The organism is Streptomyces bugieae (genome assembly GCF_036352915.1).
Taxonomy (GTDB): domain Bacteria; phylum Actinomycetota; class Actinomycetes; order Streptomycetales; family Streptomycetaceae; genus Streptomyces; species Streptomyces endophytica.
The window spans coordinates 56,173-101,099 of record NZ_JAZBJP010000031.1; the positions used below are offsets into that span (position 1 = coordinate 56,173).

Sequence of the window (44,927 nt, forward strand, 5' to 3'; positions counted from 1 at the left end):
GGAACTATCTGTTACGGTCCCTCTGTCGCGCCGCTCGGCGCGCCTCCCGTACGTACTGCGACAGGAGGGCCACCGTGCCCGCGTCCCGTTCCGCCGTGCCCATGTCCCGTTCCGTGCCCCCGTGTTCACCGCGCCGCGGCCTCGCCCTCGGCGTCATCGCCGCCGGCACGCTGATGATCGTGCTGGACGGCTCCATCGTCACCGTGGCCATGCCGGCCATCCAGCACGACCTCGGGTTCCGCCCCGAGGGCCTGAGCTGGGTCGTCAACGCCTATCTCGTCGCCTTCGGCAGCCTGCTGCTCCTCGCCGGGCGGCTCGGCGATCTCCTAGGCCGCAAGCGGATGTTCGTCGCCGGCACCGCCGTCTTCACCGGCTCCTCGCTCCTGGCGGGTCTCGCCTCCACCCCCGCCGTGCTGCTCGCCGCCCGCTTCCTGCAGGGCGTCGGCAGCGCCATGACGGCGGCCGTCGGCCTCGGCATCCTCGCCACCCTCTACGCCGAGGGACGCGAACGGGCCCGCGCCCTGGCGGTGTTCAGCTTCACCGGCGCCGCCGGCGCCTCCATCGGCCAGGTGCTCGGCGGCCTGCTGACCGACGCACTGGACTGGCACTGGGTCTTCCTGATCAACCTGCCCATCGGGGCCGCCGTCCTCGCCCTGGCCCGGCCCGCACTGCCCGCGGGCCGAGGGCCCGGTCTGCGGGCCGGGGCCGACGCCTGGGGCGCGCTCCTGATCACCGCGGGTCTCATGGCGGCGCTCTACGGCATCGTCAACACCGCGACGTACGGCTGGACTTCGGCGCGCGCGGCGGTCCCGGCGTCCGTCGGCGCGGCGCTGGTCGTCGGCTTCTTCCTGCGCCAGTCCCGGGCCCGCACCCCGCTGCTGCCGCCGCGCCTGCTGCGCTCGCGCGCCGTGGTCACGGCCAATCTCGTCCAAATGCTCATGATCGCCGCCCTGTTCGCCTTCCAGGTGCTGGTGGCGCTCTACCTGCAGGGCGTACGCGGCTACGACGCGGCCCGTACCGGGCTGGCGATGCTCCCCGCCGCCGTGGCCATCGGCGCCGTCTCGCTGGGCGTCTCGGCCCGGCTGATCGCCCGCTACGGGGAGCGCGCCGTGCTGCGTACCGCCCTCGTCCCGCTGATCGGCGCCCTCGCCCTGCTCGCCCGGCTGCCCGTGCACGCCTCCTATGTCACCGACCTGCTGCCCGTGATGCTGCTCGTGGCCGGCTTCGGCCTGGCTCTGCCCGCGCTCACCGGCCTCGGCATGTCCGGCATCGACGGCCAGGACGCCGGACTCGCCTCGGGCCTGTTCAACACCACCCAGCAGCTCGGCTCGGCGCTCGGCGTCGCGGTGCTGTCCACCCTGGCGGCCGGCCGCACCGACGCCCTCACCCGGCAGGGCAGCCCCCGCCCCGAAGCCCTCACCGCCGGCTACCACGTCGCCTTCGCCACCGGCGCCGGACTGCTCGTCCTGGCCCTGCTGGCCGCCACGGTCCTGCTGCGGCGGCCCACGGCGCCGGACATGACCGTGGTGCCGGACGTGGCGGCGGCGGCCTGAACCGGCACCACACGAACGACCACAAGCCCCCACCCACCGAAACGGAGCGCCCCATGCCCGGCCCCGCCCCGCGCGTCCTCACCGAGACCGAACTCGACGGCATCCTTCAGGAGCAGCAGTTCGGCGTGCTCGCCAGCGTCCGCAAGACCGGCCACCCGCACCTCGCCACCGTCCTGTACCGCTGGGACCCGGCGGAGCGGATCGTGCGGATCTCCAGCACGCAGGACCGCCTCAAGCCCCGCCACCTGCGCGCCGATCCGCACGCCGCCCTGCACGTCAGCCGTGATGTGTGGGCCTACGCGGTCGTCGAGGGCGAGGTCGAGGTGTCGCCCCCCACCACCGTCCCCGGCGACGCGGTCGGCCGCGAACTGCTCGCCATGGCGGCCGCGGGCGGGGCCCCGCCGGACGAGGAGGCGTTCCTCGCGGAGGCCGTCGCCGAACGGCGCGTCGTCCTCCGCCTCAAGGCGTCCCGCCTCTACGGCACGGCACTGGACATCGCCGAAGGCTCTTAGGGGGCAGCGGCTTCCCTTCCTGTCGCCGGTCAGACCCCGGCCCCGGCCCCCGCTCCCGTGCGCGCCGGTCAGGTCCCCGCCCCCGCCCTCGTGTGCGCCAGGATCGCGGCCGCCAGCGGTCCCTGGACGGCCGGCGGCAGCGCGTGCCCCATCCCCGGGATCTCGACGACGTGCGCGCCGCCGATGCACTGCGCGAGGTGCTGCGGATGCGGCGGCGGGAACACCGGCTCGGCGGGCGCCGCGATCACCAGCGTGGGCACCTCGTTCCGCGCCAGCTCCTCCGTACGCAGCATCCCGCTGTTGTCCGCCCGTCCGTGCGCGGTGCCCACCCGGTGGTGCCCGGTGTGCTCGATGACCCGCCGCTCCAGGGCGTCGTAGTGGTCGGCGTCGAACGGGAGTTGACCACCGGCGAGTACCCGCCAGTGTTCGAGCCGTCGCGCCACCTCCGCCTCCGGGCCGTGGTCCTCGACCGGGCGGGCCCACATCTCCAGGACCTCGGGCGCGATGCCGGGGAGTTCGCCGACCGGGACGACGGTGCCGTCCGGCGCGGTGTAGGGGGTGGTGCTGAGAGCCATGGTGCCGATGAGAGTGGCGCCGATCCATCGGTCGGGGTGGTCGGCGAGCACCATCTGGGCCAGCATGCCGCCCAATGACATGCCGACGAGATGCGCACGCTCGATGCCCAGCCCGTCCAGGACGGCGATCACGTCGTCCGCGAGATCGGCGATCCGGTACGGCCGGTCGTCGAATGACCACGTGGAGCGGCCGGTGTCGCGGTGGTCGTAGCGGATCACCCGGTGGTGCTCGGCCAGCGCGTCGACCAGCTCGTCCGGCCAGCCGACGCCGGTCGCCTGGGCCCCCATGACCAGCAGCAGCGGGGGCGCGTCGGCGGCGCCGCGCTGCTCGGTCCACAGGCGGATGCCGGGGGCGACGTCGAGGAACTGCTGCACGGTGATGCCCTCCAAAAGAGCGGGGCAAGGGGTGGCTCTTCATCCCTTGCCAGTGGAACGAGACGTATCGTCTCGCTGCGCACCCAGGGCTGTCAACTCACCGGTAGTCGTCAACTCGCCGGTAGCCGTCAACTCACCCACAGCGGCCAAGAAAACGAGCAGGAAGGAGTGCTTTCAGTGCTGCCCAGCGCATGGCGGGAAGCCGTCGGAGAAGCAGGCCCGGAAGGCGAAGATCGTAAACTTACTTTGCGGTAAAGGGGCGGGGCGGAGGGATATTCAGGGTGGGAGCTGTGAAGAGCAAGCGGGTGCCGAGGGCCGTCCGGGAACAGCAGATGCTCGATGCCGCGGTGCGGACCTTCGCCCGGCGTGGCTACCGAGCGGCGTCGATGGACGAGATCGCCGAGGTGGCCGGGGTCTCGAAACCGCTGGTCTACCTCTATCTGAACTCGAAGGAAGAGCTGTTCAGCGCGGTGATCCGGCGCGAGGCGGCGGCGCTGGTGACGGCCGTGACCGCGGCCGTGGAGCCCCGGGCGGCGGCCGACCGCCAGCTGTGGAGCGGCCTGCGCGGCTTCTTCGCGCACACCGCCGAGCACCCGGACGGCTGGGCCGTGCTCCACCAGCAGGCCCGGACGCACGGCGAGCCGTTCGCACGCGAGGTCGCCGCCATGCGCGCGGAGATCGTCTCCTTCGTCACGGATCTGATCGGCGTCGCCGCGAAGGAGGCGGGCTGCGCCGGTGAACTGGCCGAACGCGAGGTGGCCGGGCTCGCGCACGCCCTGGTCGGCGCGGCCGAGTCGCTCGCGGAATGGGCCAACGTCCGTACCGACGAAGGCCCTTCGGGGGAACACGTGCGTCCGACGGCGAAGGACGCCGCGGCCACGATGATGAACTTCGCCTGGGCCGGCCTGGGGCGGATGACGACGGGGGAGCGCTGGACGCCGGACGGACCCACGGGCCCGGCGGATCCACCCGGCGCCTACGGGTGAGCGCTCCTTGCTCCTGGCTCTACGGCTGCTCCGCCCGCCCCGCACGGGTCGAAGTCCCGGTCAACCGGGCATTGGCCGGCCGGATCTCCTCGCGTAAATTTACTTCACAGTAAGGTTACTGCCGGGTCAGGGGATGGAACACGGGGCCCAACTCCGCGATGACACACGGCAGTTGGACCGTGCGGGGCGCGCGACCAGGCGGCCGGCGCGGTCCCGACCGTGCTGCAGCACTCCACCGGAGAGTCCGCGCTCCACAGGAGAGATGCACTCCACAGGAGAAACGAGGAGCCGCTCGTGTCCAGCCAGGAAAGTGCACCCGCCCGTACAGCCCCCGGAACCACCCAGGAGCCCCCCACCCCCGTCGAGCCCCACAAGGCGACCCTGCCCGACGGCACCGTCCGCGAGGTCTTCGTCCCCCCGCTCGTCCCGCCCACGACCCACGGCTCGCTCGGCGACCTGCCCTTCGCCAACGCCGCCGAGGCCCCCGCCGACGTCGTCCTGGCCCGCAAACAGCCCAGCGGCGCCTGGCGCGACATCACCGTCGCCGAATTCGCCGCCGAGGTCCGCGCCGTCGCCAAGGGCCTGATCGCCCACGGCCTGAACCCCGGCGACCGGCTCGCCATCATGGCCCGCACCACCTACGAGTGGACCCTCCTCGACTTCGCCGCCTGGGCCGCCGGCCTGGTCACCGTCCCCCTCTACCCGACCTCCTCCGCCCACCAGGCGGAATGGATCCTGCACGACTCCGGCGCCCGCGCCTGCGTCGTCGAGGACGTCGACGAAACCCGCCTGATCAGCGGCGTCCGCGGCCGGCTGCCCGCCCTCGACCACCTCTGGCAGTTCAACACCGGCGCCGTCGCCCAACTCGTCTCCGCCGGCCGCGACCTCCCCGACGAGGCCGTCGACGCGCGCCGCGCCGCCACCGGCCCGCACGCCCTCGCCACCCTCATCTACACCTCCGGCACCACCGGCCGCCCCAAGGGCTGCGCCCTCACCCACGGCAACTTCTTCGCCGAGGTCGACAACGCCGTCGAACTCCTCCACCCCGTCTTCCGATCCGTCAGCCAGGAACCCGCCTCCACCCTCCTCTTCCTCCCCCTCTCCCACGTCTTCGGCCGGATGGTCGCGGTCGGCTGCCTCCGCGCCCGGGTCCGCCTCGGCCACGCCCCCAGCATCCAGACCGACGACCTCCTCGCCGACCTCGCCGGCTTCCGCCCCACCTTCCTCCTCGCCATCCCCTACGTCCTGGAGAAGGTCTTCAACACCGGCCGCGCCACCGCCGAGAAAATGGGCCGCGCCGCCTCCTTCGACCGCGCCGCCCGCATCGCCCGCGCCTACGGCGAGGCCGTCGAGGCGAAAGAACACGGGAAGGGCCCCGGCCCGGGCGTCGCCCTCAAAGCCGCCCGCAAGCTCTACGACCCCCTCGTCTACCGCCGCATCCGCGCCGCCCTCGGCGGCAGGGTCCGCCACGCGATCTGCGGCGGCTCCCCCCTCGGCCACCGCCTCGCCGCCTTCTACTCCGGCGCCGGCATCGAGATCTTCGAGGGCTACGGCCTGACGGAGACCACCGCCGCCGCCACCGTCACCCCGCCGCTGCGCCCCCGCATCGGCACCGTCGGCTGGCCGCTCCCCGGCACCGCCGTCCGGATCGCCGACGACGGCGAGATCCTCCTCCACGGCGGCCACGTCTTCGCCGGCTACTGGGACGCCGCCCTCGGCGCCGCCCGCCCCGCCACCGACGCCGACGGCTGGCTGCCCACCGGCGACCTGGGCGCCCTCGACGCGGACGGCTACCTCACCATCACCGGACGCAAGAAGGAGATCATCGTGACCACGGGCGGCAAGAACGTCGCCCCCGCCCCCCTGGAGGACCGCCTCCGCAGCCACCCCCTCGTAGGGCAGTGCATGGTCATCGGCGACAACCGCCCCTACGTCACCGCCCTGCTCACCCTCGAACCGGACGGCCTCGCCCACTGGCGCCAGATGCACAAGAAGGCGGACGTCCCGCTCGCGGACCTGATCCACGACGAACGGCTCCTCGCCGACCTCCAGCGCGCCGTCGACGACGCCAACGCGCTCGTCTCCCGCGCCGAGTCCATCCGCCGCTTCGCGGTGCTCCCGGCGGAATTCAGCGAACAGACCGGGCATCTCACCCCCTCCCTGAAGCTGCGGCGCTCCGCCGTGGCGCGAGATTTCGCCAAAGACATAGAAGCCCTTTACGAAAGGACGTGACCCCCCTCTGGAGCCAGGGCCGTCCGCGCGTCAAACTGGAACCCCGTGTCACCTCTGTGGGGGAGGTGGCACGGGGCTTTGCGCTGCCCGGGCCCGGCTAGGCGCCGAATCCGCCGACCTCGCACCAGACGGTCTTCCGGTCCGCCCCCTGCCGTACGCCCCACCGCACCGCGACCGCGTCCAGCAGCGCCATGCCCCGCCCCGCCTCCTCGTCCGCCGCCGCCCGCACCAGCACCGGCAGCGCCCGCGGATCGGGATCGGTCACCTCGACGCGGGTACGGCCCCCGGCCGCGCCCCTGATGTGCACGGTCACCGGCGTGCCCTCCCCGAGGTGCCGGATCACATTGCCGACTATCTCGCTCACGCACAGCTGCACGTCCGCACACGGCCCGCCCAGATGCGCACGCACCGCCCGCCGCAGCCCCGGCACCTCCTTCGGCACGGCGAGCAGGTCGAGGGTGAGCGGCCCGCCCGGCGCTCTCACCGCGCGGCCGCCTTCCGCAGCGCCTCGGCGAGCCGGCGGGCGGTCTCCGTGTTGCAGTTACCGAGCGCCACGAGCGGCAGCGCGTAACTGCCCGCGAGCCCCGGCAGATCGACGCCGAGCGACGGCAACGTGATGTCGTTGGCCCGCAGCGCGCTCCGCAGCAGCTCGGTGCAGTCATGGACCTCGTCGTGGAGGTGGCTGGGCATGGGGGTACGCCTTCCTGGTCAGGCCCTTGAGGCCGGGTGCGGATGGTGACGAACACCTCACAGAGTGCCGTCACGCGGCGTAGCGTTGAAGGGGTTCGGACCCCACTGCGCGAACCGTGGAACGGTGAACCATGCCCGCACGCAAAGACGTTGACGGATCGGCGAGCGTCCCCGCCTTCTACGGCGCCGAGCTGCGCTGGAAGCGCGAAGAGGCGGGCCGCACGCTCCAGGAAACGGTCGACGGCAGCTTCTACGCGGCGAGCTACCTGAGCGAGATCGAACGCGGGACGCGGCGCATGCCGCTGGATCTGGCCCGCCATGTGGATCGGGTGCTGGAGACGGATGGGTTCTTCGAGCGGCGGTGTGAGGACGTACGGAAGGCGCGGCGGGGTGGGCATGCGGAGTACTTCGAGAAGGTCCTGGAGGCCGAGAAGCACGCGGACCTCATCGAGGAGTGGTGCCCCAGCCTCATCCCGGGCCTGCTGCAGACGGGGGCATACGCGCGGGCGGTCGTCCGGGCCACTCATCCCGTAGAGCGGCCTGAGGACACGGACGCCAAGGTCACCGCGAGGCTGGCGCGAGCCGAGCTCTTCGACGACCCGGTCAGGCCCGAGTACTGGGTGATCCTGCACGAATCGCTGCTCCGGCTGCCGATCCTCCCGGCGGACGCGATGGCTGAACAGCTCGACCACATCGTTGGGTTGGCGCGTCGGAGCCGCATCACTCCACAGGTGCTGCCGTGGAATTGCGGGGCCCACCCGTTCATGCTCGGTACCGCCATGATCATGGCGTTCTCCGACGCCCCGCCGCTGGTCTACACCGAGTCGCTCCACACCGGTGACACCATCGACGATCCGGCTCTCGTGAAGGAGTACCGCAGGTCGTACGATCGGCTCAGGGCCGCCGCACTGCCGCCTGAGGCGTCCCTCGCCCTGATCGAGGATGCGGCAGAGGATCTCCGAAATGGCAATCAACGAGCCTGACTTGCGCAACGCCCGCTGGAGGAAGAGCAGCTACAGCAACGGTTCTGGGGGGAACTGCATCGAGGTAGCGGACGGCTTCGTCGGCGCTGCCCAGTGGCGTAAGTCCAGCCACAGCAACGGCGATGGCGGGCTCTGCCTCGAAGTCGCCGACAACATAAGCGGCGGCATCGTCCCCGTCCGCGACTCCAAGAACCCCCAAGGCCCCGACCTCGTCATCACCGCGAACGCGTGGGACGCGTTCGTGACCGCGGTCAAATCCGCAACGTTCTCGCCTCGCGGAGCGCGGTGACGCGGCGACGCGTCAGTTGGGGCACGTCGGTCAGCGCCTGGCGGAACGCCTCGTGGCCGGCCTCGCCCTCCAGCCAGTCGTCGAGGGTCTGCCAGGCCGCCGCGTAGCCCGTGGAGAGCCGCTGGACCCGCTTCGCGCTCAGTTGCGTCACCCCGTCCGTCGCGGCCGCCCTGAGCACCTGCTGGCCCTGCTGGCAGTTCGTGAAGGGCCGGCCGAGAAAACCGTTCGCGCGGGCGAGGCCCCGCCGCCCTTCCAGGTCGCGCTGGAGAGCGGTCAGCGTTTTCTCGATCCCATCGGAATCCGGGTGACCGTTCTGCCCGGCCTTCTCCTCCGGGACCAGCGGGGGCGGGAAACCCAGCGCGGACGTCGCCACCGGCTGGCAGTTCGCCTGTAGATAGCGGATGAAACTCACCCGGTCCTGCCATCTGCGCCGGCTGCCCGGATCGGCGATCTCCCATACCGACTTCCACATGCTGCGCTCGACCCGGAGCCATTCCGTCGCGCACTGGATATCGGCCTCACCCTGATCGCACCGCTGGTTCCAGACCTCCTGCATCACCTTGGCGATCTCCACCAGGAGCCGGTAGTCGTACTCCCGTAGCTGCTCGTCGGTCCGGGTGCTCGGCGGGCTCTGCTCGAAGGCCTCCGCGCTCGGGTAGACCGTCCGCACGAAGTTGTTGAAGTGCGTATTGGGCAGGGTGCCCTTGTGCCGCAGGAGCGCCAGGTCGGGGTCCTCCTCGACCAGCCAGGACCGTTCGACCGTGGCGGCCGTGCCCCGCGTGGCCAGTATCGCCTGGGCGAGGTGGGCGATGGCGCGCGCGGCGAGCTGCCGCTGGGTGCTCCGGTCCCAACGGTGCGCGTACATGGCCACGGCGTACACGCACGCGGCGTTGTAGTGCGTGTGCCAGTCGCGACGCGTCCAGAGGAGCGCGGCGAGGCGGAGCCGCCAACGGAGCGACCGGATCTCCAGCCCCTCCCAGGAGAGCCGGCTGACCGGGAGCCGCCAGGTGTACGGCCACCGCCACTTGTACGGGTGCGTCTCCTTGCGCGCCTTCCTGGTGGCGTCGTACGCGCTGGTCGCCCAGGTCAGGCGGAGCGGCGCCCACACCTTCCGGTTGATGTGGAACGCGCCGCGGGTGACCGGCGAGGGTGTCCCGCGCACGCTCTGGTAATAGGAGACCGGCCAGCAGAACCGGATCCAACTCCACAGCCGCGCGGGCCAGTACAGCCAGACGCGGGCCCAGGCGTCATCGGAGGCGAGGCGCGCCGTCTCCTGCACGGCGGCGCGCTGCATCACCAGACGGATTGCGGCGGAGTTCCCGCTGCGCAATGTCTGCCGCAGCGAATTCCGGCCCGCGTCCTTCCGCCGTTTCCGCTCTTTACGGCGCAGCGGGATGCGCCTGCCGTCGAGCCCGAGGGCCGCCGGCCAGTAGCGGTCCACGAGCAGCGGAACGAGGTTCTCGCAGGTTTGCCGGCCATTGGTGCCCGCTCCCGCGACCCATTGCCGGGCGGTCGTCTCGGCCGTGCCCAGAATGATCGAATTGCGGTACCGGAGCCCGATCAGTTCCCGGTATCGGCGCGGGTGCAGGAAATAGCGCAGCCGCCGCGGGTGCGGATTCCAGTGGCTGAGCCACAGCCGTTTGCGATATCCGCGCGCACTCTGCCCGTCGAGGGTGAGCGCCCGCTGACAGGTGTCCAGCGCATCGATGTGCAACCCCATCTTCTCCTGCGTCTCGGCCAGTTCGGCCCGCAGATAGGGATTGACCGGATCCAGGCGTACGGCGGTGAAGTACTGCTCCAGCGCCTCGTGGTGGCGTCCCTCGCGGCTCAGCGTGTTCGCCTCCTGGTACGCCTCGTACAGCTCGGGTTTGAGCTCCTGGCCCCACCAGCGGCGCCAGGGCGGCAGCCGGCCCGCACGGGTCACCGGCAGCAGGGTGCTGACCGTCCAGCTGCCCGCCTTGCGGATCACGTCGTCCCAGTCGCTGCCCCAGACGTCCTTGGCCCGCGAGCCGCCGAACAGGAACGCGGTGACGGTGACCGTCATGCCGTACGGGTCCGGCGCGCCGTCCCGGTACTGGAGGATGCCGCTGACCCGGTAGGCCAGCTTGGGGCGCAGCCGGCCGAGCAGCTTCGGCAGCGCGGTCCCCAGCTTGTCCGGGTCGATCTCGACGTCGCCGAGCAGCTCCAGGAAGGACTCGGCGGGGGCCTGCGCGGGGAGCGTGGCCGGTGGGTACATGCTGCTGTCGGAGAGGCGGCGGCGCAGCCTGGCGGTGAGGTCCACATTGCTCGGTTTCGGCGTGCCCAACGGGGTGGCGTCCTCCAGCTGCTGGACGTCCACCGCGCCGGGCTTGTACGCCAGCCACGCCCGCGTCGCCCGCCACAGGAAGTACAGCAGCACCAGCAGGATCAGCAGGAACGCCAGCCGCGAGCCGATCGAGGCGCCGCCGGGCTTGGTCGGTTTGAAGACCGCGCCGACGCCGCCGAAGACCTGGCCCACCGCGCCGACGAGGCCGTCGCCCTTCCACGCCGGCCGGCCGTCCCCGGCCTGCCACAGGGCGACCGTCAGCCCGGCGAAGCCGAGGCCGCTCCACCACCACCAGGCCATGTACCGCGGCGCGGGCAGCGGCGCGGTGAGGCTGCGTTCGGATTCTGCTCGGCTGTTGAACATGGCGGCGGCCAACGGCTCGTGTATGGGTGTCAGGCTCATGCCTCATGACCAACGCTACCCGCGGAGCGGGTGGTAGACAGGGCAACCAACGGGGTGCCCGGGGCGGGCCGGGCCGGTCACTGCGGAGGCAGTGCCACCGCCGTCTGCATCTCGCAGGAGTTGCACCAGAACGCCCAGCCGTTCGCGTCGACGGCCCGCGAACCGCACGCCAGACACGGATCACCCACGAAGCTCGCGGCGACCCAGCCCCCGGCCGTCGCCGCCCGCCGGCCGGCCGCGGCGCACTCGTCGGCGTAGCAGGGGATGCACACCCCGCCCTGGCGCCCGGGCAGCTTCATCGACCGTATGCCGCAGTGGCAGCACGGCAGCCTGCCGACGTACTCCGCCTCCAGCCCGACCGGCTTGCCGTTCCTACCGAAGGCCGCTGCTGCTGCCATGACGTCGCCTTCGCCTCCTCTACGCCAGGACGGTGCCGGTGCCGCCGCACCCGGAGCACTGCGTGGTGACCTTGTCGCCGGCCGGTGTTTCCCAATCCACGGTGCCTCTGCCGCAGCAGTCGGGGCAGGGCTTCTGCGGAGGCAACTGCTCGCTCATTCTGCCCACGGTAGGGCGCGTCATGTTGTGATGTGACCACTTTCCGTGATCACTTTGGCGCGCATTTATCGCACATTTGTTTGCCGGGTCCCTGTGGTCCTCGGAGCGGTGTGCAGGCGCCGGCGCCGGCACCCGCGTCACCCGGCACGCCAGGCGCGGCGGGCGCAATGCCCACCCCAGGTGAAATGCCCGCGCCGGGAAAAGTTCATCCACGCGTCACGGGGAGACGGTGGTAAAGGCGTCGCGTGCGGCCGCATTCCGAGGCGCGGCCGCATTCAGAGGTCGCACGCATGCCTGACATGCATGCGACACAAACGCGCCGCCCAAAACGTGCGGGAAAAGGCGGGACAAAAGGCAGGAGCCCTGCTCGCCACCGAAGTGGCGGAGCAGGGCTCCTTGGGTACTACTGAGATGCGACCAGGAAGAATTCCGGGCCGGGCAACTTAGCTCGGGGTCACGTTCTCCGCCTGCGGACCCTTCGGGCCCTGCGTGACGTCGAAGGTCACCTGCTGGTTCTCCTCGAGAGAACGGAAGCCAGAGGCGTTGATCGCGGAGTAGTGGACGAAGACATCCGGGCCGCCGCCGTCCTGGGCGATGAAGCCGAAGCCCTTTTCAGCGTTGAACCACTTGACGGTTCCGGTAGCCATAAGCCCTCCTTGGGCCAAAGGGTTGCCCTGCTCCAGAACCTGCAAACAAGTCTGAAAACTACAAAAGCCTGCGGGTCACATGCTCCGCAGGCTCTGTACTGCAAGGGAAACCAAACTGCAACTTGCGCTGAGCGTAGCATGGTGACCTCGTGAGGCGGAAGAGCCAAAGATCACGTTTAACCGTCAGCACTAACGTCCATACGGCGCCCCCGGCGCCCTGGTCCGAAGCCGCCGGGTCTAGCCTCCGCATGTGGACAATTCAACCTTCGAAGACGCACCCGCAGGAGCCGACGCCGACCACCGTCGCAGCCGGCCGCGGGTGGGCCACATCCAGTTCCTGAACTGCCTGCCCCTCTACTGGGGCCTCGCCCGCACCGGCACCCTCCTCGATCTGGACCTCAGCAAGGACACGCCGGAGAAGCTCAGCGAGCAGCTGATCCGCGGCGAACTCGACATCGCACCCGTCACCCTCGTCGAATTCCTCCGCGCCGCCGACGACCTCGTCGCCTTCCCCGACCTCGCGGTCGGCTGCGACGGCCCGGTGATGTCCTGCGTGATCGTCTCGCAGAAGCCGCTGGAGCAGCTCGACGGCGGCCGCGTCGCCCTCGGCTCCACCTCGCGGACGTCCGTACGCCTCGCGCAGCTGCTGCTCGCCGAGAAGATCGGCGTACGGCCCGACTACTACACCTGCCCGCCGGACCTCGGCCTGATGATGCAGGAGGCGGACGCCGCCGTGCTGATCGGCGACGCCGCACTGCGCGCCAACCTGCACGACGGCCCGCGGCTCGGCCTGGAGGTCCATGACCTCGGCCAGATGTGGAAGGACTGGACGGGCCTGCCGTTCGTCTTCGCCGTATGGGCGACGCGGCGCGCCTACCTGGAGCGCGAACCGGACGTGGTGCAGGAGGTCCACGAGGCCTTCCTCGCCTCCCGCGACCTGTCCCTGGAGGAGGTCGGCAAGGTCGCCGAGCAGGCCGCCCGCTGGGAGACCTTCGACGAGCCCGTACTGGAGCGCTACTTCACCACCCTGGATTTCCGCTTCGGCCCCGACCAGCTGCGCGGCGTCACGGAATTCGCCCGGCGGGTCGGCCCGACGACCGGGTTCCCGGCGGACGTGAAGGTGGAACTGCTGGGGGCGGCGGGCAACCACTGAGCGGGTAGCCGCTGCTCGGGTATCCGCCGCATCGGGTATCCGCCGCATCGGGTCTCCGCTGCGCCGGGTGGTCACCGAAGGTGTCGCGGAAGGCGGGCGGGGCCGGGACCGTCCCCCTCCTCGCCGCCTCACGGCCCAGCAGGTGCCCGGGCCGGGACCCCAGGGGGCGGCGCCCCTAAGCTGGGGCCGCCGTATCGAGGGGGAGGCGGGGCCATGGAGCCGCTGTCAGGGGACGATCCGCGGGTCCTGGGCGGGTACCGGCTGCTCGGCCGGCTCGGCGCGGGCGGCATGGGCCGCGTGTACCTGGGGCGCAGCGCCGGCGGGCGCACCGTCGCCGTGAAGGCCGTGCACGCCCACTTCGCGGTCGACGACCAGTTCCGGGCCCGCTTCCGGCGGGAGATCGAGTCGGCGCGGCGGGTCGGCGGCGCCTGGACCGCGCCCGTACTGGACGCCGACCCGGACGCCGCCGTCCCCTGGGTCGCCACCGGCTACGTCGCCGGGCCGTCGCTCACCCAGGCCGTCGCCGAGTACGGGCCGCTGGCCGAACGCTCCGTACGGGTGCTGGGCGCCGGACTCGCCGAGGCGCTGGCCGCCGTCCATGCGCTCGGCCTCGTCCACCGCGACGTCAAACCCTCCAACGTGCTGCTGACCCTGGACGGCCCGGTACTGATCGACTTCGGCATCGCGCGCGCCACGGAGGGCACCGCCTCCCTCACCACCACCGGGGTCTCGGTGGGATCACCCGGCTACATGGCGCCGGAACAGATCCTGGGCAAGGACGCGGCGGGCGCCGCCGACGTCTTCTCACTGGGCGCGGTGCTCGCGTACGCGGCGACCGGCGCCAGCCCGTTCCCGGGCGACTCCTCGGCCTCCCTGCTCTACAAGGTCGTCCACGAGGAGCCCGAACTCGGCCCCCAACTCGACGGGGAGCTACGGGAGTTGGTGGCCCGCTGCCTCGCCAAGAACCCGGCGGACCGCCCCGCCCCGGCCGACCTCGCGGCACGCCTCGTGGCATGCCGTGCGGGCGAGGGCGGCGGCGCGGCGGACCTCGTACGGGCCGGCTGGCTGCCCGGCCCCCTGATCGAACGCGTCAGCCGCCAGGCCGTGGAACTGCTGAACCTCGACCTGAACCCCGCTGCGGGGGAGGGCGGGGCGGGGGCGAGCGGAGCCGGGGCGGCTGTGTCGGGGGTGGCAGGGTCTGGGGTGCCCGCGTCCGGGGCGGCGGCGTCGGGAGTGCCCGCGTCCGGGGCGGCTGCGTCGGGGGTGCCCGCGTCCGGGGTGCCCGGGGCGGGGGTTCCCGCGTCCGGGCTGGTGCCGTTCGACGCGCCGGCGCAGGTTCCGGGGGCCGGCTACCCCGGTGGGACTCACCTCCCGACCGCCCCCGACCTCGCGGGCCTGCCGACCGACACGGGCGGCGGCGCGGGCTCCGGCATGGGCCCCGGCACGGGCGGCGGCATGGGCCCCGGCACGGGCGGGCTCGTCCCGGAGGGGCGGCACGCGCCCGGGAAGGAGCGGCGGGTCGCGCTCACCGGGGCGGTCAGCGGCAAGGACCCGGACCGTCCGCGCCGGGTGAGCTGCACGCTCGTCCTCTCGGTGGCCGGTGCGGTGGCCGCCGCGACCACCGCGGGCTTCGTCTTCACCCTGCTGCCCAAGACGGGCGGTGACGCCGCCGGCGCCAAGCCACCGGCGACGGGCCAGACACCGTCCAACCGCCCCACCGACCCCGGTGGCCACGACGGCCCGCTCGCCGTCGCCAAACCGTTCCTCGGCACCTGGACGGGCAGCATCACCACCTCGCACGGCATCCCCAACGGCACCATGACCAGCACCATCACCGCCGGCGGCAAGGGCGACTACGTCATCCACACCACCTACGACGCGATCCTGGTGCGCTGCGAGGCCAAGGCGAAACTGGAATCCGCGACCGACCGGCGCCTGGTCCTCATGGAGCGCCCCGACGGCAAGCAGGGGCCCGGCTGCACCGGCAACAAGTCCCGGGTGACGTACACGCTGGCCAAGGACGGCACCACGATCGCGTTCACCTCGGACGACCCGGCGGGCGGCACACCGAAGGCGACGCTGACGAAGAAGTGAGGGGCTCGCCGCCGCCGCGGTCGGGCCGGTGGTCGGTTCAGTGGTCGGGTCGGCGGTCGGTTCGGCGGTCGGGTCAGTGGTCGGTTCAGTGGTCGGGTCGGCGGTCGGTTCGGTGGTCGGTTCGGCGGTCGGGTCAGTGGTCAGGGGCTGCCAAGGGGCTGTCGGTGGGCTGACGTACGCTGGGTCCGTTGTGATGCCCGCCTGCGAAAGGGACGCCCCGGTGACCGAGAACGCCGACCTCCAGTCCGTACTCGACCGCGCCGCGCAGGGCGGCCGCATCACGCCGGAGGAAGCGCTCGACCTGTACCGCTCCGCGCCGCTGCACGCGCTGGGCCGGGCCGCCGACGCCGTACGCCGCCGCCGTTACGCCGGCACCGAGCACATCGCGACGTACATCATCGAACGCAACATCAACTACACCAACGTGTGCGTGACGGCCTGCAAGTTCTGTGCCTTCTACGCCGCGCCCAAGGACACCGCCAAGGGGTGGACGCGGGACCTGGACGACATCCTGCGGCGCTGCGCGGAGACCGTGGAGCTGGGTGGCACCCAGATCATGTTCCAGGGCGGCCACCACCCCGACTACGGCGTCGAGTACTACGAGAAGCACTTCTCGGCCATCAAGAAGGAATTCCCCGAGCTGGTCATCCACTCCCTCGGCGCCTCCGAGGTCGAGCACATGGCCCGCATCTCCGGAGTGTCGATCGAAGAGGCGATCCAGCGGATCCACGCCGCCGGTCTCGACTCCTTCGCCGGCGCCGGTGCCGAACTGCTCCCCGCCCGTCCCCGTAAGGCGATCGCGCCGCTGAAGGAGTCCGGCGAGCGCTGGCTGGAAATCATGGAGGCGGCCCACAATCTGGGCGTCGAATCGACCTCCACGATGCTCATGGGCACCGGCGAGACCAACGCCGAGCGGATCGAGCACCTCCGGATGATCCGCGACGTCCAGGACCGTACGGGCGGCTTCCGCGCCTTCATCCCGTACACCTACCAGCCCGAGAACAACCACCTGAAGGGCCAGACGCAGGCCACGATCTTCGAGTACCTGCGGATGATCGCGCTCGCCCGGGTCTTCCTCGACAACGTCGCCCACATCCAGGGCTCGTGGCTGACCACCGGCAAGGAGATCGGCCAGCTCTCGCTGCACTACGGCGCGGACGACCTGGGCTCCATCATGCTGGAGGAGAACGTCGTCTCCTCGGCCGGCGCCAAGCACCGCTCCAACCGCATGGAGATCATCGACCTGATCCGCAAGGCGGGCCGGGTCCCGGCGCAGCGCGCGACGACCTACGAGCACCTGGTCGTCCACGACGACCCCGCCAACGACCCGGTCGACGAACGCGTCGTCTCCCACCTCTCCTCGACGGCCATCGAGGGCGGCACCGCCCACCCCGAACTGAAGCTCATCGAAGCCAAGTAGGCCTCCCGTGCTGACACTTCACCGAGCCCGGCGAGGTGTCCACCTCACCGACACCAGCGGCGCGATCGTCGATGCGAGCGGCCTGGTCACCGGTCAGGGTGATGCGCTCATCGGTGACAGCGGTGTGGTCGTCGACGGATCCCGCATCGCCGCCATCGGCCCGTACGACGAACTCGCCACGGCCTACGGCGACCGCGCCCGCCTCCGCGAGTGGGACGGCATCCTCACCCCCGGCCGCCACGAACCCCACGGCGCCGCACTGCTGGAGGCGGCCTACCACCCGGACCCGCGCGAGGCCGACGAACTCGGCACCGAACCCCTCACGGGCGAGGCCCTCGCGGCCCTCGACATGACCGAGACCCGCTGGGGCGCCAGCGCCCGCCGCGGCCTGCAACGCCTCCTCGCCACCGGCACCACGGCCCTGACCGGCCCCTTCACCCGCCCCGCGGTCCGCACCGCCGTCCACCGCTCCGGCCTCGAAGAACTCCCGGCCCCCCGCCCCCGGACCCTCCAGGTGGGCGGCCCCGCGAACTTCGCCGTCTTCGCCCCTGACGGCACCCCCCTGGCCACCGTCCTCGCCGGCCGCCTACTCCACCGCCGCCACTAGCCAACCCTCCTCACTCTATGTAACGATACGGGGAACAAATAACTCTCCGTAATCGTTGCCTGAACAAGGAAGGAAGCAGGCGGCAAGGCCCCCAGGCTCCCGGCCCCCACCGGGGCGTGCCCCGGGCGGGGCGCGGGCGGGGGACGGTGGAGAATGATCGGGTGACCCGAGCATCCCTGGACAAGCAGCCGCACGAAGTCGCCGCGATGTTCGACGACGTGGCGGCGCGGTACGACCTCACCAACGACGTGCTCTCCCTGGGGCAGGCGCGGCTGTGGCGCAAGGAAGTGGAACGCGCGGTGGCCGCGCGGCCGGCCGAGCGGGTGCTCGACCTCGCGGCCGGGACCGGCACCTCCTCGCTGCCGTTCGCCCGGACCGGTGCGTTCGTCGTGCCGTGCGACTTCTCCGTGGGCATGCTGACCGAGGGCAAGAAGCGGCACCCGTGGTTGCCGTTCACCGCGGGGGACGGCACCCGGCTGCCGTTCGCGGACGGGGTGTTCGACGCCGTCACCATCTCCTTCGGGCTGCGCAACATCCAGGACACCGACGCGGCGCTGGCGGAGCTGTACCGGGTCACCAAGCCCGGCGGACGGGTCGTCATCTGTGAGTTCAGCGAGCCGACCTGGGCGCCGTTCCGGACCGTGTACACCGAGTACCTGATGCGGGCGCTGCCGCCGGTGGCGCGGGCGGTCAGCAGCAACCCGGACGCGTACGTCTACCTGGCCGAGTCCATCCGTACCTGGCCCAACCAGCCCGAGCTCGCGGCGCGGCTGCAGGGTGCCGGGTGGTCGAAGGTGGCGTGGCGGAACCTGACCGGCGGGATCGTGGCGCTGCACCGGGGGACCAAGCCGGCGTAGGCGTCGGGGGCCGGCCCGGGCACATTGGCGCTTATTGGCGCTCGCCGAGGGGTGAGGGTTGGTGCTGAGACGCGATGGCGGGCACTGAGGCGCGATGGCGGGCACGGGGCGGTGCTCGCTTCGGCATGAGGTGGGCTTCGGCCTGAGGTGGGCGTTGGCCTGAGGTGGCGTTGGCCTGGGGGTGGCGTTGGCCTGGGGCGGGAGTGGTTCGGGGGGACCGGGGGAACCGGGGGTGGCGGGGTGGTGTCTGTAGGTTACGGTCGCTCGCGGTAGGCGCGGGCGATGTTCCTTGACCTTCCCGGAGTCCGTCTTGTCGTCGTTCTGTCCGGATTGTGGTTCCGCCTCGCCGCCGGAGGCCCGTTTTTGTATGGGTTGTGGGCGGGAGCGGCAGGGGGCCGCATCGTCGTCACCATCATCTGGGTCTCCGTCTCCGTCGCCGTCTCCGTCGCCGTCTCCGTCGCCGTCTCCGTCTTCGTTGCCGTCGGTGTCGCCGTCTCGGTCGCCGTTGCCATCGCCCGGGGCGTTGTCTGAAGGGGCTGCCCCGGCTGTGCCTTCTGCACCACCTGCGCCTCCCGGCGCGCCGCCCGTTCCTGCTGCGCCGCCCGTTCCGGGGGCGCCGCCTGCTCCCGGGGCGCCGCCTGTGCCCGGGGCGCTGCCCGTGGCGGGTGGGGTTCCTTCCGCCTCGGGGCTTGGGGGGCTGCTGGTTCGGGTGGGCAAGGGGGACTGGTTGGCGGCGGTGAAGGTCGCCGTGTGGCCGACGGTGTTGTTGCTGGTGCTCGCCGGTGTGGCGGCGATGTTCTTCGCGGACGATGCGCACTCGGGTGGGCTCGGGTGGGGCGTACGGATGCGGATCGCGCTGGCGTTGCTGCTGCAGAGTGTGGGCGGTGGCGTTGCGATATCGGGCAACATGTCTGAATCGTTCGGACCGTTCGGCGGGCGGCTCGCGGGTGAGGCGACGCTGTCGCTGGTGCCGCTGGTGGTGACGGCGGCCTGGGCGGGGGTGTTGGTGTTCGCCGCTCGGAGGGTTTTGCGGCCGGCTGCCCTCCCCTCCGGCACTATCCCCATGTCCTCCGGTACTGGCCCCATGTCCTCCGGTACTGGCCCGATGTCGTCCGGTGCTGCCCCGATGTCGCTGGGGGCTTCCGGGGCGCCGGGTGCTGGAATGGCCGGCATCGCTGGTGTCGCTGGTGGGGCCGGCATGGCCAGTGGGACCGGTGGGGTCAGTAGGACCGGTGGGACCGGTGTGGTGGAAGCGGTGCTGCGGGTTGCGGTGCTGTGTGGGGCGGGGAGTTTCGTGCTGGGGTTGCTGGCGCAGCCTTCGTACGACGGCGTGGAGTTGTCGTCGGCGCCGTTCCTCTCGTTGCTGTGGTCGTTCCTGCTGGCGGCGTTGGTTGGCGGGGTGGCGACGGCCCGCGCCGAGGCGGGGGCGTGGCTCGCCGCCCGGCCCGCGTGGCAACTCGCCGTCGGCGCGCTGCGTACCGCGCTGTTCGCGCTGCTGACCGTGGTCACCCTGGCCGGGATCGTCACGGTCGTGACGATGCTCGCCACGGCGAAGCAGGACATCAGCGGCGGCGCTGTAGTGGCGATGCTGGTGCTGCTGCCCAACATCGGTGCGCTGGCCCTCGCGATGGCCTGGGGTGCGCCGCTGAATGCGGAGTGGACCCTTCCGGACATCCCGTTCCTCGACCCCTCCGGCCGTCAGTCGATCGGCTACGGCGAGCTGGGGGACCAGGGCGGCGGCTGGACGCTGTTCGGGGTCATCGTCGGCGGGCTGGTCTGTGCGCTGCTCGTCGGTTTCCTGGTCGTACGGCGCAGTGCCGACCGCCGTGAACAACTGCTGTCCGCGGGCCTCTTCGTGGTTTCTCTGATGGCGCTGGTGCTGGTCGCGGGGGCGAGCGCGAGCGCGGCGTTCCGGGCGGGCGGTGGCTACGGCGATGGCTACGGCGGTGGCTATGGCGAGGGCTACGGCGGTTACGGCAGTGGGTACGGAGGCGGCGAGTCCCTGGGCGCTCATGGCGAGATCGCCGTGGGCGGTGCGGAGACGCTGCTGTTCGCGCTGTTGTGGGTGTTCGGGGCGGTGCTGGTCGTTTCGTATCTGCGGCGGATGACGGGGGCCGCGGGGGCGCCGCCGCTGATGCCGCTGATGCCTCCGACGTCTCCGCTGGCGCCTGGGCCGGGTGTGGCGCCCGGGGCTGCGGCGTTCGTTCCGGCCCCGGTGGCGGGGGGTGCTCCGGCGGCGGGCGGTGCGCCCGTCCAGCCGCCCGCGGCGGGCGATGATCCCGTCCCGTCCCCGGAGGGCGGCGCCCCGGCTCGGCCCTCCGTTCCGGTTCCCTCCGTTCCGGTTCCCTCCGCTCCGGTTCCGCCCGGCGCCCCGGTGGCCGTGCCGGATGTGCCTCCGGTGCCTCCGGCCTCGTCCGGGGCTCTTGAGGCCGCCCCGTCCGACGCCCCGGTGGCCGACGCCCCTGTGGCCGACGCCCCGGCCGAGGCGCGGTCGCGGCCCCGGGTCGTGACGTGGGTGGCGCTGGCGTTGGCCGCGTTCCTGGTCGGTGGGGGTGCGACCGCGGGCGGGCTGTATTTCCTGGCCCATCGGGACTCCGGCAGCCATGACGCCGGCAACCAGAAGGAAGCCGGAAACCGCAACAACACCGGCAATCGCAAGGACGCCGGCGACCCCAAGTCGGACACCGCCGACAAGGCCGGTGGGGCGTCGGCCTCGGCGTCCCCGTCGCCGTCCCCCGCCCCCACGACGACCGGTGACCCCGCGGGAGGCCCCACCCCGGGCCCGACCGCCGGCCTCCCCGACGGTTTCGTCCAGAAGTACGACCCTTACGGGTTCTCGCTCGCCGTGAAGAGCGACTGGACGCGTTCGGTGAAGGGCACCCAGGTCGACTACACGGCCCCGGTCGGCAAGCAGTACCTGCGTATCGGGGTCATCGCACACGCCCCGACGTCCTCGTACGGGAACTTCGAGAATATGGAGAAGGGCGCCGAGAAGCGGACGAACTACCAGCGGGTGGAGCTGAAGAAGAACACCTTCGCCCATCGCCCGGGCGCCCGCTGGGAGTTCACGTACGTCAACGACACCGGGAACACCGTGCACGCCATCGACCAGGCGTACGTGGCCGAGGACGGGACCGAGTACAGCGTCTACTACGAGTGCCTGGAAGCGCTGTACGACCCGGAGAACGACAAGGTCTTCAGCACGGCGCTCAGCACCTGGTCCGTCAGCGACGTGGACGTGGACTGATGTGGACGTGGACCGACGTGGACGTGGACCAGCCGATAACCAGGCGCTGACCAGGCACTGACCAGGCGATGACCAGGCGATGAGCCGAGGGAGGGGGCAGGGCCGGCACACCCACCCTGCCCCCTCGCACGGTCCCCTCACACCTCCAACCGGTAGCAGTGCGCCGTCCGTCCGTTCACCGGGTTCAGCAGCGTTTCGGCGTGGTGCATGCCCAGGCGGCGGGTGACCGCGATCGAGCGGGCGTTGCGGGCGTCGACCATGGCGACGACGTCCGGTACGCCCGCTGCTCGTACGGCTTCCAGGGCCGCGATGGCCGCGGCGGTGGCGTAGCCCTTGCCCCAGTACGCGCGGCCGAGGCGCCAGCCGATCTCGATCTCGCCCGCCGGGCCCCAGTCCCTGGGCCAGGGCTGGGCGCCGGTGAAGCCCATGACGGCGCCGTCGGCCGGGTCGAGCAGGGTGTAGAGGCAGAAGCCGAGTTCGGCGTGGTGGCGGCGCTGGCGGGCGGTGAATTCTTCGTAGACGGAGAGTTCGGCGGGGGCGCCGCCGTGGAATTCCATGACCTCCGGATCGTTGAAGACCCGGTGCCAGTGCAGCGCGTCCTCGTCGGTGGGCACGCGGAGTTCGACGGCGGGCAGCGGCCGGTCCGGGCGCGGACCGGGCACGGCCGACGGGGTCCGGGAGGTGGTCGGCGGGTGCTGGGGCGCGGTCGGCGGGGTCTGGGACGTCACGGCACAACCCTTCGGCTTCATGGGACAACCCTTCAGGTGCTGATCACCGGGGCCCCCATAGACTGCACATGCCCGGTGCCGGTCGGCACCCAGATATCCAGATATCGACTTCCGGGAGACACCGCCGTGACCGAGTCCGCGTCCGAGCCCGCGCCCGAGTCCGAGTCCGCGACCGAGCCCGCGACCGATTCCGTGAACACCGTCCTCTCGGAGACCGCCGCCCTTTCGGAGAGCACCGCCCTCTCGGAGAACACCGCGGATGTGATCGTCGTCGGTGCCGGGCCGGCCGGTTCGGCCACCGCGTACCACCTCGCCAAGTCCGGTCTGGACGTGCTGCTGCTGGAGAAGACCGCGTTCCCGCGGGAGAAGGTCTGCGGTGACGGGCTGACGCCGCGCGCGACCAAGCAGCTGGTGGCGATGGGCATCGACATCTCGGAGGAAGCGGGCTGGCTGCGCAACAAGGGTCTGCGGATCATCGGCGGCGGCTCCCGGCTCCAGCTGGACTGGCCGGAACTCGCCTCCTTCCCGGACTACGGGCTCGTCCGCAAGCGCGACGACTTCGACGAGCAGCTGGCGCGGCAGGCGCAGAAGGCCGGCGCGCGGCTGTACGAGCGCTGCAACGTGGGCGCGCCGATCGTGAACGAGCTGACCGGCCACATCACCGGTGTGCACGCCAAGCTCGGTGAGGAGAAGACCCCGGTCACCTTCCACGCCCCGCTCGTGGTGGCCGCCGACGGCAACTCCACCCGGCTCTCGCTGGCGATGGGCCTGCACCGCCGCGAGGACCGTCCGATGGGTGTCGCGGTCCGTACGTACTTCACGTCGCCGCGGCACGACGACGACTACCTGGAGTCCTGGCTGGAGCTGTGGGACCGGCGCGGTGCGCAGGACCGGTTGCTGCCGGGCTACGGCTGGATCTTCGGGATGGGCGACGGGACGAGCAACGTCGGGCTGGGCGTGCTGAACACCTCCGCGGCGTTCCGGGAGCTGGACTGGCGGGAGATCCTCAAGGCGTGGTGCGCGTCGATGCCGGAGGAGTGGGGGTACACGCCGGAGAACATGACCGGCCCGATCCGCGGCGCGGCGCTGCCGATGGCCTTCAACCGGCAGCCGCACTACACCAAGGGGCTGCTGCTCGTCGGTGACGCGGGCGGCCTGGTCAACCCGTTCAACGGTGAGGGCATCGCGTACGCCATGGAGTCGGGGGCGATCGCGGCGGAGGTGATCGTGCAGGCGCAGGCGCGTGCCACGTACGCGCAGCGGGAGCTGGCGCTGCAGCGGTACCCGAAGGTCCTCAAGGACACCTATGGCGGCTACTACTCGCTCGGCCGGGCCTTCGTGAAGCTGATCGGCAACCCGAAGGTCATGCAGATCGCGACCCAGCGCGGGCTGACCCATCCGCTGCTGATGCGCTTCACGCTGAAGATGCTGGCCAACCTCACCGACCCGACGGGCGGCGACGCGATGGACCGGATCATCAACGGGCTGAGCAAGGTCGCGCCGAAGGCGTAGCGGGAAGGCGCGGAGCGCCCACGACCTGTGACAGGGCGGCCGGAATCCTTCCGGCCGCCCTGTCACCTTCTCCCGGCAGCCGGCCGGAGCGGGCCGGCGACCACCGGGCCTCGACCCTGACCTCATGGCCACTGACCCCATGGCCACTGACCCCACGGACACTGCCCCCAGGGCCACATGACCTCATGGGTAATTGAGCCGCCGGGGTCCTGCCGCGAAGCTTGTGTGCGTCAAGGACACCGGGCGGCAGGAGCCGCTCGCAGCGGGGAGGAAGCGGCATGTTCTTCGAGACGCACGACGGTACGCAGCTGTGGTACGAGGAGTACGGGACGGGCGAGACGCTGGTGTTCGTGGCGAGCTCGATGCTGAACACCGAGATGTGGGAGTACCAGCTCCCGTTCTTCGCGGAGATGGGCTTCCGCTGTGTGGCGTTCGACCGGCGTGGTCACGGCCGCTCGGACCGGCCCGCCGGCGGGTACGACATCGACTCCACCGCTGACGACCTGGCCGCCCTGCTCGACCACCTCGACCTGCGGAACGTCACCCTCATCGGGCACTCCCTGGGCGGTGCGGAGATCGCGCGCTATCTGACGCGGCACGGCTCGGAGCGGGTCACCCGGGCGGTGCTGATCGCGGCGATGCTGCCGTTCCTGGCAGCTACCGACGACAACCCGGACGGTGTGCCGGAGGAGGCGGTGGCGGCGACGATGGCGCAGCTGCGGAAGGACCGGCCCAAGTGGCTGACCCGTCAGGCGCAGGCGTTCTTCGCCACCCACCTGGGCAACGACGTCTCCCCGGCCCTGGTGGACCACACCCTGGCGCAGTGCCTGTCGGCCTCGCCGTGGGCGACGCTGCAGGCGCAGCGGGAGTCGCTGTTCAACGATCAGCGGGCCACGCTGCCGGACATCGACGTCCCGGTGCTGGTCATCCATGGTGCGGCCGACATGTCCGCCCCGGTGGAGCTCACCGGCCGGCGGACCGCCCGGCTGATCCCCGGTGCGGTGTACGAGGAGTACCCGACGGCCGGGCACGGCATCTACGCCAGCCACCACGAGCAGCTCAACGCGGATGTGCTGGCCTTCGTGAAGGGGTGAGGGCCGCGCAGGGGTGACGCGGAGGCGGGCGTGCGCGAGCCGGCCGGGGCACGGGCCCCGGCCGGCTCGTTCCGTCAGCGAACTGTGTCCCGTTCGGTCCCGAGCGGGCGGGATTTAATGCGAGTTCACCGGATCCAGGCTCGGGTTCGGGTTCGGCTTCGTGTCCCGGCTCGGTTCAGGGTTCCGGCCCGGCTCGGGGTTCCGGTCCGGCTCGGGGTTCCGGCCCGGCTCGGGGTTCCGGTCCGGGTTCGGCAGGCGGCGGGCCGGGTCGGGGGAGAGACGGCGGGACGGGGCGGTCAGCCGTTCCGCGCCCGGCGGGACCGGTACCGCCGCGAAGATCGCGTTCTGCTTCTCCTGGAGCTCGTGGACCCGCTCGGGCGGGGTGTTGGGCAGGCGCTGCTCCTCGTACAGCTTGTGCGTCTCCAGCTGGGCGGCCTTGCTCCGCGGGGTGTGGAACTGGACCTCGAAGAGCTGGTGGGAGCGGGGCGCGCGCCAGGCGGAGTTGATCGCCTTGTAGCCGTCGGTGCGGTCCCAGGTGTTGGACCAGCGGGTGGAGTCGTTGCCCCAGGCGGACAGCAGCGCGGAGGCGGTGGTGACGCCCTGGCCGTACTTCGCGTCCGGCCACTGGAGCGTGAACCGGACCGCGTCGTTGATCTTGCCGAGCGACTCGTCGACGGTCCGTCCCGGGGTCTGTCGCATCGCGGTGGCGACCTTCCGCTTCAGCGAGTCCGGTGACTTCAGCCGGTGGTCGAAGCCGACGAGTTCGGCGTGGCTGATCTTGGCGGCGGCGCGGACCTCGGGGCTGATGGAGCGCTCGGCGCGGCGGGCGCGGGCCACGAAGGCGTCCACCTTCCTGTTCTCGGCGGCGTTCAGCGACAGGCCGTCCTGGTGCCAGCCGCCGCCGTGGTCCGTACCGGCGGCGGTCGCGGCGGGGACGGCGCCCAGGCCGAGGGCGCCGGCGAGCGCGGCGGCGGTGGCGGCCCGGCCGGCGAGGCGGTGGCCGGGGTGGCGGGCGGTCCGCGGGATGGTCGTACGGAGGGTCGGGCGGGTGGTCGTACGGGTGGTCAGGCGCGTGGTCATCGGTGCGCGGGATCCCTCTCTCGTGCCCCGGTGCGGGGTACGGACATGGCGAGAGATGCAACGGCGCACACCGCCCCGCGGTGACGGCGCGATACGGACGACGGGCCCGAATTCCGGACAACCGGCCCCCATTGCAGGGCAAAAGACCGCCCCTCCCGAAGGAGAGGCGGTCCTCGTGCGTGCCGGCCCCTGCGGGGGCCGATGATCCGGCGGGGGTCCTACAGGACGCGCACCGCGCCGGTCGGCATGTCGTAGCTGAGCGGGCGCTCGACGATGCCGGTGCTGGGGTTCTGGGCGCCGATGAACTTGCCACCGCCGACGTAGACGGCGACGTGGTAGGCGCTGCCGGCGCTGCCCCAGTAGAGGATGTCGCCGACCTGGAGGTTGTCGAGGCCGACCTGGGTGCCCTGCGTCGACTGGTCCTGCGACACGCGCGGCAGGTCGATGCCGATCTGGCTGAAGGCGGCCTGGGTGAGGCCGGAGCAGTCGTACGAGGAGGGGCCGCTGGCTCCCATGACGTACGCCTTGCCCAGCTGGGCCTTGAGGAAGGAGACGAGGGTGGCGGTGGAGCCGGTGCCGGCGGACGGCGCCGACAGGGTGGTCCGCTCGGCGGAGCGCGAGGCCCGGGCCTGGGCGGCCTCCTTGGCCTTGCGGGCTTCCTCGGCCTTCTTCTTCGCCTCGGCCTTGGCCTTCTTCACGGCCTCGGCCTTGTGCTTCTCCGCTGCCTTGGCGGCCTTGGAGAAGGCACTGTCCTGGAGCGCCTGGCGCTCGTAGTTGAACGCGACCTGCTCGGCGGTGTCGGCGCTCTGGGCGGCGCTGGTTGCCAGCGCCGTCGTGATCGTCGGCATCTCCTGGGTCTCGGAGACGGGCTTTTCCGCGGCGTTGGCCGGCACGGTCGCGCCGGTCACCGCGAGGGTGAGGAAGCCACCGGTCACACCCGCGCGCAGCGCCCGGGAGGACGCGGAAGGGCGGCGGGGCTTCCGGTGGCTGGGTATGAGTGCGTTCGGGGACATGGCCCAACGGCTATCAGGAGCCGCTGGTTGCTGCCAACAAGAGTGCAGTGCGCCACACTTGACGCGTACGCGATGAATAAAAGGGACTTATCGCCGCCCGAGGCTCCGCCGGCGCGATGTCCGAATTTCGCGATCATGTTCCTACGCACGGCATTTGAGGGTCCGTAGGGGTCCGGAGGCGGCTTACCACTTCCCTACGCGCCACGCCAAGGCTTCCCAGGCGTCAAGGACTTAGTGCACGAAATAGCGTGGGATAGGTCACTGCTGAGTGTCCGTTATGTTCCCGTGATCCGGCCCGTTATGTCCTCGTGACCCGACGGGGGTCCGACTTCGTGAACGCGGGCACGCGCCGACGATCACGGCGGGGTCACGAACGGGTCGCGGCCACGAAGCGGCGCGCTTATATCAGTTGAGGCGGGTCGGTGCCAATTTGCCTTGGGCGGCCACCACTTGATATTGGCCAACCCGTGCTGACCAGCGGTAACCCGTGTGAATGTCACCTCTCGTGATCACTCGCGCGCTTCACGTATGAAGATCACCGCTCATCCGGCTTCATGATCCTTCGCCGGGTGGTGAAGATCACAAAGGCGTTGTTCACCCCCGTGTCGCAGATCACAGACCAGCAGGCATAAGATGCAGGCGGTTCGGGCTTGTGAACTGCCTCACATGTGCACGATCTCCGAGGGGCGGCGAAGGGGCCCGGGCGGACCGCCATCCAGTCATCGTCGACTGAAGGGAGCGGGGACGGTGAACGCTTACGCGCCCATCCTCGTACTAGGAGCCCTCGGGGCAGGCTTTGCGATCTTCTCCGTCGTCATGGCCGCGCTCATCGGGCCCAGGCGCTACAACCGGGCCAAGCTCGAGGCGTACGAATGCGGGATCGAGCCGACGCCACAACCGTCCGGTGGCGGTCGCTTCCCGATCAAGTACTACCTGACGGCGATGCTCTTCATCGTCTTCGACATCGAGATCGTCTTCCTCTATCCCTGGGCCGTCACCTTCGACGCCCTGGGACTGTTCGGGCTCGTCGAGATGCTCCTCTTCGCGCTCACCGTCTTCGTCGCCTACGCCTATGTATGGCGTCGTGGCGGCCTGGAATGGGACTAGGGGCCACCCATGGGACTTGAAGAGAAGCTGCCCAGCGGCTTTCTGCTGACCACCGTCGAACAGGCCGCGGGCTGGGTGCGCAAGTCATCGGTCTTCCCGGCGACCTTCGGGCTGGCCTGCTGCGCCATCGAGATGATGACGACCGGCGCCGGCCGCTACGACCTGGCCCGCTTCGGCATGGAGGTCTTCCGCGGCTCCCCGCGGCAGGCGGACCTGATGATCGTGGCCGGCCGGGTCAGCCAGAAGATGGCCCCCGTGCTGCGGCAGGTCTACGACCAGATGCCGAACCCGAAGTGGGTGATCTCCATGGGGGTTTGCGCCTCCTCGGGCGGCATGTTCAACAACTACGCGATCGTGCAGGGCGTCGACCACATCGTGCCCGTCGACATCTATCTCCCGGGCTGCCCACCGCGCCCCGAAATGCTGATGGACGCCATCCTCAAGCTCCACGACAAGATCCAGCACACCAAGCTCGGGGTCAATCAGCAGCAGGCCGCCCGCGAGGCCGAGGAAGCGGCGCTCAAGGCGCTCCCGCTGATCGAGATGAAGGGGCTGCTGCGGTGAGTGAGCAGAAGAACCCCGAGCGTCCGGACGACGAGCCGCGCGGCGACAACGCCAACGGCGAGGCCGTCCCGACGCAGCGCGACGACACCGGCGAGGTGATCGCCACCCGCCGCGGGATGTTCGGCGCCGACAACGGCGGCGACACCAGCGGCTACGGCGGCCTGGTCCGGACCGTCCGACTGCCCGGTGCGACCTCCCGGCCGTACGGCGGGCCCGGCGCCCGGGAAGCGTACGGGGACTTCGACGAGATCGCCGACGAACTGGAGGGCGCCCTCGACGAACAGGGGCTGGTCCCCGAGAACGTCATCCCGAAGACCGTCGTCGACCGCGGCGAGCTGACCTTCCACATCGAGCGGGAGTACCTCCCGGCGGTCGCCCGGATCCTGCGCGACGACCCGGCGCTCCGCTTCGAGCTGTGTACCGGCGTCAGCGGCGTCCACTTCCCCGGCGACAAGGGCCGCGAGCTGCACGCCGTCTACCACCTGCGCTCGATCACCCACAACCGGCTGATCCGGCTGGAGGTCTCCGCGCCGGACGCGGACCCGCACATCCCCTCGCTCGTCGCGGTCTACCCGACCAACGACTGGCACGAGCGCGAGACCTACGACTTCTTCGGCCTGGTCTTCGACGGCCATCCCGCGCTGACCCGGATCATGATGCCGGACGACTGGCAGGGCTTCCCGCAGCGCAAGGACTACCCGCTCGGCGGCATTCCCGTCGAGTACAAGGGCGCCCAGATCCCGGCTCCCGACCAGCGGAGGTCGTACAGCTGATGACTACTGCACCGCACTCCCACTCCCCGAACGGCCACCGCACGTCCAGCGACTTCGACACGACCGAGTCGCTCGCCCGGGAGACCACCGAGGGCACCGTCTACAACGTCACCGGCGGCGACTGGGACGAGATCGCGGCGTCCGCGGCGAAGTCCGACGACGAGCGGATCATCGTCAACATGGGGCCGCAGCACCCGTCCACGCACGGCGTGCTCCGGCTGATCCTGGAGATCGACGGGGAGACCGTCACCGAGGCCCGCTGCGGCATCGGCTACCTCCACACCGGCATCGAGAAGAACCTCGAATACCGGACCTGGACGCAGGGCACCACCTTCGTGACGAGGATGGATTACCTCACCCCCTTCTTCAACGAGACGGCCTACTGCCTGGCCGTGGAGAAGCTGCTCGGCATCACCGACGACATCCCCGACCGGGCCTCGGTCGTCCGCGTGATGCTGATGGAACTCAACCGGCTCTCCTCCCACCTGGTGTGCATCGCCACCGGCGGCATGGAGCTGGGCGCCACCACGATCATGATCTACGGCTTCCGGGACCGCGAGCTGATCCTCGACATCTACGAGCTGATCACCGGCCTGCGGATGAACCACGCCTACATCCGGCCCGGCGGCCTGGCCCAGGACCTGCCCCCGGGCGCCGTCGACCAGGTGCGCGCCTTCGTCAAGAAGATGCGCAAGAACCTCCCCGAGTACGACAAGCTCGCCACCGGCAACCCGGTCTTCAAGGGCCGCATGGAGGGCATCGGCTACCTCGACCTGGCCGGCTGCATGGCCACCGGCGCCACCGGGCCCATCGTCCGCTCCGCCGGCCTGCCGCACGACCTGCGCAAGACACAGCCGTACTGCGGTTACGAGGACTACGAGTTCGACATCCCGACCGCCGACACCTGCGACGCCTACGGGCGGTTCCTGATCCGGCTGGAGGAGATGCGGCAGTCGCTGCGGATCATCGAGCAGTGCCTGGACCGGCTCGAACCCGGGCCGGTGATGGTCGCGGACAAGAAGATCGCCTGGCCCGCCCAGCTGGCGCTCGGCCCGGACGGCCTGGGCAACTCCCTCGACCACATCAAGAAGATCATGGGCACCTCGATGGAGGCCCTGATCCACCACTTCAAGCTCGTGACCGAGGGCTTCCGGGTCCCGCCCGGGCAGGCCTACGCGGCCGTCGAGTCACCCAAGGGCGAGCTGGGCGTGCACGCGGTCAGCGACGGCGGCACCCGCCCCTACCGGGTGCACTTCCGCGACCCGTCCTTCACCAACCTGCAGGCCATGGCGGCGATGTGCGAAGGCGGCCAGGTCGCCGACGTCATCGTCGCCGTCGCGTCCATCGACCCCGTGATGGGAGGCGTCGACCGGTGACCACTGCGTCTTCTCCGCAGGGAGCCCCCGCAAGCCCCACCAGTCTGGGGATGCCCGCGCTCCCCGCCCCCGACTACCCGGCCGACGTCCGGGCCCGGCTGGAGGCGGACGCCAAGGAGGTGATCGCCCGCTACCCCGGCCCGCGCTCGGCGCTGCTGCCGCTGCTGCACCTCGTCCAGGCCGAGGACGGGCACGTCACCCGCACCGGCATCCGCTTCTGCGCCGAGCTGCTGGACCTCACCACCGCCGAGGTCACCGCCGTGGCGACCTTCTACTCCATGTACCGGCGCAAGGCCGGCGGTGACTACCAGGTCGGGGTCTGCACCAACACGCTCTGCGCGGTGATGGGCGGCGACGCCATCTTCGAGGAGCTCCAGGAGCACCTCGGCGTCGGCAACGGCGAGACCACCGAGGACGGCGCCGTCACCCTCGAACACATCGAGTGCAACGCCGCCTGCGACTTCGCGCCCGTCGTGATGGTCAACTGGGAGTTCTTCGACAACCAGACGCCGGAGTCCGCCCGGCAGCTCGTCGACGACCTGCGGGCCGGCCGGACCGTCGAACCCACCCGCGGCGCACCGCTGTGCACCTTCAAGGAGACCGCCCGCATCCTCGCCGGGTTTCCCGACGAGCGGCCGGGTGCCACCGCCGCCACCGGGAGCGCCGGACCCGCCTCGCTGATCGGGCTCCGCCTGGCCAAGGGCGAGGCCGCGCCCGGCCGCGGCGCCGGCGCCGATCACGTCGTGTCGCCCCGCGCCGGCGAGGGCGGGCGCCCCGAGGAGGGCACCGCCGGCGAACCCCCCGGCGGCCACACCGGCGAGCAGGCGCCCGCGGGACACCCCAGCTCCCACGACGCCCCGCAGGAAACCTCGGCCTCCGATACCGCCCACCCGTCTCCCGCCACCGCCCCGGACGAAGGGGCTCCGCCCCGCGGCAACGATGCGGCCGGGCCCACCGCTAAGGAGGGGGAGTGATGACCGTGGCAGCCGAACACGGGGGCTCCTCCCGGCCACCGGCCGGGGGAGAGGCCAGCCCCGAGAAGCTCCTCGTGCCCGTCCTGTCCGCCTTCTGGGACCAGCCCGAGTCCTGGACGCTGGAGACCTACCGCCGGCACGAGGGCTACGAGGGCCTGCGCAAGGCGCTCGCGATGTCCCCCGACGACGTCATCGCCTACGTCAAGGACTCCGGTCTGCGCGGCCGCGGCGGCGCGGGCTTCCCCACCGGAATGAAATGGCAGTTCATTCCGCAGGGCGACGGCAAACCGCACTATCTCGTTGTCAACGCTGACGAATCGGAGCCGGGGACCTGCAAGGACATCCCCCTCCTCTTCGCCAACCCGCATGCCCTCATCGAAGGGATCGTGATCGCCTGTCACGCGATCCGTGCGCACCACGCCTTCATCTATCTGCGCGGTGAGGTCGTACCCGTGCTGCGCCGGCTGCACGAAGCCGTGCGCGAGGCCTACGCGGCGGGCTTCCTCGGAAAGAACATCCTGGGGTCGGGGCTCGACCTGGACGTGATCGTGCACGCGGGCGCCGGCGCGTACATCTGCGGTGAGGAAACCGCGCTGCTGGATTCCCTGGAGGGCCGTCGCGGACAGCCCCGGCTGCGTCCTCCCTTCCCCGCGGTGGCCGGCCTCTACGCCTGCCCCACTGTCGTCAACAACGTCGAATCCATCGCATCCGTTCCCGCGATCCTCACCAGAGGAAAAGACTGGTTCAGGTCGATGGGCAGCGAGAAGTCCCCGGGCTTCACGCTCTACTCGCTCAGCGGCCACGTCGCCAACCCGGGCCAGTACGAAGCCCCGTTGGGCATCACGCTGCGCCAGCTGCTCGACATGAGCGGCGGGATGCGCCGCGGCCACCGGCTGAAGTTCTGGACGCCCGGCGGTTCCTCCACGCCGATGTTCACCGACGAGCACCTCGACGTGCCCCTCGACTACGAGGGCGTCGGCGCGGCCGGCTCGATGCTCGGCACCAAGGCGCTGCAGTGCTTCGACGAGACCACCTGCGTCGTGCGGGCGGTCACCCGCTGGACCGAGTTCTACGCGCACGAGTCCTGCGGCAAGTGCACGCCCTGCCGTGAAGGGACGTACTGGCTGGTGCAGTTGCTGCGCGACATCGAGGCGGGCCGTGCCCGGATGGCCGACCTCGACAAGATCGCCGACATCGCCGACAACATCAACGGCAAGTCGTTCTGCGCGCTCGGCGACGGCGCCGCCTCGCCGATCTTCTCCTCGCTCCAGTACTTCCGCGAGGAGTACGAGCAGCACATCACCGGCAAGGGCTGCCCGTTCGACCCCGCCAAGTCGACCCTGTGGGCCGACAACGACGCTCACCTGGGGGTGAATGCATGACCGTCACCACTACGGGGTCGAGCAGCGGCTCCGCCGCGGTCCCCCCGGAGGACCTCGTCACCCTGACGATCGACGGCATCGAGATCTCCGTCCCCAAGGGGACGCTGGTCATCCGCGCCGCCGAACTCCTCGGCATCGAGATCCCGCGCTTCTGCGACCACCCGCTGCTGGACCCCGCGGGCGCCTGCCGGCAGTGCATCGTGGAGGTCGAGGGCCAGCGCAAGCCGATGGCGTCCTGCACGATCACCTGCACCGACGGCATGGTCGTCAAGTCGCAGCTGACGTCGCCGGTGGCCGAGAAGGCGCAGCGCGGCGTGATGGAGCTGCTGCTGATCAACCACCCGCTGGACTGCCCGGTCTGCGACAAGGGCGGCGAGTGCCCGCTGCAGAACCAGGCGATGCAGGTCGGTGACCCGGACTCGCGCTTCGAGGGGAAGAAGCGCACGTTCGCCAAGCCGGTGCCGATCTCCACCCAGGTGCTGCTGGACCGTGAGCGGTGCGTGCTGTGCGCGCGCTGCACCCGCTTCAGCAACCAGATCGCCGGCGACCCGATGATCGAGCTGGTCGAGCGCGGCGCGCTCCAGCAGGTCGGCACGGGGGAGGGCGACCCCTTCCAGTCGTACTTCTCCGGCAACACCATCCAGATCTGCCCGGTCGGCGCGCTCACCTCGGCCGCCTACCGCTTCCGCTCCCGCCCCTTCGACCTGGTGTCGTCGCCGTCGGTGTGCGAGCACTGCGCGGGCGGCTGCGCGACGCGCACCGACCACCGGCGCGGCAAGGTCATGCGGCGGCTGGCGGCGAACGACCCGGAGGTCAACGAGGAGTGGATCTGCGACAAGGGGCGCTTCGCCTTCCGGTACGCGCAGCAGCGTGACCGGCTGGAGCACCCGTTGGTGCGCAACGCGGAGTCCGGGGAACTGGAGCCGGCGAGCTGGCCGACGGCCCTCGCGGCGGCGGCCCGCGGGCTGGCCGCGGCCAAGGGCCGTACCGGTGTGCTGACCGGCGGCCGGCTCACCGTCGAGGACGCCTACGCGTACGCCAAGTTCGCCCGGATCGCGCTGCACACCAACGACATCGACTTCCGGGCCCGGGCGCACAGCGCCGAGGAGGCGGACTTCCTGGCGGCCCGGGTCGCCGGCCGTGGCCGTGACCTCGGGGGCGACGGGGTCACGTACGCCGCCCTGGAGAAGGCGCCGGCCGTGCTGCTGGCGGGCATCGAGGCGGAGGAGGAGGCGCCCGGCGTCTTCCTGCGGCTGCGCAAGGCCCACCGCAAGTACGGGCAGCGCACCTTCGGGCTCGCCGCCTACGCCTCCCGCGGGCTGATCAAGGCCGGCGGGACGCTGCTGCCGGCCGCGCCCGGCACCGAAACGGAATGGCTGGACGCGCTGGCCGGCAACGAGGCAGCGGGCGCGGAGAGCCTTCCCGCGGAGGGCGGTGGCGGACGACGGGCGGGCCTGGACGGCGAGGGGCACGCGGCGGCCGAGGCGCTGCGCGCGGACGGCGCGGTGATCGTCGTCGGTGAGCGGCTGGCGGCGGTGCCGGGTGCGCTGACCGCCGCGGTGCGCGCCGCCACCGCGACCGGCGCGCGGCTGGTGTGGATCCCGCGGCGGGCGGGCGAACGCGGTGCGGTGGAGGCGGGCGCGCTGCCCGGTCTGCTGCCCGGCGGCCGGCCGGCCACCGACCCGCGGGCCCGCGACGAGGTCGCCGCCGCCTGGGGCGTGGCCGCGCTGCCGCACCGGCACGGCCGGGACACCGGCCAGATCATCGAGGCCGCGGCGACCGGTGAGCTGAGCGCGCTGCTGGTGGCCGGCGTCGAGGTCGCCGACCTGCCGGACCCGGCCCGGGCGCGGACCGCCCTGGACGAGGTCGGGTTCCTGGTCAGCCTGGAGCTGCGGCCCTCCGAGGTCACCGAGCGGGCCGATGTGGTCCTCCCGGTGGCGGCCGTGGTGGAGAAGGCAGGAACGTTCCTCAACTGGGAGGGCCGGGCCCGGCTGTTCGAGGCCGCGCTCAAGCCCGACCAGATGACCCGCCGCCATCTGCTGCCGGACTCCCGGGTGCTGCACATGCTCGCCGACGCCCTCGACGTCCACCTGGCACTGCCGGACGTCGCCTCCGTACGCCGCGAGCTGACCCGGCTCGGCAACTGGGACGGCCCGTACGCGGGCGACCCGCTGGAGACCGGGCGGCCGCTGCCGCGGCCCGGCACCGGCGAGGCGGTGCTCGCCGGGCACCGGCTGCTGCTGGACCAGGGCGTCCTCCAGGAAGGCGACGAGGCGCTGGCCGGCACCCGGCACGCCGCCGTCGCCCGGCTGTCGGAGACCACCGCCGCCGAGACCGGCGTCAAGGACGGCGACGTGCTGGCGGTCAGCGGGCCGGCCGGCTCGGTGCGGCTGCCGCTGCGGGTCACGCCGATGCCCGACCGGGTGGTGTGGCTGCCGCTCAACTCCACGGGCGGGGGCGTCGCCGCCGACACCGGTGCGCGCCCCGGCGAACTGGTGAGGATCTCCGCCGCCCCGGGCACGCCGGAGCCGGCCAAGGAGGTGGACGCATGATGCAGCTCGGTCAACTGGCCGCCGCGCAGACCGCGCTGGCCCAGGAGGACCTGTCGATGTTCGGCCGCGACCCGTGGTGGCTGGTCGTCATCAAGGCGGTCTTCTGCTTCGCGTTCCTGATGCTGACGGTGCTGTTCTCCATCGTGTGGGAGCGCAAGGTCGTCGCCTGGATGCAGTTGCGCATCGGCCCCAACCGGCACGGGCCCTGGGGCATGCTCCAGTCGCTCGCCGACGGCATCAAACTGATGCTGAAGGAGGACCTGGTCGTCCGGCGGGCCGACAAACTGGTCTACGTCCTCGCGCCGATCGTGGCGGCCATCCCGGCGTTCATGGCGATCGCGGTGGTCCCGTTCGGCCCGGCCGACAACGAGATCTCGATCTTCGGCCACCGCACCCCGATGCAGCTGACCGACCTGCCGATCGGCATCCTCTACATCCTGGCCACCGCCTCGGTGGGCATCTACGGCATCGTGCTGGCGGGCTGGTCCTCCGGCTCGACGTACCCGCTGCTGGGCGGTCTCCGCTCGTGCGCGCAGATGATCTCGTACGAGATCGCCATGGGCGCCGCCTTCGCCTCGGTCTTCCTGTACTCCGGGTCGATGTCGACGTCGACCATCGTGGAGTCGCAGCAGAACAGGTGGTACATCCTGCTGCTGCCGGTGTCGTTCCTCATCTACATCGCGACGATGGTGGGGGAGACCAACCGGGCGCCGTTCGACATGCCGGAGTCCGAGGGCGACCTCGTGGGCGGCTTCAACACCGAGTACTCGTCCATCAAGTTCGCGATGTTCATGCTCGCCGAGTACGTGAACATGGTGACGGTCTCGGCGGTCGCGACCACCCTCTTCCTCGGCGGCTGGCGGGCCCCGTACCCGATCTCGACGTTCTGGGAGGGCGCCAACCACGGCTGGTGGCCGATGCTGTGGTTCACGATCAAGGTGCAGCTGCTGCTGTTCTTCTTCATCTGGCTGCGCGGCACGCTCCCCCGGGTGCGCTACGACCAGCTGATGAAGCTGGGCTGGAAGGTCCTCATCCCGGTCTCGCTGGTCTGGCTGATGCTCGTCGCCAGCGTCCGGGCGCTGAAGAACGAGGGCTACAACTTCTCCCAGATCGTGCTCTACGTCGCCGGCGGCGCGGTCGCGCTGCTGCTGATCTCGCTGCTCGTGGACTTCTTCCGGCGCGGCGAGAACGAGGAGGAGCCGGACGGCGAGGGGGCGTTCGACCCGATGGCCGGCGGGTTCCCGGTGCCGCCGCTGCCCGGGCAGAGCCTGCCGCCGGTGCCGCGCCGACGCCCGCGCCATCAGCGTGAGTTGATTGTCAGTGGTCGGGTGGACACTGTCAGTGACGGAAACGAAACCGACGGAAAGGGGGGCGACGGTGCCTGAGTTCCAGAACCCCGTGGCCGGCTTCGGCGTGACCTTCAAGGCCATGTTCAAGAAGCGGCTGACCGAGCAGTACCCGGAGGAGAAGAAGCCGACGGCGCCGCGCTTCCACGGCCGCCATCAGCTCAACCGGCACCCGGACGGGCTGGAGAAGTGCATCGGCTGCGAGCTGTGCGCCTGGGCCTGCCCGGCCGACGCGATCTACGTCGAGGGCGCGGACAACACCGACGAGGAGCGCTACTCCCCGGGCGAGCGCTACGGCCGCGTCTACCAGATCAACTACCTGCGCTGCATCCTGTGCGGCCTGTGCGTGGAGGCCTGTCCCACCCGCGCACTGACCATGACCAATGAGTACGAACTCGCCGACCGGTCCCGCACCTCGCTCATCTACACCAAGGAGGAGCTGCTCGCCGGCCTGGAGGACACGATGGTCGACACGCCGCATGCCATCCACCCCGGCATGACGGAGAAGGACTACTACAACGGCCTGGTGACCGAGGCCGCCCCGGGGACGGTCCGTCAGGTCGCGGTGTCCAAGGGCGAGCAGCCCCAGGAGGCCGCCGCCACGACCGGCCCGCAGGAGCCCGCCGCGCGGGAGGTGACCGAGCGATGACCTCCCTCGCCGCCGCGGCCTCCACCGGCGAGGCCGTGCAGTTCTGGCTCCTGGGCACCGTCGCCGTCGTCGGCGCCCTCTGCACGATCCTGATGAAGCGGGCCGTGCACAGCGCCCTGTCGCTCGCCGGCACCATGATCGTCCTGGCGGTCTTCTACCTCGCCAACGGCGCGTACTTCCTCGGCGTCGTGCAGATCGTCGTCTACACCGGCGCGATCATGATGCTGTTCCTGTTCGTCGTCATGCTGGTCGGCGTCACCGCCGCGGACTCCCTCAAGGAGACGCTCAAGGGCCAGCGCTGGCTCGCCGCCGGACTGGGCCTCGGCTTCGGCATCCTGCTGATCGCCGGCATCGGCAACGCCTCCCTCAAGGAGTTCAACGGCCTCGGCGAGGCCAACGCCGGAGGCAACGTCCAGGGCCTGGCCGCGCTCATCTTCACCAAGTACGTCTTCGCCTTCGAGATCACCGGCGCCCTGCTGATCACGGCGGCCGTCGGCGCGATGGTGCTCACCCACCGGGAGCGCACCGAGCGCGTCAGGACCCAGCGCGAGCAGTCCGAGGCCCGGGTCCGCGAGGGCAAGCAGGTGCCGCCGCTGCCCGCCCCCGGCGTCTACGCCCGGCACAACGCCGTGGACATCCCCGGCCTGCTGCCCGACGGCACCCCGTCCGAGCTGACCGTCAATCCGACGCTGCGCGCCCGCGGCCAGATCCGGGACGTCTCCCGCGAGTCGCTCGCCGAGCTGAAGGCGCTGGAGCGGCGCTCCGAGGACTGGCTGGGCCGCGGCTCCGGCGAGGAGCCCGAAGCCCCGCCGTCCGGTGGCGCATCGCCGAAGGAGCACAAGGAGGGCGCCAAGAAATGAACCCGGTCTACTACCTCTATCTCGCCGCCCTGCTGTTCACCATCGGCGCGGCCGGGGTGCTGATCAGGCGGAACGCCATCGTGGTGTTCATGTGCATCGAGCTGATGCTCAACGCCTGCAACCTCGCCTTCGTCACCTTCTCCCGCCTGCACGGGAATCTGGACGGCCAGATCATCGCCTTCTTCACGATGGTCGTCGCCGCGGCCGAGGTCGTGGTCGGCCTGGCGATCATCGTGACGATCTTCCGCACCCGTCATACGGCCTCGGTCGACGACGCCAGCCTGATGAAGCTGTAAGGGGTCGCCCAAAGTGGAGAACTTGATCGCGCTGCTCGTCGCGGCACCGCTGGTCGGTGCGGCCCTGCTGCTGTGCGGCGGAAAACGGCTCGACCGCACCGGCCACTGGATCGGCACCCTCTTCGCGGCGGCGTCGTTCGCCGTCGGGGTGGCGCTCTTCGCCGACATGCTCGGCAGGAGCGCCGACCACCGGGCGCTGCACCAGCACCTGTTCAGCTGGATCCCGGTCGGCGGCTTCCGCGCCGACGTCGCCTTCCAGCTCGACCAGCTGTCCATGACCTTCGTCCTGCTGATCACCGGCGTCGGCTCACTGATCCACGTCTACTCGATCGGCTACATGGAGCACGACGAACGGCGCCGCCGCTTCTTCGGCTACCTCAACCTCTTCCTCGCGGCGATGCTGCTGCTCGTCCTCGCCGACAACTACCTCCTGCTGTACGTCGGTTGGGAGGGCGTCGGCCTCGCCTCGTACCTCCTCATCGGGTTCTGGCAGCACAAGCCGAGTGCCGCCACCGCCGCCAAGAAGGCGTTCCTGGTCAACCGCGTCGGCGACATGGGCCTGTCCATCGCGATCATGCTGATGTTCACGACGTTCGGGACGTTCGCGTTCGGCCCGGTGCTCGCGTCCACCGGCGCCACCTCCGAGGGCAAGCTCACCGCCATCGGGCTGATGCTGCTGCTGGCCGCCTGCGGCAAGTCGGCCCAGGTACCACTGCAGTCCTGGCTCGGGGACGCCATGGAGGGCCCCACCCCGGTCTCCGCCCTGATCCACGCCGCCACGATGGTCACCGCCGGCGTGTATCTGATCACCCGCTCCGGGGCGATCTTCAACGCCGCACCGGACGCCCAGACCGCCGTCGTCGCGGTCGGCGCGGTCACCCTCCTCTTCGGTGCGATCGTCGGTTGCGCCAAGGACGACATCAAGAAGGCCCTGGCCGGCTCGACGATGTCGCAGATCGGCTACATGATCCTCGCCGCCGGCCTGGGCCCGATCGGCTACGCCTTCGCGATCATGCACCTGGTCACCCACGGCTTCTTCAAGGCGGGCCTCTTCCTCGGCGCCGGCTCGGTGATGCACGGCATGAACGACGAGGTCGACATGCGCCGTTACGGCGGCCTGCGGAAGTACATGCCGATCACCTTCATCACCTTCGGCCTCGGCTATCTCGCGATCATCGGCTTCCCCGGCCTGTCCGGCTTCTTCTCCAAGGACAAGATCATCGAGGCGGCGTTCGCCAAGGGCGGCACCGAAGGCTGGATCCTCGGCGGCGCGGCCCTCCTGGGCGCCGCGATCACCGCGTTCTACATGACCCGGGTGATGCTGATGACGTTCTTCGGCGAGGAGCGCTGGCGCAACGCCCCCACCCCCTCACCGGACCGGCCCTCCGCCGAACCCGCCGCCGGAACCGGCGGCGAGTACACCCCGCCGCATCCGCACGAGTCGCCGAAGGTCATGACCCTCCCCATGGTCGTGCTGGCCATCGGATCGGTCTTCGCCGGCGGCCTGTTCAGCCTCAACGAGGCCTTCGTCAAGTGGCTGGAGCCCGTCACGTCCTTCGCGCACGGCCACTCCCCGGTCAGCGCCACGACCGTCACCGCCGCCACCACCGTCGTCCTCTTCCTCGGCGTCGGCGTCGCCTGGCTGATGTACGGCCGCCGGCCGGTCCCGTCGCTCGCCCCCCGCGGCTCGCTGCTCACCCGCGCCGCCCGCCGCGACCTCCTCCAGGACGACTTCAACCACATCGTCTTCGTCCGCGGCGGCGGCCACCTGACCACCACCCTCGTCCAGCTCGACCACACCCTGGTGGACGGCGCGGTCAACGGCACGGCCGCCTCCATGGGCGGACTCTCCGGCCTGCTCCGCCAGTTGCAGAGCGGCTTCGTCCGCTCCTACGCGGTCCAGATGCTGGGCGGGGCCGCCGTACTCGTCGCCGCGACCCTGCTGATGAGGGGTGTCTGAGCCATGTCGTTTCCCCTGCTGACGGCGACGGCCGTGGTACCGGCGATCGGCGCGATCGCCACTGCCGCGCTGCCCGCCGCCAAGCGCACCGTGGCCAAATGGCTCGCGCTGCTCTTCTCCCTGCTCACCTTCGCGCTGGCCCTCGTCGTCGCGTTCCGCTTCGACCCCACCGCCAAGGGTCCCTTCCAGCTCACCGAATCGCACGCCTGGATCAGCGACTTCGGCGTCCGCTACGAACTCGGCGTGGACGGCATCGCGGTCGCCCTGATCGCGCTCACCGCCCTGCTCATCCCGTTCGTCATCCTGGCCGGCTGGCACGACGCCGACCCCCTGGAGGAAGCCACGCCCAACCGGCGCTGGCGGCCCACCCAGGGCTTCTTCGCCCTGATCCTCGCCGTCGAGGCGATGGTGGTGATCTCCTTCGAGGCCACCGACGTCTTCCTCTTCTACATCTTCTTCGAAGCCATGCTGATCCCGATGTACTTCCTCATCGGAGGCTTCGGGGACCGCGCCGGCGCCGACGGCGAGGAGCGCTCCGCGGACCGCAGGTCGCAGGCCGCGGTGAAGTTCCTGCTCTACAACCTCGCCGGCGGCCTGATCATGCTGGCCGCGGTCATCGGGCTGTACGCCGTCACCGCCGACCAGCTCGGCACCGGCACCTTCTCCCTGACGCAGATCGTCGAGGCCCGCGCGGCCGGGCAGCTGGACATCGGCACCACCACCGAACGCCTGCTGTTCCTCGGCTTCTTCTTCGCCTTCGCCGTCAAGGCCCCGCTCTGGCCGCTGCACACCTGGCTGCCCGGCGCCATGGGCGAATCGACCGCCCCCGTCGCCGTCCTGATCACCGCCGTGGTCGACAAGGTCGGCACCTTCGCCATGCTCCGCTTCTGCCTTCAGCTCTTCCCGGAGGCCAGCAGCTGGGCGACCCCGGTCATCCTGGTCCTCGCCCTGATCAGCATCGTCTACGGCGCCCTGCTCGCGGTCGCCCAGCGGGACATCAAGCGGCTGATCGCCTACGCCTCGATCTCCCACTTCGGCTTCATCATCCTGGGCATCTTCGCCATGACGTCCCAGGGCCAGGGCGGCGCCACCCTGTACATGGTCAACCACGGCATCTCGACCGCCGCCCTGATGCTGGTCGCCGGCTTCCTCATCAGCCGCCGCGGCTCCCGGCTCATCGCGGACTACGGCGGCGTCCAGAAGGTCGCCCCCGTGCTCGCCGGCACCTTCCTGATCGGCGGCCTGGCCACCCTCTCCCTGCCCGGCCTGGCCCCGTTCGTCAGCGAATTCCTCGTCCTGGTCGGCACGTTCAGCCGCTACCCGGTCATCGGCGTCATCGCCACCCTCGGCATCGTCCTCGCCGCGCTCTACGTCCTCGTCCTCTACCAGCGGACGATGACCGGGCCGGTGAAGAGCGAGGTCAGCGCCATGCCCGACCTGCGGGCCCGGGAACTGGTGGTGGTCGCGCCGCTGATCGCGCTGCTGCTCTTCCTCGGCGTGTACCCCAAACCGCTCACCGACCTGGTCAACCCGGCGGTCGAGCACACCCTGTCCGTCGTGGACAAGAAGGACCCCAAGCCCACTGTGCAGGTGAACGCCGTGCCCGGCAGCGGCCGGGCCGGTCACGCCGCGAGTGATCAAGATGTGGAGGCCGCGAAATGAGTTCCGTGGCAAGTGTCCACAGCCTGTGGACAGCGGCGGCCGGAGCACCGGGCAAGATCCCGGGGCCGCACATCGAGTACGCCCAGCTCTCGCCCACCCTGATCGTCCTCGGCGCCGCGGTGCTCGGCATCATGATCGAGGCCTTCGTCCCGCGCCGCAGCCGCTACTACTCCCAGCTGCTGCTGTCCCTGGTGGCGCTGGCCGCCGCGTTCGCCGCGGTGATCGGCCTGGCGGCCGCCGGATTCGGCTCGTCCAAGGCCCATGTCGCCGCGATGGGCGCCGTCGCCGTCGACGGCCCCGCGCTGTTCCTCCAGGGCACGATCCTGCTGGTCTCCCTGATCGCCGTCTTCACCTTCGCCGAGCGCCGGCTCGACCCGGCGGCACACGGCAAACACGTGGACTCCTTCGCCGCCCAGCCCGCGGCCGTCCCCGGCGGCGCCGCCGAACAGGCCGCCGTCAAGGCCGGGTTCACCACCACCGAGGTCTTCCCGATCCTGCTCTTCGCGGTCGGCGGCATGCTGATCTTCCCGGCGGCCAACGACCTGCTGACGCTCTTCGTCGCGCTGGAGGTCTTCTCCCTCCCGCTGTACATCCTGTGCGCACTGGCCCGCCGCCAGCGGCTGCTGTCGCAGGAGTCCGCGCTCAAGTACTTCCTCCTCGGCGCGTTTTCCTCCGCCTTCCTCCTGTTCGGCGTCGCCCTGCTCTACGGCTACGCGGGCACGGTGACGTACGCCGGGATCGCCGAGGTCGTCTCGGACGGCGCCAAGCAGATCGACCCGGCCCTGGCCGGCACGATGAGCAACGACGCACTGCTGCTGATCGGCGGCGCGCTGGTGCTGATGGGCCTGCTGTTCAAGGTCGGCGCGGTCCCGTTCCACATGTGGACCCCGGACGTCTACCAGGGCGCCCCGACACCGGTCACCGGCTTCATGGCGGCCGCCACCAAGGTCGCCGCGTTCGGTGCGCTGCTGCGGGTGCTGTACGTCGTCCTGCCCGGCATGCGCTGGGACTGGCGGCCGGTGATGTGGGGCGTCGCGATCATCACGATGCTGGGCGGCGCGATCGTCGCCATCACCCAGACCGACATCAAGCGGCTGCTGGCGTACTCCTCCATCGCGCACGCCGGGTTCATCCTCGCCGGTGTCATCGCCACCAGTAAGGACGGCGTCTCCTCGGTGCTGTTCTACCTGGGCGCCTACTCCTTCGTGACGCTCGGCGCGTTCGCCGTCGTCACCCTGGTGCGGGACGCGGGCGGCGAGGCCACCCAGCTGTCCAAGTGGGCCGGCCTCGGCCGGCGTTCGCCGCTGGTCGCCGCGGTCTTCGCGGTGTTCCTGCTGGCCTTCGCCGGCATCCCGCTGACCTCCGGTTTCGCCGGGAAGTTCGCGGTCTTCAAGGCGGCCGCGCAGAGCGGCGCGGGCTGGCTGGTGGTCGTCGGTGTGATCTCCTCCGCCATCGCCGCGTTCTTCTACATCCGCGTCATCGTCCTGATGTTCTTCAACGAGCCCAAGGCCGAAGGCCCGACCGTGGCGGTGCCCAGCCCGCTGACCTCCACGGCCATCGCCATCGGCGTCACCGCCACCCTGGTCCTGGGCCTGGCGCCGCAGTACTTCCTGGACCTCGCAGGGCATGCGGGAGTCTTCGTGCGCTGAACGGCGGGAGGCCGGCCTCGGCTTGGCCGACCGCCGGACCCGTACCGGTACCGCGGATACGTGCCCGGTGCGTCGCAGCACCGCGTGCGGCAACGGCCGCCGTCCGGAGCCCTCGGGGGGTTCCGGACGGCGGCCGTTCGCCGTGCAGGGCCCCGCCGACCGTCCAGTGGTCGGTCCGGCGGGCCCGGCGGTCAGCTCTTGGGCATCCCGCTCGGCAGCTCGGGCATGTCGGGGATCTTCACGCTGCCGTCGCTGGTCTTGGTGTACTTCTCGGTGGGGCCGTTCTTCCAGTCGACGGTCAGAGTCTTGCCGTCCGATCCGGCCTTGAGCGTGCCCATGGTGCGGGTGGTGTCCCCGTCGGTGCACTTGAGGGCGGCCATGGTCATCCCGGCCATCTCCTGGACCTTGCCCAGACACGCGGACTTGTGGCCGTTGCTGAACGCGACCGTGCCCTTGGTGATCACCAGGATCAGCGGGCTGCTGTCCGTACCGGCCTTCCAGGCACCCTCGACCGCCTTGGGGCTCGCGGGCTTGTCCGCGCTTCCCGGAGCCGACGTCGGAGCCTCCGGCGTCTTGCTCGGCTTGCTGTCGCTGCCGTTGTCGCCGCTGCTTCCGCAACCGCTGAGCAGCATCGCGGCGATGGCTGCCGCCCCGGCGATCTGTGCTGCCTTGCGCACGTACGTCTCCTCCGTTGTGGGTCAGGGACCGTGAGGCTAACAGCGCCCCCGCCCCACCGTCCGCCCCGTCATCGCTCTTGCATCAACGCCGGTACGCAGTTGGTGTGGGGCTGTGACGTAGGGCGGGGCGGGGCGGCTTCCCTCTTCCTCGGGGGGGGCTCCCCCTCCCCCCGCCCCGCCCCGCCCTACGT

General features: G+C 71.0%; 39 protein-coding genes and 1 pseudogene. 29 read left to right on the forward strand and 11 right to left on the reverse strand.

Translation table 11 applies throughout. From position 1 onward, the window contains the following. The first annotated feature begins 101 nt into the window (after positions 1-101). Entirely contained in the window at positions 102-1,553 is a 1,452-nt protein-coding gene (locus V2J85_RS32160; RefSeq protein ID WP_330823586.1) for an MFS transporter, read from the forward strand. A gap of 53 nt (positions 1,554-1,606) precedes the next feature. Beyond that, entirely contained in the window at positions 1,607-2,065 is a 459-nt protein-coding gene (locus tag V2J85_RS32165) for a TIGR03618 family F420-dependent PPOX class oxidoreductase (RefSeq protein WP_261956977.1), read from the forward strand. A 68-nt stretch (positions 2,066-2,133) separates the two neighbouring features. Here V2J85_RS32165 and V2J85_RS32170 read toward each other — a convergent pair whose 3' ends face one another. Then, positions 2,134-3,015 carry an alpha/beta fold hydrolase gene (locus V2J85_RS32170; RefSeq protein WP_330823571.1) on the reverse strand — a complete coding sequence of 294 codons (882 nt, stop codon included), beginning with the start codon at positions 3,013-3,015 and terminating at the stop codon, positions 2,134-2,136. A gap of 281 nt (positions 3,016-3,296) precedes the next feature. Here V2J85_RS32170 and V2J85_RS32175 point away from each other — a divergent pair, with 281 nt between their 5' ends. Together V2J85_RS32175 and V2J85_RS32180 are read left to right on the forward strand one after the other, a co-directional pair. After that, positions 3,297-4,001 carry a TetR/AcrR family transcriptional regulator gene (locus V2J85_RS32175; RefSeq protein WP_261956979.1) on the forward strand — a complete coding sequence of 235 codons (705 nt, stop codon included), beginning with the start codon at positions 3,297-3,299 and terminating at the stop codon, positions 3,999-4,001. A gap of 381 nt (positions 4,002-4,382) precedes the next feature. Further along, positions 4,383-6,233, forward strand: a complete 1,851-nt coding sequence (locus V2J85_RS32180; RefSeq protein ID WP_330823587.1) for an AMP-dependent synthetase/ligase — start codon at positions 4,383-4,385, stop codon at positions 6,231-6,233. Between the two features lie 97 nt (positions 6,234-6,330). Here V2J85_RS32180 and V2J85_RS32185 read toward each other — a convergent pair whose 3' ends face one another. Together V2J85_RS32185 and V2J85_RS32190 are read right to left on the reverse strand one after the other, a co-directional pair. Then, positions 6,331-6,717: an ATP-binding protein gene (locus V2J85_RS32185; RefSeq protein ID WP_330823572.1), complete on the reverse strand. Its 387-nt coding sequence runs from the start codon at positions 6,715-6,717 to the stop codon at positions 6,331-6,333. Beyond that, positions 6,714-6,923, reverse strand: a complete 210-nt coding sequence (locus V2J85_RS32190) for a hypothetical protein (RefSeq protein ID WP_261956981.1) — start codon at positions 6,921-6,923, stop codon at positions 6,714-6,716. Before V2J85_RS32190 ends, V2J85_RS32185 begins: the two co-directional genes overlap by 4 nt. Before the next feature lie 131 nt (positions 6,924-7,054). Between V2J85_RS32190 and V2J85_RS32195 the strand changes: the two genes are divergently transcribed. Beyond that, positions 7,055-7,906 carry a helix-turn-helix domain-containing protein gene (locus V2J85_RS32195; protein ID WP_261956982.1) on the forward strand — a complete coding sequence of 284 codons (852 nt, stop codon included), beginning with the start codon at positions 7,055-7,057 and terminating at the stop codon, positions 7,904-7,906. Then, complete coding sequence (locus V2J85_RS32200; RefSeq protein ID WP_330823573.1) at positions 7,887-8,195, forward strand: DUF397 domain-containing protein; 309 nt, start codon at positions 7,887-7,889, stop codon at positions 8,193-8,195. Before V2J85_RS32195 ends, V2J85_RS32200 begins: the two co-directional genes overlap by 20 nt. Here V2J85_RS32200 and V2J85_RS32205 read toward each other — a convergent pair. The 4 genes from V2J85_RS32205 to V2J85_RS32220 all read right to left on the reverse strand — a co-directional run bounded on the left by V2J85_RS32205 (position 8,158) and on the right by V2J85_RS32220 (position 12,104). Beyond that, positions 8,158-10,902, reverse strand: coding sequence for a tetratricopeptide repeat protein (locus V2J85_RS32205; protein ID WP_330823574.1), 2,745 nt, complete (start codon positions 10,900-10,902; stop codon positions 8,158-8,160). The genes V2J85_RS32200 and V2J85_RS32205 overlap by 38 nt on opposite strands. Before the next feature lie 77 nt (positions 10,903-10,979). Beyond that, entirely contained in the window at positions 10,980-11,300 is a 321-nt protein-coding gene (locus tag V2J85_RS32210; RefSeq protein WP_261956985.1) for a hypothetical protein, read from the reverse strand. A gap of 19 nt (positions 11,301-11,319) precedes the next feature. Further along, positions 11,320-11,457, reverse strand: a complete 138-nt coding sequence (locus tag V2J85_RS32215) for a hypothetical protein (RefSeq protein ID WP_158745259.1) — start codon at positions 11,455-11,457, stop codon at positions 11,320-11,322. Positions 11,458-11,900: 443 nt separating this feature from the next. Continuing rightward, positions 11,901-12,104: a cold-shock protein gene (locus V2J85_RS32220; RefSeq protein WP_261956986.1), complete on the reverse strand. Its 204-nt coding sequence runs from the start codon at positions 12,102-12,104 to the stop codon at positions 11,901-11,903. Positions 12,105-12,354: 250 nt separating this feature from the next. Between V2J85_RS32220 and V2J85_RS32225 the strand changes: the two genes are divergently transcribed. From V2J85_RS32225 to V2J85_RS32255, 7 genes are all read left to right on the forward strand, one after another. Next, positions 12,355-13,257, forward strand: coding sequence for a menaquinone biosynthetic enzyme MqnA/MqnD family protein (locus V2J85_RS32225; RefSeq protein ID WP_261956987.1), 903 nt, complete (start codon positions 12,355-12,357; stop codon positions 13,255-13,257). A gap of 213 nt (positions 13,258-13,470) precedes the next feature. After that, positions 13,471-15,351 carry a serine/threonine-protein kinase gene (locus V2J85_RS32230; RefSeq protein ID WP_330823575.1) on the forward strand — a complete coding sequence of 627 codons (1,881 nt, stop codon included), beginning with the start codon at positions 13,471-13,473 and terminating at the stop codon, positions 15,349-15,351. A gap of 220 nt (positions 15,352-15,571) precedes the next feature. Next, positions 15,572-16,771, forward strand: coding sequence for a cyclic dehypoxanthinyl futalosine synthase (mqnC, locus tag V2J85_RS32235; protein WP_261956989.1), 1,200 nt, complete (start codon positions 15,572-15,574; stop codon positions 16,769-16,771). Positions 16,772-16,835: 64 nt separating this feature from the next. Next, a complete protein-coding gene (locus V2J85_RS32240; protein ID WP_330823588.1) occupies positions 16,836-17,378 on the forward strand; it encodes an imidazolonepropionase-like domain-containing protein in 543 nt (180 codons plus the stop codon). A gap of 161 nt (positions 17,379-17,539) precedes the next feature. Then, positions 17,540-18,235, forward strand: a complete 696-nt coding sequence (locus V2J85_RS32245; RefSeq protein WP_261956990.1) for a demethylmenaquinone methyltransferase — start codon at positions 17,540-17,542, stop codon at positions 18,233-18,235. 363 nt (positions 18,236-18,598) lie between these two features. After that, entirely contained in the window at positions 18,599-18,766 is a 168-nt protein-coding gene (locus tag V2J85_RS32250; RefSeq protein WP_330823576.1) for a hypothetical protein, read from the forward strand. Between the two features lie 196 nt (positions 18,767-18,962). Then, the gene (locus tag V2J85_RS32255; RefSeq protein ID WP_330823577.1) at positions 18,963-21,482 is read left to right on the forward strand and encodes a hypothetical protein; all 2,520 of its coding nucleotides are present in this window, start codon (positions 18,963-18,965) and stop codon (positions 21,480-21,482) included. A 137-nt stretch (positions 21,483-21,619) separates the two neighbouring features. Here V2J85_RS32255 and V2J85_RS32260 read toward each other — a convergent pair whose 3' ends face one another. Then, complete coding sequence (locus V2J85_RS32260) at positions 21,620-22,144, reverse strand: GNAT family N-acetyltransferase (protein ID WP_330823589.1); 525 nt, start codon at positions 22,142-22,144, stop codon at positions 21,620-21,622. A 258-nt stretch (positions 22,145-22,402) separates the two neighbouring features. Here V2J85_RS32260 and V2J85_RS32265 point away from each other — a divergent pair, with 258 nt between their 5' ends. Both V2J85_RS32265 and V2J85_RS32270 read left to right on the forward strand, forming a co-directional pair. Further along, positions 22,403-23,722 (forward strand): geranylgeranyl reductase family protein, encoded by a 1,320-nt coding sequence (locus V2J85_RS32265; protein ID WP_261957561.1) that lies wholly within the window; start codon positions 22,403-22,405, stop codon positions 23,720-23,722. Between the two features lie 278 nt (positions 23,723-24,000). Next, positions 24,001-24,816, forward strand: coding sequence for an alpha/beta fold hydrolase (locus V2J85_RS32270; RefSeq protein ID WP_261956993.1), 816 nt, complete (start codon positions 24,001-24,003; stop codon positions 24,814-24,816). A gap of 261 nt (positions 24,817-25,077) precedes the next feature. Here V2J85_RS32270 and V2J85_RS32275 read toward each other — a convergent pair. Together V2J85_RS32275 and V2J85_RS32280 are read right to left on the reverse strand one after the other, a co-directional pair. Beyond that, positions 25,078-25,896, reverse strand: a pseudogene (locus V2J85_RS32275) (ATP nucleotide 3'-pyrophosphokinase); the annotation flags it as partial. A 218-nt stretch (positions 25,897-26,114) separates the two neighbouring features. Further along, the gene (locus V2J85_RS32280; protein ID WP_261956995.1) at positions 26,115-26,909 is read right to left on the reverse strand and encodes a C40 family peptidase; all 795 of its coding nucleotides are present in this window, start codon (positions 26,907-26,909) and stop codon (positions 26,115-26,117) included. Positions 26,910-27,656: 747 nt separating this feature from the next. On the opposite strand from V2J85_RS32280, the gene V2J85_RS32285 reads away from it, so the two are divergent. From V2J85_RS32285 to nuoN, 14 genes are read left to right on the forward strand one after another with little or no spacing between them, the layout of a single operon-like run. Then, a complete protein-coding gene (locus V2J85_RS32285; RefSeq protein ID WP_261956996.1) occupies positions 27,657-28,016 on the forward strand; it encodes an NADH-quinone oxidoreductase subunit A in 360 nt (119 codons plus the stop codon). Between the two features lie 9 nt (positions 28,017-28,025). Next, positions 28,026-28,580 carry a NuoB/complex I 20 kDa subunit family protein gene (locus tag V2J85_RS32290; RefSeq protein WP_030416193.1) on the forward strand — a complete coding sequence of 185 codons (555 nt, stop codon included), beginning with the start codon at positions 28,026-28,028 and terminating at the stop codon, positions 28,578-28,580. Beyond that, the gene (locus tag V2J85_RS32295) at positions 28,577-29,353 is read left to right on the forward strand and encodes an NADH-quinone oxidoreductase subunit C (protein ID WP_261956997.1); all 777 of its coding nucleotides are present in this window, start codon (positions 28,577-28,579) and stop codon (positions 29,351-29,353) included. Before V2J85_RS32290 ends, V2J85_RS32295 begins: the two co-directional genes overlap by 4 nt. Beyond that, positions 29,353-30,729: an NADH-quinone oxidoreductase subunit D gene (locus V2J85_RS32300; protein ID WP_261956998.1), complete on the forward strand. Its 1,377-nt coding sequence runs from the start codon at positions 29,353-29,355 to the stop codon at positions 30,727-30,729. Before V2J85_RS32295 ends, V2J85_RS32300 begins: the two co-directional genes overlap by 1 nt. Positions 30,730-30,779: 50 nt before the next feature. Next, positions 30,780-31,703, forward strand: coding sequence for an NADH-quinone oxidoreductase subunit NuoE (gene nuoE / locus V2J85_RS32305; RefSeq protein ID WP_261956999.1), 924 nt, complete (start codon positions 30,780-30,782; stop codon positions 31,701-31,703). Further along, a complete protein-coding gene (gene nuoF, locus V2J85_RS32310; RefSeq protein ID WP_265362176.1) occupies positions 31,703-33,085 on the forward strand; it encodes an NADH-quinone oxidoreductase subunit NuoF in 1,383 nt (460 codons plus the stop codon). The genes nuoE and nuoF overlap by 1 nt, the downstream gene beginning before the upstream one ends. Next, positions 33,082-35,637: an NADH-quinone oxidoreductase subunit G gene (locus V2J85_RS32315; protein WP_330823579.1), complete on the forward strand. Its 2,556-nt coding sequence runs from the start codon at positions 33,082-33,084 to the stop codon at positions 35,635-35,637. The genes nuoF and V2J85_RS32315 overlap by 4 nt, the downstream gene beginning before the upstream one ends. Continuing rightward, positions 35,634-37,022 (forward strand): NADH-quinone oxidoreductase subunit NuoH, encoded by a 1,389-nt coding sequence (gene nuoH / locus V2J85_RS32320; RefSeq protein ID WP_330823580.1) that lies wholly within the window; start codon positions 35,634-35,636, stop codon positions 37,020-37,022. Before V2J85_RS32315 ends, nuoH begins: the two co-directional genes overlap by 4 nt. Continuing rightward, positions 37,015-37,632, forward strand: coding sequence for an NADH-quinone oxidoreductase subunit NuoI (gene nuoI / locus V2J85_RS32325; protein WP_261957002.1), 618 nt, complete (start codon positions 37,015-37,017; stop codon positions 37,630-37,632). Before nuoH ends, nuoI begins: the two co-directional genes overlap by 8 nt. Continuing rightward, complete coding sequence (locus tag V2J85_RS32330; RefSeq protein WP_330823581.1) at positions 37,629-38,492, forward strand: NADH-quinone oxidoreductase subunit J; 864 nt, start codon at positions 37,629-37,631, stop codon at positions 38,490-38,492. The genes nuoI and V2J85_RS32330 overlap by 4 nt, the downstream gene beginning before the upstream one ends. After that, the gene (gene nuoK, locus V2J85_RS32335) at positions 38,489-38,788 is read left to right on the forward strand and encodes an NADH-quinone oxidoreductase subunit NuoK (RefSeq protein ID WP_030283548.1); all 300 of its coding nucleotides are present in this window, start codon (positions 38,489-38,491) and stop codon (positions 38,786-38,788) included. Before V2J85_RS32330 ends, nuoK begins: the two co-directional genes overlap by 4 nt. A 13-nt stretch (positions 38,789-38,801) precedes the next feature. Beyond that, a complete protein-coding gene (nuoL, locus tag V2J85_RS32340; protein WP_261957004.1) occupies positions 38,802-40,748 on the forward strand; it encodes an NADH-quinone oxidoreductase subunit L in 1,947 nt (648 codons plus the stop codon). A gap of 3 nt (positions 40,749-40,751) precedes the next feature. Next, positions 40,752-42,410: an NADH-quinone oxidoreductase subunit M gene (locus tag V2J85_RS32345; RefSeq protein WP_261957005.1), complete on the forward strand. Its 1,659-nt coding sequence runs from the start codon at positions 40,752-40,754 to the stop codon at positions 42,408-42,410. Further along, positions 42,407-44,059: an NADH-quinone oxidoreductase subunit NuoN gene (nuoN, locus tag V2J85_RS32350; protein WP_261957006.1), complete on the forward strand. Its 1,653-nt coding sequence runs from the start codon at positions 42,407-42,409 to the stop codon at positions 44,057-44,059. The genes V2J85_RS32345 and nuoN overlap by 4 nt, the downstream gene beginning before the upstream one ends. Positions 44,060-44,250: 191 nt before the next feature. Here nuoN and V2J85_RS32355 read toward each other — a convergent pair whose 3' ends face one another. Further along, a complete protein-coding gene (locus tag V2J85_RS32355) occupies positions 44,251-44,736 on the reverse strand; it encodes a hypothetical protein (RefSeq protein ID WP_330823582.1) in 486 nt (161 codons plus the stop codon). Between the last annotated feature and the right edge of the window lie 191 nt (positions 44,737-44,927).

Excerpts from the sequence above, each read along its gene's own strand:
- V2J85_RS32160 (WP_330823586.1), top strand. The coding sequence starts at position 102 with ATGTCCCGTTCCGTGCCCCCGTGTTCACCGCGCCGCGGCCTCGCCCTC.
- V2J85_RS32165 (WP_261956977.1), top strand. The coding sequence starts at position 1,607 with ATGCCCGGCCCCGCCCCGCGCGTCCTCACCGAGACCGAACTCGACGGC.
- V2J85_RS32190 (WP_261956981.1), bottom strand. The coding sequence starts at position 6,923 with ATGCCCAGCCACCTCCACGACGAGGTCCATGACTGCACCGAGCTGCTG.
- V2J85_RS32195 (WP_261956982.1), top strand. The coding sequence starts at position 7,055 with ATGCCCGCACGCAAAGACGTTGACGGATCGGCGAGCGTCCCCGCCTTC.
- V2J85_RS32200 (WP_330823573.1), top strand. The coding sequence starts at position 7,887 with ATGGCAATCAACGAGCCTGACTTGCGCAACGCCCGCTGGAGGAAGAGC.
- V2J85_RS32205 (WP_330823574.1), bottom strand. The coding sequence starts at position 10,902 with ATGAGCCTGACACCCATACACGAGCCGTTGGCCGCCGCCATGTTCAAC.
- V2J85_RS32210 (WP_261956985.1), bottom strand. The coding sequence starts at position 11,300 with ATGGCAGCAGCAGCGGCCTTCGGTAGGAACGGCAAGCCGGTCGGGCTG.
- V2J85_RS32215 (WP_158745259.1), bottom strand. The coding sequence starts at position 11,457 with ATGAGCGAGCAGTTGCCTCCGCAGAAGCCCTGCCCCGACTGCTGCGGC.
- V2J85_RS32220 (WP_261956986.1), bottom strand. The coding sequence starts at position 12,104 with ATGGCTACCGGAACCGTCAAGTGGTTCAACGCTGAAAAGGGCTTCGGC.
- V2J85_RS32230 (WP_330823575.1), top strand. The coding sequence starts at position 13,471 with ATGGAGCCGCTGTCAGGGGACGATCCGCGGGTCCTGGGCGGGTACCGG.
- V2J85_RS32270 (WP_261956993.1), top strand. The coding sequence starts at position 24,001 with ATGTTCTTCGAGACGCACGACGGTACGCAGCTGTGGTACGAGGAGTAC.
- V2J85_RS32280 (WP_261956995.1), bottom strand. The coding sequence starts at position 26,909 with ATGTCCCCGAACGCACTCATACCCAGCCACCGGAAGCCCCGCCGCCCT.
- V2J85_RS32290 (WP_030416193.1), top strand. The coding sequence starts at position 28,026 with ATGGGACTTGAAGAGAAGCTGCCCAGCGGCTTTCTGCTGACCACCGTC.
- V2J85_RS32300 (WP_261956998.1), top strand. The coding sequence starts at position 29,353 with ATGACTACTGCACCGCACTCCCACTCCCCGAACGGCCACCGCACGTCC.
- nuoE (WP_261956999.1), top strand. The coding sequence starts at position 30,780 with ATGCCCGCGCTCCCCGCCCCCGACTACCCGGCCGACGTCCGGGCCCGG.
- nuoF (WP_265362176.1), top strand. The coding sequence starts at position 31,703 with ATGACCGTGGCAGCCGAACACGGGGGCTCCTCCCGGCCACCGGCCGGG.
- V2J85_RS32315 (WP_330823579.1), top strand. The coding sequence starts at position 33,082 with ATGACCGTCACCACTACGGGGTCGAGCAGCGGCTCCGCCGCGGTCCCC.
- nuoH (WP_330823580.1), top strand. The coding sequence starts at position 35,634 with ATGATGCAGCTCGGTCAACTGGCCGCCGCGCAGACCGCGCTGGCCCAG.
- V2J85_RS32330 (WP_330823581.1), top strand. The coding sequence starts at position 37,629 with ATGACCTCCCTCGCCGCCGCGGCCTCCACCGGCGAGGCCGTGCAGTTC.
- nuoK (WP_030283548.1), top strand. The coding sequence starts at position 38,489 with ATGAACCCGGTCTACTACCTCTATCTCGCCGCCCTGCTGTTCACCATC.
- V2J85_RS32345 (WP_261957005.1), top strand. The coding sequence starts at position 40,752 with ATGTCGTTTCCCCTGCTGACGGCGACGGCCGTGGTACCGGCGATCGGC.
- nuoN (WP_261957006.1), top strand. The coding sequence starts at position 42,407 with ATGAGTTCCGTGGCAAGTGTCCACAGCCTGTGGACAGCGGCGGCCGGA.